The sequence below is a fragment of the Streptomyces sp. NPDC041200 genome (assembly GCF_055591805.1).
Genome location: NZ_JBVIZF010000002.1, coordinates 671505 through 727211, shown reverse-complemented (window position 1 = coordinate 727211; position 55707 = coordinate 671505). Strand labels below are relative to the sequence as shown.

The 55707-nt window shown below is 72.7% G+C and carries 50 protein-coding genes, 1 pseudogene and 1 riboswitch; of the genes and pseudogenes, 25 read left to right on the top strand and 26 right to left on the bottom strand.

Going from position 1 to position 55707, the window contains the following annotated elements; all coding sequences use genetic code 11:
* The first annotated feature begins 112 nt into the window (after positions 1-112).
* Complete coding sequence (locus ACZ6CL_RS08530; protein ID WP_468932804.1) at positions 113-1114, top strand: aldo/keto reductase; 1002 nt, start codon at positions 113-115, stop codon at positions 1112-1114.
* Between the two features lie 182 nt (positions 1115-1296).
* Here ACZ6CL_RS08530 and thpR read toward each other — a convergent pair whose 3' ends face one another.
* The 4 genes from thpR to ACZ6CL_RS08510 form a co-directional block, all read right to left on the bottom strand.
* The gene (thpR, locus tag ACZ6CL_RS08525; RefSeq protein WP_468932801.1) at positions 1297-1860 is read right to left on the bottom strand and encodes an RNA 2',3'-cyclic phosphodiesterase; all 564 of its coding nucleotides are present in this window, start codon (positions 1858-1860) and stop codon (positions 1297-1299) included.
* 15 nt (positions 1861-1875) lie between these two features.
* The gene (locus tag ACZ6CL_RS08520; protein WP_468932796.1) at positions 1876-3240 is read right to left on the bottom strand and encodes an MFS transporter; all 1365 of its coding nucleotides are present in this window, start codon (positions 3238-3240) and stop codon (positions 1876-1878) included.
* Positions 3241-3271: 31 nt separating this feature from the next.
* Positions 3272-3736, bottom strand: coding sequence for a MarR family winged helix-turn-helix transcriptional regulator (locus tag ACZ6CL_RS08515; RefSeq protein ID WP_468932793.1), 465 nt, complete (start codon positions 3734-3736; stop codon positions 3272-3274).
* 102 nt (positions 3737-3838) lie between these two features.
* On the bottom strand, positions 3839-5314 hold the full coding sequence (locus tag ACZ6CL_RS08510; protein ID WP_468932790.1) for an NCS2 family permease: 1476 nt from the start codon (positions 5312-5314) through the stop codon (positions 3839-3841).
* A 221-nt stretch (positions 5315-5535) separates the two neighbouring features.
* Between ACZ6CL_RS08510 and ACZ6CL_RS08505 the strand changes: the two genes are divergently transcribed.
* Positions 5536-5796: a DUF2530 domain-containing protein gene (locus ACZ6CL_RS08505; RefSeq protein ID WP_468932787.1), complete on the top strand. Its 261-nt coding sequence runs from the start codon at positions 5536-5538 to the stop codon at positions 5794-5796.
* Positions 5797-5862: 66 nt separating this feature from the next.
* Here ACZ6CL_RS08505 and ACZ6CL_RS08500 read toward each other — a convergent pair whose 3' ends face one another.
* The gene (locus ACZ6CL_RS08500; protein WP_468932784.1) at positions 5863-6618 is read right to left on the bottom strand and encodes a calcium-binding protein; all 756 of its coding nucleotides are present in this window, start codon (positions 6616-6618) and stop codon (positions 5863-5865) included.
* Positions 6619-6812: 194 nt separating this feature from the next.
* Here ACZ6CL_RS08500 and ACZ6CL_RS08495 point away from each other — a divergent pair, with 194 nt between their 5' ends.
* A complete protein-coding gene (locus ACZ6CL_RS08495; protein ID WP_468932781.1) occupies positions 6813-7631 on the top strand; it encodes an SAM-dependent methyltransferase in 819 nt (272 codons plus the stop codon).
* 65 nt (positions 7632-7696) lie between these two features.
* Here the strand turns inward: ACZ6CL_RS08495 and ACZ6CL_RS08490 are convergent, their stop codons facing one another.
* Positions 7697-11005: a sacsin N-terminal ATP-binding-like domain-containing protein gene (locus ACZ6CL_RS08490; RefSeq protein WP_468933334.1), complete on the bottom strand. Its 3309-nt coding sequence runs from the start codon at positions 11003-11005 to the stop codon at positions 7697-7699.
* Positions 11006-11549: 544 nt separating this feature from the next.
* On the bottom strand, positions 11550-12455 hold the full coding sequence (locus ACZ6CL_RS08485) for a DUF3027 domain-containing protein (protein WP_468933332.1): 906 nt from the start codon (positions 12453-12455) through the stop codon (positions 11550-11552).
* Between the two features lie 404 nt (positions 12456-12859).
* Between ACZ6CL_RS08485 and ACZ6CL_RS08480 the strand changes: the two genes are divergently transcribed.
* The 4 genes from ACZ6CL_RS08480 (at position 12860) to ACZ6CL_RS08465 (ending at position 16770) form a co-directional block, all read left to right on the top strand.
* A complete protein-coding gene (locus tag ACZ6CL_RS08480) occupies positions 12860-14392 on the top strand; it encodes an MFS transporter (RefSeq protein WP_468932780.1) in 1533 nt (510 codons plus the stop codon).
* A gap of 143 nt (positions 14393-14535) precedes the next feature.
* Positions 14536-15045, top strand: a complete 510-nt coding sequence (locus ACZ6CL_RS08475; protein WP_468932779.1) for a hypothetical protein — start codon at positions 14536-14538, stop codon at positions 15043-15045.
* 52 nt (positions 15046-15097) lie between these two features.
* Entirely contained in the window at positions 15098-15907 is an 810-nt protein-coding gene (locus tag ACZ6CL_RS08470; protein WP_468932776.1) for a futalosine hydrolase, read from the top strand.
* Complete coding sequence (locus tag ACZ6CL_RS08465; protein ID WP_468932775.1) at positions 15904-16770, top strand: 1,4-dihydroxy-6-naphthoate synthase; 867 nt, start codon at positions 15904-15906, stop codon at positions 16768-16770. Before ACZ6CL_RS08470 ends, ACZ6CL_RS08465 begins: the two co-directional genes overlap by 4 nt.
* Positions 16771-16821: 51 nt before the next feature.
* Here the strand turns inward: ACZ6CL_RS08465 and ACZ6CL_RS08460 are convergent, their stop codons facing one another.
* Entirely contained in the window at positions 16822-17205 is a 384-nt protein-coding gene (locus ACZ6CL_RS08460) for a cold-shock protein (protein ID WP_468932772.1), read from the bottom strand.
* A gap of 179 nt (positions 17206-17384) precedes the next feature.
* Between ACZ6CL_RS08460 and ACZ6CL_RS08455 the strand changes: the two genes are divergently transcribed.
* Complete coding sequence (locus ACZ6CL_RS08455) at positions 17385-17657, top strand: hypothetical protein (RefSeq protein ID WP_468932769.1); 273 nt, start codon at positions 17385-17387, stop codon at positions 17655-17657.
* 48 nt (positions 17658-17705) lie between these two features.
* Here ACZ6CL_RS08455 and ACZ6CL_RS08450 read toward each other — a convergent pair whose 3' ends face one another.
* Positions 17706-18341 (bottom strand): HAD family hydrolase, encoded by a 636-nt coding sequence (locus ACZ6CL_RS08450; RefSeq protein ID WP_468932766.1) that lies wholly within the window; start codon positions 18339-18341, stop codon positions 17706-17708.
* An 82-nt stretch (positions 18342-18423) separates the two neighbouring features.
* Here ACZ6CL_RS08450 and ACZ6CL_RS08445 point away from each other — a divergent pair, with 82 nt between their 5' ends.
* The 3 genes from ACZ6CL_RS08445 to ACZ6CL_RS08435 are packed head-to-tail and all read left to right on the top strand — an operon-like array spanning position 18424 to position 21547.
* A complete protein-coding gene (locus ACZ6CL_RS08445) occupies positions 18424-19458 on the top strand; it encodes a FecCD family ABC transporter permease (RefSeq protein ID WP_468932763.1) in 1035 nt (344 codons plus the stop codon).
* Positions 19455-20615, top strand: coding sequence for a FecCD family ABC transporter permease (locus ACZ6CL_RS08440; RefSeq protein ID WP_468932761.1), 1161 nt, complete (start codon positions 19455-19457; stop codon positions 20613-20615). Before ACZ6CL_RS08445 ends, ACZ6CL_RS08440 begins: the two co-directional genes overlap by 4 nt.
* Positions 20612-21547 (top strand): ABC transporter ATP-binding protein, encoded by a 936-nt coding sequence (locus ACZ6CL_RS08435; RefSeq protein ID WP_468932759.1) that lies wholly within the window; start codon positions 20612-20614, stop codon positions 21545-21547. Before ACZ6CL_RS08440 ends, ACZ6CL_RS08435 begins: the two co-directional genes overlap by 4 nt.
* A gap of 54 nt (positions 21548-21601) precedes the next feature.
* Here ACZ6CL_RS08435 and ACZ6CL_RS08430 read toward each other — a convergent pair whose 3' ends face one another.
* The gene (locus ACZ6CL_RS08430) at positions 21602-22840 is read right to left on the bottom strand and encodes a hypothetical protein (RefSeq protein WP_468932756.1); all 1239 of its coding nucleotides are present in this window, start codon (positions 22838-22840) and stop codon (positions 21602-21604) included.
* A 115-nt stretch (positions 22841-22955) separates the two neighbouring features.
* On the opposite strand from ACZ6CL_RS08430, the gene ACZ6CL_RS08425 reads away from it, so the two are divergent.
* On the top strand, positions 22956-25844 hold the full coding sequence (locus ACZ6CL_RS08425; RefSeq protein WP_468932753.1) for a helicase-associated domain-containing protein: 2889 nt from the start codon (positions 22956-22958) through the stop codon (positions 25842-25844).
* Here ACZ6CL_RS08425 and ACZ6CL_RS08420 read toward each other — a convergent pair.
* Positions 25841-26533, bottom strand: a complete 693-nt coding sequence (locus ACZ6CL_RS08420; protein WP_468932751.1) for a VanZ family protein — start codon at positions 26531-26533, stop codon at positions 25841-25843. The genes ACZ6CL_RS08425 and ACZ6CL_RS08420 overlap by 4 nt on opposite strands.
* 265 nt (positions 26534-26798) lie before the next feature.
* On the opposite strand from ACZ6CL_RS08420, the gene ACZ6CL_RS08415 reads away from it, so the two are divergent.
* Together ACZ6CL_RS08415 and ACZ6CL_RS08410 are read left to right on the top strand one after the other, a co-directional pair.
* The gene (locus ACZ6CL_RS08415) at positions 26799-28448 is read left to right on the top strand and encodes a DNA repair helicase XPB (protein WP_468932749.1); all 1650 of its coding nucleotides are present in this window, start codon (positions 26799-26801) and stop codon (positions 28446-28448) included.
* Between the two features lie 238 nt (positions 28449-28686).
* Complete coding sequence (locus ACZ6CL_RS08410) at positions 28687-30786, top strand: HelD family protein (protein WP_468932746.1); 2100 nt, start codon at positions 28687-28689, stop codon at positions 30784-30786.
* A 113-nt stretch (positions 30787-30899) separates the two neighbouring features.
* Here the strand turns inward: ACZ6CL_RS08410 and ACZ6CL_RS08405 are convergent, their stop codons facing one another.
* Positions 30900-31628, bottom strand: coding sequence for a copper homeostasis protein CutC (locus ACZ6CL_RS08405; RefSeq protein ID WP_468932743.1), 729 nt, complete (start codon positions 31626-31628; stop codon positions 30900-30902).
* A gap of 58 nt (positions 31629-31686) precedes the next feature.
* Here ACZ6CL_RS08405 and ACZ6CL_RS08400 point away from each other — a divergent pair, with 58 nt between their 5' ends.
* A complete protein-coding gene (locus ACZ6CL_RS08400; RefSeq protein ID WP_468932740.1) occupies positions 31687-32343 on the top strand; it encodes an HD domain-containing protein in 657 nt (218 codons plus the stop codon).
* On the top strand, positions 32340-32795 hold the full coding sequence (locus tag ACZ6CL_RS08395) for a glutaredoxin domain-containing protein (protein WP_468932738.1): 456 nt from the start codon (positions 32340-32342) through the stop codon (positions 32793-32795). The genes ACZ6CL_RS08400 and ACZ6CL_RS08395 overlap by 4 nt, the downstream gene beginning before the upstream one ends.
* On the opposite strand, the gene ACZ6CL_RS08390 is transcribed toward ACZ6CL_RS08395, so the two are convergent.
* A complete protein-coding gene (locus tag ACZ6CL_RS08390; RefSeq protein WP_468932737.1) occupies positions 32771-33019 on the bottom strand; it encodes a hypothetical protein in 249 nt (82 codons plus the stop codon). The two genes, ACZ6CL_RS08395 and ACZ6CL_RS08390, sit on opposite strands and share 25 nt — an antisense overlap.
* Positions 33016-33192 carry a hypothetical protein gene (locus tag ACZ6CL_RS08385; protein WP_468932734.1) on the bottom strand — a complete coding sequence of 59 codons (177 nt, stop codon included), beginning with the start codon at positions 33190-33192 and terminating at the stop codon, positions 33016-33018. The genes ACZ6CL_RS08390 and ACZ6CL_RS08385 overlap by 4 nt, the downstream gene beginning before the upstream one ends.
* A gap of 188 nt (positions 33193-33380) precedes the next feature.
* Between ACZ6CL_RS08385 and ACZ6CL_RS08380 the strand changes: the two genes are divergently transcribed.
* The gene (locus ACZ6CL_RS08380; RefSeq protein WP_468932733.1) at positions 33381-34610 is read left to right on the top strand and encodes a Cmx/CmrA family chloramphenicol efflux MFS transporter; all 1230 of its coding nucleotides are present in this window, start codon (positions 33381-33383) and stop codon (positions 34608-34610) included.
* An 18-nt stretch (positions 34611-34628) separates the two neighbouring features.
* On the opposite strand, the gene ACZ6CL_RS08375 is transcribed toward ACZ6CL_RS08380, so the two are convergent.
* Both ACZ6CL_RS08375 and ACZ6CL_RS08370 read right to left on the bottom strand, forming a co-directional pair.
* Complete coding sequence (locus tag ACZ6CL_RS08375) at positions 34629-34898, bottom strand: DUF4031 domain-containing protein (RefSeq protein WP_468932730.1); 270 nt, start codon at positions 34896-34898, stop codon at positions 34629-34631.
* A 16-nt stretch (positions 34899-34914) separates the two neighbouring features.
* Positions 34915-35271: a hypothetical protein gene (locus ACZ6CL_RS08370; protein ID WP_468932728.1), complete on the bottom strand. Its 357-nt coding sequence runs from the start codon at positions 35269-35271 to the stop codon at positions 34915-34917.
* A 113-nt stretch (positions 35272-35384) separates the two neighbouring features.
* Between ACZ6CL_RS08370 and ACZ6CL_RS08365 the strand changes: the two genes are divergently transcribed.
* Positions 35385-36317, top strand: coding sequence for a MurR/RpiR family transcriptional regulator (locus ACZ6CL_RS08365; protein ID WP_468932722.1), 933 nt, complete (start codon positions 35385-35387; stop codon positions 36315-36317).
* A gap of 73 nt (positions 36318-36390) precedes the next feature.
* On the top strand, positions 36391-37416 hold the full coding sequence (gene murQ, locus ACZ6CL_RS08360; RefSeq protein ID WP_468932720.1) for an N-acetylmuramic acid 6-phosphate etherase: 1026 nt from the start codon (positions 36391-36393) through the stop codon (positions 37414-37416).
* 99 nt (positions 37417-37515) lie between these two features.
* Here murQ and groL read toward each other — a convergent pair whose 3' ends face one another.
* The 4 genes from groL to thrC all read right to left on the bottom strand — a co-directional run bounded on the left by groL (position 37516) and on the right by thrC (position 41749).
* Positions 37516-39141, bottom strand: coding sequence for a chaperonin GroEL (gene groL, locus ACZ6CL_RS08355; RefSeq protein WP_468932718.1), 1626 nt, complete (start codon positions 39139-39141; stop codon positions 37516-37518).
* Positions 39142-39459: 318 nt separating this feature from the next.
* Complete coding sequence (locus tag ACZ6CL_RS08350; protein ID WP_009716982.1) at positions 39460-39666, bottom strand: cold-shock protein; 207 nt, start codon at positions 39664-39666, stop codon at positions 39460-39462.
* Between the two features lie 521 nt (positions 39667-40187).
* Positions 40188-40463 (bottom strand): MoaD/ThiS family protein, encoded by a 276-nt coding sequence (locus tag ACZ6CL_RS08345; RefSeq protein ID WP_468932714.1) that lies wholly within the window; start codon positions 40461-40463, stop codon positions 40188-40190.
* A complete protein-coding gene (thrC, locus tag ACZ6CL_RS08340) occupies positions 40460-41749 on the bottom strand; it encodes a threonine synthase (RefSeq protein ID WP_468932712.1) in 1290 nt (429 codons plus the stop codon). The genes ACZ6CL_RS08345 and thrC overlap by 4 nt, the downstream gene beginning before the upstream one ends.
* Before the next feature lie 17 nt (positions 41750-41766).
* Positions 41767-41908, bottom strand: a riboswitch (SAM riboswitch).
* 187 nt (positions 41909-42095) lie between these two features.
* Here thrC and ACZ6CL_RS08335 point away from each other — a divergent pair.
* Together ACZ6CL_RS08335 and ACZ6CL_RS08330 are read left to right on the top strand one after the other, a co-directional pair.
* On the top strand, positions 42096-43043 hold the full coding sequence (locus ACZ6CL_RS08335) for a glucosyl-3-phosphoglycerate synthase (RefSeq protein WP_468932709.1): 948 nt from the start codon (positions 42096-42098) through the stop codon (positions 43041-43043).
* Positions 43044-43115: 72 nt separating this feature from the next.
* Positions 43116-44591: an alpha,alpha-trehalose-phosphate synthase (UDP-forming) gene (locus tag ACZ6CL_RS08330; RefSeq protein WP_468932707.1), complete on the top strand. Its 1476-nt coding sequence runs from the start codon at positions 43116-43118 to the stop codon at positions 44589-44591.
* A gap of 371 nt (positions 44592-44962) precedes the next feature.
* Here the strand turns inward: ACZ6CL_RS08330 and otsB are convergent, their stop codons facing one another.
* The 3 genes from otsB to ACZ6CL_RS08315 all read right to left on the bottom strand — a co-directional run bounded on the left by otsB (position 44963) and on the right by ACZ6CL_RS08315 (position 47513).
* The gene (gene otsB / locus ACZ6CL_RS08325; protein WP_468932704.1) at positions 44963-45802 is read right to left on the bottom strand and encodes a trehalose-phosphatase; all 840 of its coding nucleotides are present in this window, start codon (positions 45800-45802) and stop codon (positions 44963-44965) included.
* A gap of 200 nt (positions 45803-46002) precedes the next feature.
* Complete coding sequence (locus ACZ6CL_RS08320; RefSeq protein WP_468932702.1) at positions 46003-46236, bottom strand: DUF3263 domain-containing protein; 234 nt, start codon at positions 46234-46236, stop codon at positions 46003-46005.
* Complete coding sequence (locus ACZ6CL_RS08315) at positions 46233-47513, bottom strand: extracellular solute-binding protein (protein WP_468932701.1); 1281 nt, start codon at positions 47511-47513, stop codon at positions 46233-46235. The genes ACZ6CL_RS08320 and ACZ6CL_RS08315 overlap by 4 nt, the downstream gene beginning before the upstream one ends.
* 257 nt (positions 47514-47770) lie before the next feature.
* Between ACZ6CL_RS08315 and ACZ6CL_RS08310 the strand changes: the two are divergent.
* The 3 genes and pseudogenes from ACZ6CL_RS08310 to ACZ6CL_RS08300 form a co-directional block, all read left to right on the top strand.
* Positions 47771-48691, top strand: a pseudogene (locus ACZ6CL_RS08310) (ROK family protein); the annotation flags it as partial.
* Between the two features lie 158 nt (positions 48692-48849).
* Positions 48850-50019, top strand: coding sequence for an N-acetylglucosamine-6-phosphate deacetylase (gene nagA / locus ACZ6CL_RS08305; RefSeq protein WP_468932699.1), 1170 nt, complete (start codon positions 48850-48852; stop codon positions 50017-50019).
* Positions 50020-50332: 313 nt separating this feature from the next.
* A complete protein-coding gene (locus ACZ6CL_RS08300) occupies positions 50333-51280 on the top strand; it encodes a 1-phosphofructokinase family hexose kinase (RefSeq protein WP_468932696.1) in 948 nt (315 codons plus the stop codon).
* A 51-nt stretch (positions 51281-51331) separates the two neighbouring features.
* On the opposite strand, the gene ACZ6CL_RS08295 is transcribed toward ACZ6CL_RS08300, so the two are convergent.
* Complete coding sequence (locus tag ACZ6CL_RS08295) at positions 51332-52321, bottom strand: carbohydrate-binding protein (RefSeq protein ID WP_468932693.1); 990 nt, start codon at positions 52319-52321, stop codon at positions 51332-51334.
* A gap of 221 nt (positions 52322-52542) precedes the next feature.
* Positions 52543-54237 carry a diguanylate cyclase CdgB gene (cdgB, locus tag ACZ6CL_RS08290; protein WP_468932691.1) on the bottom strand — a complete coding sequence of 565 codons (1695 nt, stop codon included), beginning with the start codon at positions 54235-54237 and terminating at the stop codon, positions 52543-52545.
* 293 nt (positions 54238-54530) lie between these two features.
* Here cdgB and ACZ6CL_RS08285 point away from each other — a divergent pair, with 293 nt between their 5' ends.
* Positions 54531-55106, top strand: coding sequence for a flavin reductase family protein (locus ACZ6CL_RS08285; protein WP_468932689.1), 576 nt, complete (start codon positions 54531-54533; stop codon positions 55104-55106).
* A gap of 7 nt (positions 55107-55113) precedes the next feature.
* On the opposite strand, the gene arfB is transcribed toward ACZ6CL_RS08285, so the two are convergent.
* Positions 55114-55542 (bottom strand): alternative ribosome rescue aminoacyl-tRNA hydrolase ArfB, encoded by a 429-nt coding sequence (gene arfB / locus ACZ6CL_RS08280; RefSeq protein ID WP_468932686.1) that lies wholly within the window; start codon positions 55540-55542, stop codon positions 55114-55116.
* Positions 55543-55707 lie beyond the last annotated feature (165 nt).

Below are 55707 nucleotides of genomic sequence, written 5' to 3'. Positions count from 1 at the left end.
GACGGGGGGCCAAAAAGCGGGCCTCCGGATTTTCTGGAATAATGGGGACTGGAACGGCGGGGCGACCCGGGCCCCTTGATTAGAGCGCACTCCAAGGGATTGGCTGGGTCTCATGGAGTACACGCAGCTCGGACGCACGGGCCTCAAGGTCAGCCGACTGGTCCTCGGCACCATGAACTTCGGCCCGCAGACCGATGAGGCCGACAGCCACGCGATCATGGATGCCGCGCTCGACGCGGGCATCAATTTCTTCGACACCGCCAATGTGTACGGCTGGGGCGAGAACAAGGGCCGCACCGAGGAGATCGTCGGAAGCTGGTTCGGCAAGGGCGGCGGACGGCGCGAGAAGACCGTCATCGCCACCAAGGTGTACGGCAACATGGCCGCCGACGGCGAGCGGCCCTGGCCCAACACCGACAAGCTCTCGGCGCTCAACATCCGCCGGGCCGTGGACGCCAGCCTCAAGCGGCTGGGCACCGACTACATCGACCTCTACCAGTTCCACCACGTCGACCGCGCGACGCCGTGGGACGAGATCTGGCAGGCCATCGACGTCCTCGTCCAGCAGGGCAAGATCCTGTACGCCGGGTCCTCCAACCACGCGGGCTGGCACATCGCCCAGGCGAACGAGACGGCCCGGCGCCGCAACTCGTACGGCCTGGTCAGCGAGCAGTGCCTGTACAACCTGGCCGAGCGGCGCGCCGAGATGGACGTCATCCCGGCCGCGCGGGAGTACGGCCTCGGCGTCATCCCCTGGTCCCCGCTGCACGGCGGGCTGCTCGGCGGCGCGATCCGCAAGGAGCAGGCGGGCGGCGCCGGTGCCCGCACCGCGGGCGGACGGGCCGCCGACGCGCTGAAGAACGCGGCGGTGCGCGAGCAGGTCCAGGCCTACGAGGACCTGCTCGACAAGCACGGCCTGGAGCCCGGCGAGGTGGCCCTGGCCTGGCTGCTGACCCGGCCCGGCGTCACCGGGCCCATCGTGGGTCCGCGCACGGCCGAGCAGCTGGCCTCGGCGGTGCGGGCGTCCGAGCTGACGCTGAGCGCGGAGGTGCTGGACGGGCTGGACGAGATCTTCCCGGGCCCGGGGCCGACGCCGGAGGCGTTCGCCTGGTAGGACCGGCAGTACGCAGGGGGTGTGACCGCGTGCGGTCACACCCCCTGACGGTTCGGGCCGCCCCTACGGCTCATCCTCCGAAGGCGGCCGCGACGGCCACCACGACGAGGATCATCACCAGGGCACCACTCATGATCATGTTTCGGGTCTTCGGATTCACACTCCGAGGTTAGCCGGGCCGCTCAGCCGCCCAGCGGCCAGGCCGCCACCACCTCGTACCGCGGCTGCGCCCCGGGCGCCCCGGGGGTCGGCGGATGGCTGCGGACCAGGCTCAGCTCCCCCACCGTCCAGCCGCGGCCCTCGAAGCCGGTGAGGCCCTCGGCGAAGGGCGCGAGGCGGGTGCCGGAGCGACCCCGCGCGATGGTGAGGTGCGGGTGGTACGGGCGGTCCCGGTTCGTGGCGATCCCGGACCGGCGGGCCCCCGCGGCGACGGAGTCGGCGAGCCGCCGCAGGGCGGTCTGATCGCCCGCCACGCCCGCCCAGAGGGCCCGGTCGGAGAATCGGCCGCCGCCCGCCAGCCGCACCTCGTGGGGGTGGTGGCGGTGGGCGGCGCGGGCCAGCCGGGTGTCCAGCTCGGAGCGGACGTCGTCGGTGACCTCGCCGAAGAACGCGAGGGTGAGGTGCCAGCCGGGGCGCTCGGTCCAGCGGAGGGTGTCCGCGCCGGGCAGCCGGTGCAGGGCGTCGACGTAGGCCCCCAGCTCGGCCAGGGCCGGTTCGGGCGGCAGGACGGCGGCGAAGAGTCTCATCGGAGCCAACCCCTGTCAGGCCGCCGGAGCGAGCCGTTCCTCCTGGACCCTCGGTACGAAGGCCACGTACGGATGGCCCCGGCGCAGGTCCACCTTGAGCCGCAGACCGCCCGCGCGGGCCAGGGCGAGGCCCACCACGACCGCGGCGACGGCGGAGATCAGACCACCCACGGCGAAGCCGACCCGGGCGCCCCAGGTGTCGGTGACCCAGCCGATCAGCGGGCCGCCGATGGGGGTGCCGCCCACGAAGACCATCATGAACAGGCTCATCACCCGGCCGCGCATCTCGGGATCGGTGGCGAGCTGCACGCTGGAGTTGGCCGTGACGTTGAAGGTCAGGCTGAAGATCCCGACCGGCACCATCAGCACGGCGAAGAGCCAGAAGAACGGGGTCACCGCGGCGGCCACCTCCAGCACACCGAACAGCAGCGCCGCACCGACCAGCAGCCTGCGCCGGGTGGTGACGCGGCGGGCGGCGAGCAGGGCGCCGGTGACCGAACCGGCCGCGATCAGGGTGTTCAGCAGGCCGTACGTACCGGGCCCGGCGTGGAAGACATCGTCGGCGAAGGCACTGAGCCAGATCGGGAAGTTGAAGCCGAACGTGCCGATGAAGCCGACGAGGACGATCGGCCACAGCAGATCGGGGCGGCTGCCGACGTACCGCAGACCCTCGCGCAGCTGGCCCTTGCCGCGCGGCGCGCGCTTGACCGGGTGCAGTTCACCGGCGCGCATCAGCAGCAGGCCGACGAGCGGGGCGCCGAAGGAGAGGCCGTTGATGAGGAAGGCCCAGCCGCTGCCGACGGCGGTGATCAGGACACCCGCGACGGCGGGGCCGATCAGCCGGGCGGACTGGAAGTTCGCGGAGTTGAGGCTGACCGCGTTGCGCAGGTCGCGGGGGCCGACCATCTCGTTGACGAAGACCTGGCGGGTCGGGTTGTCGACGACGGTGACCATGCCGAGCAGGAACGCGATCAGGTAGACGTGCCAGACCTGGACGTGGCCGCTCAGGGTGAGGGCGGCGAGCGCCAGACCGCACAGGCCCAGCGCGCCCTGGGTGAAGAGCAGCAGCTTCCGCCGGGGGTACCGGTCGGCGATCACACCGCCGTACAGGCCGAAGAGCAGCATCGGCAGGAACTGCAGCGCGGTGGTGATGCCGACCGCGGTGGAGGAGCCGGTGAGGCTCAGGACCAGCCAGTCCTGGGCGATCCGCGACATCCAGGTGCCCGTGTTGGAAATCACGGCACCGGTCGCGAAGAGGCGGTAGTTGCGGACCCTGAGTGAACGGAACATTCCGCCCTTGTCGGGGGCCGCCGTGGTTCCGGCGGAAGGGGAGTCGGGGTTCGGTGCGGGTGCGGAGTCTGCTCCGGGTCCCGTACTCAAAGTTGGTTCGCCTCCTGGCTGCTCGGTACTCCTACATATGCGCGAGCTTCTCCAGGACGGGCGCGGCGGCGCGCAGCGTCTCCCACTCGTCCTCGGACAGCTGCCCGACCATGTCGCTCAGCCAGGCGTTGCGCTTGCGCCGGCTCTCTTCGAGCATGGCCTCGGCCCGCTCGGTCGGCGACACGACTTTCTGCCGCCGGTCCTCCTGGTGCGGCTCCAGCCTGACCAGTCCCTTGGCCTCCAGCAGCGCCACGATGCGGGTCATCGACGGCGGCTGGACGTGCTCTTTCCGCGCCAGCTCGCCGGGGGTGGCGGAGCCGCATCCGGCGAGGGTGCCCAGCACCGACATCTCCGTGGGGCTCAGCGACTCGTCGACGCGCTGATGCTTCAGCCGTCGCGACAGACGCATCACGGCCGACCGCAGAGCGCTCACCGCGGCCGCGTCATCGAGGGGCGCTTCCGCCGGGGGCGACGGAAGGCGGGACGGATCCGGCATGGTCTTTAGCATAACTCATTACCTCGTCTAATGAAAACCCGATACGGGTGTCCTCCGCCACTCACCCATACGAGTGATGAGTGAGGGACGGGACACACCGGATCACACGACGCCGAGGGCCTGCTCGATCGGGTGCAGCAGGAAGTAGACCAGGAAGCAGAACCCCACGGCGGCCAGCAGCCACGGGATGTCCCGGACCCGCCGGGTCGCGACGCGCAGCAGCAGGTACGACAGCACGCCGAGGCCGATGCCGTTGGTGATGCTGTACGTGAACGGCATCGAGATCATGGTCAGGAAGGCCGGGACCGCGATCGTGGAGTCGCTCCAGTCGATCTCCTTGACGTTCGCCGCCATGATCATGAAGCCGACGACCACCAGCGCGGGGGTCGCGGCCTGCGAGGGGACGACCTTGGCGAGCGGGGTGAAGACCAGCGCGAGCAGGAAGAGCCCGCCGGTCACCACGTTGGCGAGACCGGTGCGCGCGCCCTCCCCGACGCCCGCCGTGGACTCCACGAAGCAGGTGTTGGCGGAGGCCGAGCCGAAGCCGCCGCCCGCGACCGCGACGCCGTCCACCATCAGGATCCGGCCCATGCCGGGCAGCTGGCCGCGCTCGTCCGTCAGCCCGGCCTCCTCGCCGACGCCGATGATCGTCCCCATCGCGTCGAAGAAGCCGGACAGCAGGACGGTGAAGACGAAGAGGCAGCCGGTCAGCACGCCGACCTTCTCGAATCCGCCGAACAGGCTGACCTGGCCCACGAGCCCGAAGTCCGGGGTCGCCACCAGCGTGTCCGGGACGTTGGGCACGGTCAGGCCCCAGTTCGCGTCCGGGGTGGAGGTGGCGGCGTTGATCGCGATCGCGGCCAGCGTCATGACCACGATGCCGATGAGGATCGCGCCCCGGGTCTTGCGGACGACCAGGACGAAGGTGAGCGCGAGACCGGCCACGAAGATCAGCACGGGCCAGCCCTGCAGCTTGCCCTCGATGCCGAGGCCCAGCGGAACGGTGGTGTGCGCCGCGTCCGGGTTACGGGTGACGAAGCCGGAGTCGACCAGGCCGATCAGGGCGATGAACAGGCCGATGCCGATCGCGATCGCGCGTCGCAGCCCGCCGGGGATCGCGTCCATCACGCGCTGCCGCAGCCCGGAGGCGACCAGGATCATCAGCACCACGCCGGCGAGGACGACCATGCCCATCGCGTCAGGCCAGCTCATCTTGGGAGCGAGCTGGAGCGAGACGACCGCGTTGATACCGAGGCCCGCGGCGAGGGCGATCGGGACGTTGCCGATGACGCCCATGAGCAGCGTGGACAGGCCCGCCATCAGGGCGGTCGCGGTGACCAGCTGGCCGTTGTCCAGATGGTGCCCGTACATGTCCTGCCCCGATCCGAGGATGATCGGGTTCAGCACGATGATGTACGCCATCGCAAAGAAGGTGGCCAGGCCACCGCGGATCTCCCGGGACGGGGAGGAGCCGCGCTCACTGATCTTGAAGTACCTGTCGACGAAGGGCAGGCGGTTCATGGGAGGTGTCGGTGCCTGCTGTGCGGCATCGACCGGCTCGCTGGCCGAGGGAGACATGGACGGACCCCAGAGGTGGTGAACATCGGGAAACGGGCCTCTTGGAGGATCACACAGGACATTCCACCCAGACCCAGAACGGTTCAGTATGAATATATGAATCGCGGATCGCCAAACCGCGCCCGCCATCGCCCCCGGGCATCACCCCCGGACACCGCCCGGACATCGCACCGGGCTCGCACCCCCGAAGGCCCCCACCAGCGCCCCCGTAAGCTGGCCACATGACGAAGTGGACACCCCGGCACGAAGCGCCTGCACCCCTGGAGGGCAATGTCGTCGCCACCATCATCGGCGGCACCATCGTGTGGTTCGTCCTCTTCCTCGTCCAGCTCCCGTTCTACGGCTGGTACGCCGACCACGGCCATCTGTGGTGGCTGTGGACCTGCCTGGCCGGGAGCGGACTCGGATTGATCGGCATCTGGTACGTACGGGCGCGGGACGCGGCGATCCGGCGCACCTCGGAGAACGGCGCCAGCGACTGAGCAGCAAGGCGCCGGGCCGCCGCCGATGGCGGTGACCCGGCGCCCGTGGTGCGTGGCGTGTGTGTGTTACTTCACATCCACGTAGTCGCCGCCCGCCTTCACCGGCGGGGTGGTGCTGGTGCCCGCGAAGTTCCAGCGGAACCAGCCGTCCTGGGCCGCCTTGACGGTCGTCTTGAGCGCACCGCCGCTGCCCGACTTCACCGTCTTCACGGCGGTGTACGTCGAGCTGTTCGCCTTCCGGAACTCAAGCTTCACCTGCTGGACGGTGTAGCCACCGTACTTTCCGGTCTCCCAGTTGGCGCGGGTCAGGGCGCCGGTGACCGTGATGGTCTTGCCCTTCTTGACGGGCTCCGGCGCGGCGTTGACGGTCAGCTTCGCGGCGCGCTGCACGGCGAAGGACCCGGCTTTGTCGGCGCTCACGTAGTCGCCGTCGTTGGCGTCGACCCACACGTTGGCGTACCACCGGCCCGCGACGCTGTTGTCGATGAAGTCGACCTGCGGGTCCAGGATGAAGGTCGCCTTGCAGGTCGAGGTGGTCGGGTCATCGGACGCCGTCGCGCACGAGAAGCCGCTCGGCGTCGCGTACCCGTACGACGGGCCGTCCAGATACATGTCGGCGCTCTGGATGCCCGAGTCGTCCTTCGCGGTCACCGAGACGGTGAACTTCTTTGCGCCCGAGGTACCGAGGACGACGTTACCCACCGACACCTTGGTGATCGTCGTGTCGCCGGAACCGGCCGCCTGCGCCGCCGGTGCGGCGAGCCCCCCGAGAGCGGCCGCGGTCGCGGTGGCGAGCACGGCATAGGTCATGCGCTTGCGCATCTGTATCCCCCACAAGATGAAGCGGCTCCGCCGCGCTGACCTGCGTCGAGATGGACGCCGAAGCGAACTTGGAGCCGAGTGTTGCGCAACTGTACGATTTTCACCTGCCGTTCACAACATCATTGGAGCTTCACAGAGCCTCAAGTTGAGGGAACGTCAGCTACCGGGGCCAACCGCTCAGTAACATGCGCGGTATGACCGGTCACCGCTTTCGCGCCGCCGAAATCGACACCAGCAGGCCGCACTCGGCCCGCATGTACGACTACTTCCTGGGTGGCAAGACCCATTACGCGGCCGACACCGAGGCCGCCCGGCAGGTCGAGGCCGTCTGGCCCGCCGTCAAGCCGTGGACCCGCGCCAACCGGTCGTTCATGCACCGGGCGACCCACTGGCTGGCCGCCGAGGCGGGGATCCGGCAGTTCCTCGACATCGGCACCGGCATCCCCACCGAGCCCAACCTGCACCAGATAGCCCAGAAGGCGGCCCCGGACGCGCGGGTCCTCTACGCGGACAACGACCCCATCGTGCTGGCCTACGCCCAGGCCCTGCTGCTCTCCTCCGCCGAGGGCCGCACCGCCTACATGCACGCCGACATCACCGACCCGCACGGCGTCCTGGCCGCCGAAGAGCTGCACGACACGCTCGACATGAGCCAACCGGTCGCGCTGTCGCTCAACGCGGTGCTGCACTTCATCGCGAACGAGCAGAAGCCGTACGACATCGTGCGGCAGCTGGTCGAGGCGCTGGCCCCCGGCAGCTATCTGGTCCTCTCGCACGGCTCGCTCGACCCCCGGGGCGGGGTCTCCGACGCGGTCACCCGGCTCTACCGGGCCAGCGGCATCCACGTTCAGGGGCGCACCCGCGAGGAGATCCTGCCGTTCTTCGACGGCCTGGAGCTGGTCGAACCCGGCGTGGTGATGCCGCACCGCTGGCGCCCCGGGAACGAGCGGTCCAGGGCCGCGGCGGAGGCCCTGGACCTGTGGATCTACGCGGGCGTGGCCCGCAAGCCGTGACCCGTCTTTAATCGACCAGCGGGCCCGGGCCAGCACGCCTCGGTGCGGGCCCGGTTGCCCCAGGACTAATCGAACCAGCGGGCCCGGGCCAGCTCCTCGGTGCGGCTGAGGTCCTCCAGCAGCGCGGCCACCTCGAAGCGGCGGGACCAGTGGCCCGCCGCCCAGGACAGGCCCGCCGCCACGCCCTCCACCGTCGCGGCGTGCAGCGTGGCACCGGGTTCACCGGGGACGCCCACGTACCGCCAGTCCAGCTCGGTGCCGCCCTCGATCAGCAGCTCCTCGTGCTCGACGTACGACAGCGGCGCGTCCGGCAGCAGTTCGCGGACCGCCGCCGGGACCTCGTGCGTCTCGCCCTGCGAGGTCACCGGGGCCGGGTACGCCTCGCTCAGCCGCCGCACCTGGAACAGCTCCGCCAGGTCCGCCGCCCGCGCCGGGCGCACCGGCAGCAGGGCGCGGCCGTCCGCCTCGGCCAGCGGCATCAGGTCCGGCGCGTCGGCGACCAGCACCCCGTCCGCGTCGACCACCCGCGGCTCGCCGTCCACCACGGCGCGCAGCTCGTCCGGCAGCGTGACCTGATCGGGGTCGAGGTCGGCCAGCCAGCCGTAGAGCGCGTGCAGCTGGGCCGGGGTCACCGGGCGGTCCGGGTCGGCCAGCCGCGCCAGCAGTTCGGCCGCGCCGCCCGGTTCGTCCAGCAGCGCCGCCACCGACGTCCGTACGCCGAGCGCCCGCAGCACCTGCTCGTCCTCGAACCCGGCCGCGTCCACCGGCTCGTACAGCCCGGCCAGCAGCGGGTCGCCCCCGGCGGCGCGCAGCCCGGCGGGGCGGCGGCCGTCCAGCACCGGGTGGCCGCGCAGCCACCACGCGGTGTACGAGCGCACCGACTCCGTCGTGCCGTCCGGCAGCAGCACCCGCACCCGCTGGGTCAGGGCGTCGCGCAGCGGCGGCTGGGCGAGCATGGCCAGGGCGCGCGGCCAGGCGTCGTCGTCCACCAGGTCCAGGTCGCGCACGGCGACGATCTCGGTGGCCACCGGCGGAACCGGGGTCTCCGGCAGCCGGTCCAGCGCGTCCTCGCACCACACGTCCACGGCGTCCAGCACGCCGACGTCGTCGGGCTCGGCGAAGTCGCCCTCACGCGGCTCCAGCTCGTCCGGGTCCAGCACCACATCGGTGGCCCGGACCAGGGTGAAACCGGCCAGCACGCCCACGGCGGACAACGGCTGCTCGCCCCAGCGCTCGGCGAGGTCCGCGTCGCACGCGGCCAGCTCGCCCTCCCGCATCACCTGCTCGAAGGCGCCGCCGGGAAGGACCAGTTCACCGGCGGGCGCCAGCTCCCCGTCCTCGTCCGGCAGCGCGAGCGCGGCCAGCCACGGTTCGTCGCCGGGCGCCAGCCGGGCCTGCTGGACGAGGCCGAGGACGGTGTCGGCCAGGGTGTCCGGGTCCAGCGCGGCGCCGGGCGCCCCGCCTTCCTCCGCGAACGGGTCGTAGTCGTCCTCCGCCTCCAGCGAATGCGCGACGGCGGCCCGCACCTGGGGGGTCCGCAGCACGGCGCGCGGCGTGGCGGGGGTCGCGCCCAGCTTCTCCAGCAGCGGATGCGCGGCCTCCGGATGCGCGACCTTCAGGCCGAGACGGGCCAGGGTGCGGTGGGTCTCGCCCGCCGAACCGTCGCTCTCGGTCCCGGCGTCGACGTCCCCTCCATCTACGTCTCCCGGCAGCGGCAGCAGCACCTGCCGGGGCCCGATCGTCGTCCGGCCGTCCGCCAGCGGCACCGGCAGCCCGCTCAGCCGGTCCGGGTCGGTCCCGGCGAGCGCGTCGTACAGCCGCCGCCACCAGACCGGGGCGCGCTCGACGCCCGCCAGCCGGTCGATCACCTCGCCCAGCGGCACCCGGGCCACGTCCAGCGCCCGCAGCTCCTGGCGCCGCTCAAGACCGGCGGGCAGCAGCGTCGGGAACAGCTCCGCCAGCACCTCCACGGTCTCCGCGCCCGCGCCCTCCACGATCTCCGCGTCACGCGGGCGCAGCGCGTACGGCTCGCCCTCGAAGGTGCCGCGCGCGAGGATCGCGTCGTCCCAGCCGAAGCCCGCGTCCGCGTCCGGTGCCGCCTCCGGCTCCAGGGTGTCCGGCGCGGCCGCGCTCGGCAGGAACGGCACCCGCGGCAGCCGCTCCAGCACCCGCGCCCGCAGCTCCCCGTCCAGCTCGCCCTTGCCCAGCGGGCCCGGCACCAGGCCGATCGTGCCCGTCCCCACCGGGTGCCAGTCGCGCAGCAGCGTCGCGTACGCCTCGGCCGCGCGCTCCACCAGGAAGTCGGTGAGCGGGCCGGGCGCGGTGTGACGGCGGGTGGGCTCCAGCGGGAACGAGGCGATCAGCAGCGCGGGCAGCCCCAGCGGCTCGTCGGTCGGCGTCGGCGCGTGCACGACCGGGGCCGTCGCGGGCCGCACCGGCGCGCCCTCGGCGTCCACCGGCACCGCCCAGGTCACCGACCACATGGGGCGCAGCCGCTCCTCCACCGGGCGGTCGGCGAGCAGTTCCGCGTCGAGTTGGCCGCTGGCGCGCTCGGTGCGCCAGCGCGTCGTACGCCGCTCCGTGTCGCCGTGGTCGCTCTGATCTTCGATGACCGCGTACGGGTCCTCCTCGCGGCGCCGCAGCGTCCGTACACCCTCGACCGTCTCGACCACGACCTCGGCCAGCCCCGGCAGGGTCAGCAGCAGCGCGTCGTCGACCGCCGCCAGCAGCCGTTCCGCCACGTCCAGCGCGGCCCCGTCGCGCAGCGGCAGCACCACGACCGTGTCGTAGCCCTCCGGCGCGGAGCCCTCGGCGGGCAGCGGCAGCCGCAGCAGCGGTACGTGACCATCGCGGCGGCGCAGTTCATCGGCGAGGCCGGGGCTGCGCAGCGCCGCCTTGTGGGCCAGTTCGCGGGCCTCCGCCAGCGACCAGCGCACCCCGCCCGAACGGCCCACCACCGCGGGCTCGTCGCTCACCGCGAGCACCGCCGCGAACCCGACGCCGAACCGGCCCACGGCCCGCCCGGGGTCCTCGTCCCGCTTGGCCGACGCGCGCAGCGTGGACAGCGACTCGGCCCCGGCGGCGTCCAGCGGGGCCCCGGTGTTGGCGGCGACCAGCACGGCCGGTTCCCCGTCGGTCGCCGGACGCAGCGTCAGCCGCAGCCGCCCGGGCACGCCGAGCCGGGCGGCGGCGTCGGCCGCGTTCTGCGCCAGCTCCACGACCAGCCGGTCCCGGTGCCCGCCGAGCGCCAGGTCCTCCTCGGCGTTGGCGTCCTCCCGGAACCGGGCGGGCGACGCGGCCCAGGCATCCAGCACGCCGCGCCGCAGCCGCGCGGTCCCAAAGGGATCCGCGTCCTCGGTCGCGCCCCGCACCATCGCCGTGCTGCTCACGTATCGCCTCCGGGTCCTGTGGGTGCCACCACATTCCACATTGCTAGACCGCGAACGTACCCCTATCCGCCCCCCGCACGCGTCCCGCCCTCCCCACGGGAGCGCGCACGCGCGCGGGATGCGGACGGCGCGACGGCCGCGCCCCCGGGCCCGGGACGGCACCGCCTCGCGGACACGCGCCGGAGCCGCTCCGCGAGCCCGCGGCAGGGCAGCCGGTACGCCGGCGGGGCCGGCGGCTCGGCCGGGTGCTCAGCGCCGCAGCCGCCCTCGGCCCGGCGGGCGCGCCCCCGGACCCACGGTGGGCGAGCGTCCCGCGCCCGCAGCGGGCGCGGGCAGCGGGCGGTCCGGTGGCACGACCGGTGCGGGCTACGCGACCGGCTCGCCCGGGCCCAACGGCGCCCGGGGCGGCCGGGAGCCGAGGCGCCCAGGAGGCCGAGGGGCCCGGAGGTCCGAGGGGCCTGGAGGTCCGAGGGGCCTGGAGCCCGGAGGCCCGGGAGCCCGGAGGTCCGGCGGGCGCTGCGGGCTGGGGTCAGGAGTGGCCCAGTTCTTCCGCCGGGGCGTCCGGTTCCACGGAGCCGCCCGTGCGGTCCGGGTGGAGGGCCATGGGATCGACCAGCGTCTCGTCGATCACCGGCTCGGCCGGGCGGGGAGGCTTGGGCATGACCGCTGCCTCGGAGTGGGCGCCGCAGCCGTAGGCCAGGGAGACCACCCGGCCGTCCGCCGGACTGAACTCGTTGGCGCACACGCCGAACGCCTGCCGCAGCGAGCCCGCGAGCGGCATCAGGAAACCGCAGGTCACGCACGTGCCGGGGGCCGCCTGCGCCATGGGGGCCTTGGCGCCGTACGCCTCGTCCCAGCGGTCGGCGGCGACGTGCAGGCCGTAGCGGGAGAGCACCCGGGCGCGGCGCATGCCCAGCTCCTCGGCGAGGGCCGCGATGGTGCCGGTGACGGGCACGGCCGGTTCGGCGGATGGCGGACCGGCCGTCACGTCGGCCTCCTCCACCGCCGCGAGCTGCTGCATCTCCTCGGAGACGGCGGAGTTGGGCGGCGGGGCGTCCTCGCCCGAGTAGCCGGGCTCCAGGCGCAGGTCCTCGGCCTCGGTGGGGAGCAGATCGCCGGGGCCCATGTCACCGGGGCGGAGCCGCTCGCTCCACGGCACCCACTCCGGGGCGAGCAGCGCGTCGGAGCCGGGCAGCAGCACCGTCTCGGCCAGGGTGACGATCTTCGCGCGGGAGGCACGGGTGACGGTGACCGCCCAGCGCCAGCCGCGATAGCCGGGTTCGGCACTCTCGAAGAAATGCGTGACGACGCGGTCGCCCTCGGCGACCACCTCCACGTGCTCGCCCACCGTTCCGGGGTAGGCCGCTTCCGCCGCCGCCTCGCGGGCGAGTTCGACCGCCTCGGCGCACAGGCGGTCGGGGGTACGGCTCCGCATCGCAGCACTCACAGGATCGATTCTCTCTTCCACGCCGTCTCAGCCGTCGTCTGACGAGTGCGCCAGCCGTACGGCCGGACGGCGGGACTGCGGACGGAGCGGACCGTAGGACCGCGTCGACGTCCGCACCCGATCCGGCCTCGGGCGCACCTTGTACGTCCCATTCTGCGGGATAGCGACTCGGCGCATGGCCAGGAACGACCGTGGGTGGCGCGTAAAGCACGCTACCTTGTCCGGCCGCGCCGCCCCCACCCCCGTCTCATGTCCGGCGTTCGAGGAAGCACCCGCCGGAAGGTCGTTTTCGCTGGCCAGACCGGGGATGTGCGGGTGAGAGAAGAGGACGCCTTGGCCGGAAAGCCGTCGTAGGTCTCACGTTGCGGGCAGCTTGGCGGCACCATGGTCGGGTGGCAGGCACGCGGTTCCACGATGGCGGTCCGATCAGACGATCGGGCCGTCTGCTCGGCCGCGCGCTCCACTTGCCGTTCACCGCGACCGGCCGTGGCATCCGGCGGGCGACGCACGCCCATGGGGCGGGCGAGTCCGGGCTCGGCAAGCTGATCGAGCTGCACGCGGTCAACTCGGCCGGTGACATGCTGATCACGGTCGCCCTCGCCTCGACGGTCTTCTTCTCGGTGCCGACGGACGAGGCACGCGGCCGGGTGGCCCTCTACCTGGCGATCACCCTCGCCCCGTTCGCCGTCCTCACGCCCGTGGTCGGCCCGCTGCTGGACCGCGTCCCGCACGGTCGCCGCGCGGCGATGGCGGGCGCGATGCTGACCCGCGCGCTGCTCGCGCTGACCATGGCGGGCGCGGTGGCGGACGGCGACCTGGAACTGTATCCGGCGGCGCTGGGCGTGCTGGTGGCGTCCAAGGCGTACGGGGTCGTCAGATCGGCCGTCGTACCGCGGCTGCTGCCGCCCCGCTTCTCGCTGGTCAAGGCGAACTCCCGGGTGACCCTGGCCGGGCTGCTGGCCACCGGCGCGGCGGCCCCGGTGGGCGCCGGGCTGCATCAGCTGGGGCCGGGCTGGCCGCTGTACGGAGCGTTCGTGATCTTCATGGGCGGGGCGTTCCTGTCGTTCACCCTGCCGCACAAGGTGGACTCGGCGAAGGGCGAGGCCAAGGCGCGGCTGACCTCGGGCGAGCACCACTTCGGGCACCGGGCGTCCGGGCACCGGGCGGCGAGGCCGGAGGCCGTGCCCACGAAGGCGTCCAAGGTGGTGACGGTCGCCGCCCCGAGCCCGAGCCCGACGCCGAACCCGGGCGGGGACCCCCGCGGCGGCCGGTTCGGCCGGTTCGGCCGGTGGTTCAGCCGGGCGTTCGGCGGGCGCGGCGCCCGGAAGCCGGGGCTCCGGACCGTCGGCCCGTCCGTCCTGCACGCCCTCCAGGCCTGCGCCTCGCTCAAGGCGCTGTCCGGATTCCTCACCCTCTACCTCGCCTTCCTGCTCCGCGAGCATCCGGTGGGCGGGCTGTCCCCCGAGTTCTCGCTCGGCCTGGTCGCGGTCGCGGCGGGCGGCGGCAACGCGCTGGGCACGGCGATCGGCGCCTGGCTGCGGGCGCGCGGCCCGGAGCGGATCATCGCGGTGGTGCTGACCTCGGCCCTCGGCGTGATCGTCTTCTCGGCGGTGCTGTACGGCGCGCCAACAGTCGCCGCGGTGGCCGCCACCGCGGGCATCTCGATGGCGCTGGGCAAGCTGTCGCTGGACGCGCTGATCCAGCGGGACGTCCCGGAAGAGGTCCGCACGTCGGCGTTCTCCCGCTCCGAGACCACCCTGCAGATGGCGTGGGTTGCAGGCGGCGCGGTGGGCATCTCGCTGCCCCTGAGCGGGGTGGTGGGCATGGCGGCGGCCGCGACGATGATCGCCCTGGGTGTGGCCATGAGCGTCCGGGGGCTGCTGTCCGCCGCCCGGCACACCACCGCGCACCCCCGGGCGGCATGACGTGGCGTACCGCTTAGCCGCACCACGCCCGCTACGGCCTCCGACGCGCCGCCCCCGGGAAGCGGACCCAGGACGATGTGGCCCGTGCCGCTGATCCGCCACCCCGGCGCCGCGCGGCCGGACGGGCCCGATAGCCTGCCCGCATGACCGCTGCGCTGTTTTCCAGGGGCAAGGGCCGCCGGGCCACCACCGCCGCCTGCGCCGTTGCCCTCGGGCTCATCGCCCTCTCCGCCTGCGACAAGCCGACGCCGCTGGCGACGGTGACGGTCGGTTCGAGCACCGTGACGGCGGAAGCCAGCAAGGGCTGCTTCGGCGACGGCAAGAACCTCGCTCAGGCCACGTTCAAGAAGTGCCTGTCCGCCAAGCCCGCCGACACCGTCAAGGTGGGCGCCGGGGACAAGGTGCGGCTCGGGGTGGACCCGGAGATCGCCGAATCCACCTGGGGTCTGATCGCCAACAACCCGGTCATGGCCGAGGCGAGCAAGGAGACGTACCGCAGCTTCGACAGCGACCAGCTCTTCGCGCAGCAGAACCCGCAGACCGGACAGACCACCATGTCGAAGAGCGTGACCATCACGGTCGCCCAGCTCGGCGACGGCGGCTCCCAGGGCGTGAAGGGCATCTGGCGCTTCAAGCTCGAACGGGACAGCTGACGTCACGTCGCCCCACCGGTCCGACCCGCGGCACGACAGCCGGGAGGCGCTGATGCGCGTACTGATCGTCACCGCCGTCCCCGCGGAACGGGACGCCGTGGTGCGCGGATGCGGTACGTCCGACGCCGTTGACCCCGCCGAAGTCGCCGACGTCACCCAAGACGTCACCGAAGTCGCCGTGCCCGGCGGGGTGCTGCACCGGCTGCGGGCGGGCGGTCCCGGCGGGCCGCCGCTCACCGTCGACGTACTGGCCGCCGGGGTCGGCCCGGCCGCCGCGGCGGCGGGCACGGCCACCGCGCTGACGGTCGCGGCCATCCAGGGGGCGCCGTACGACCTCGCCGTATCGGCCGGTATCGGCGGCGGCTTCGCACCCCACGCGCCGCTGGGCTCCCTCGTGGTCGCCGACGCCATCGTCGCCGCCGACCTGGGGGCCGAAACCCCCGACGGTTTCGCCGCCGTCACCGACCTCGGCTTCGGGACCGTCGAACACCGGCCGCCGCCCGCGCTCGTCGCCGCCGTCGCTGGAGCTACCGGAGCCGTACGCGGCACCGTGCTCACCGTCTCGACCGTGACCGGCACCGCCGAGCGGGCCGCCGCGCTGCTGCGGCGCCATCCGCGCGCCGCCGCCGAGGCGATGGAGGGCTTCGGGGTGGCCGAGGCGGCCGCCGCCCAGTCCGTTCCCGTACTGGAGGTGCGGGCCGTCTCCAACGCGGTCGGCCCGCGCGACCGGGCGGCCTGGCGCATCGGCGACGCGCTCGACACCCTGGCGGCGACGTTCACCCGGGCCGTACCCGCCCTCCGCACGCCGGACCCGGACCTGGCCCCGGACCCGGACCGATACCTGGAAGGAAGCCAGCAGTGACCCCCCAGTCGGCGGCACAGCCGCTCTCGATCGCCTACTCGCCCTGCCCGAACGACACCTTCGTCTTCGACGCCTGGGCCCACGGACGCGTCCCGGGCGCGCCCTCGCTGGACGTCACGTTCGCCGACATCGACATCACCAACGGGATGGCCGAGCGCGGCGAGTCCGACCTGCTGAAGGTGTCGTACGCGGTGCTGCCCTGGGTGCTGGACGAGTACGCGCTGCTGCCGTGCGGCGGCGCGCTCGGACGCGGCTGCGGTCCGCTGGTGCTCACCCGGGAGCCGGGCGCGGCGAAGGACCTCGCGGGGAAGACGGTCGCCGTGCCGAGCGAGCGCTCGACCGCGTATCTCCTCTTCCGGCTGTGGGCCGCCGCCGAGGTGCCGGGCGGGGTCGGGGAGATCCGGGTACTGCCGTTCCACGAGATCATGCCCGCGGTACGGGACGGTCTGGTCGACGCCGGACTCGTCATCCACGAAGCCCGGTTCACCTATCAGAATTACGGCCTGCACCGCCTCGCCGACATGGGCGAGCACTGGGAGCTGACCACCGGACTGCCCATCCCGCTCGGCGCGATCATCGCCAAGCGCTCGCTGGGCACGGAGCGGCTGCGGGAGCTGGCCGAGACGATCCGTACGTCGGTCCGGATGGCCTGGGACGACCCGGAGGCGTCGCGTCCGTACGTCCTGGAGCACGCCCAGGAGATGGACCCGCGCGTCGCGGACCAGCACATCGGGCTGTACGTGAACGAGTTCACCGCGGACCTCGGCGAGGACGGCTACGCGGCGGTGCGCGGACTGCTCACCCGCGCGGCGGCCGAGGGACTCGTACCGCCCCTCGGCCCGGACGCGCTGGAATTCGCCTAATTCCGTTCGCTTTTACGTTCGCCTTTACGCTCGCTCAACGGCGCTCGCGCCTCATACGTCGAGCTGGTCCGCCACCGCCCGCAGCATCCCCGCGATCTTGTGGCCATGTGTCTTGTCGGGATAACGGCCCCGCTCCAGTTGCTGCGTCACGTTCTCCAGCAGCGTGGTCAAATCCTGGACGATCGACGCCAGCTCATCCGGCTTGCGCCGCTGGGCGGCCGCCACGGACGGTGCCGGGTCGAGAAGCGTTACCGAAAGCGCCTGGTCACCGCGGTTTCCCGCGACGACACCGAATTCAACGCGCTGCCCCGGCTTCAGCGACTCCACGCCTTCCGGGAGCACCGACGAGTGCACGAAGACGTCACCGCCGTCATCGCGGGAGAGAAAGCCAAAGCCCTTCTCACTGTTGAACCACTTGACCTTGCCGGTAGGCACGTCTGTCCTCGTCCTCGTCGCTCGTCGGAAAACACGGAAAAACAGCTCTGGATAGCACTACAGCGGGTCGTAAGACCCGCCACCACCAAGGCTAATGGTCCCGAGCCTGGTGACAAGACGTACCCGGGTGGTTCCGGGTGGTTGGTATGCGCGCTCTGGCACCGATCTACCCTGGAGCGGTGAGCAACGAAACCCCGCGCCCTGGAACCACCGATATCGCCCCCGGCGACCGGCTCGTCCGCATCGGCGTGATCGTCTTCGCCATCGGCGCGATCGCCACCCTCGCGACCGTCGCGCCCCTGTTCCTGGGCGCCGATCCGCTGCCGTCGGTGGCGTACTTCGTCTGCATGCTGATGGGCGTCGGCTTCGCCCTCGCGGCGGCCGGGATGCTGCGGTCGATCGCGGCACAGCGGCGGGAGGCCGCACGGGTCAACCGCGCGGCCCAGTCGTAACGGCCCAGTCGTAGCGGCCCAGCCCCAGCGGCCCAGTCGTCAGGGGCGCTACGCCGCGGTGTGGCCCTCCAGCCACGCCGGGAACGCCGTCAGGTCGTCGAGCACGACGTCCGCCCCCGCCTCGCGCAGTTCGTCCGCGGCGCACGGCCCCGTGGCGACCGCCACCGACAGCGCCTCCGCCGTCCGCGCTCCCCGTACGTCACCGGTGTGATCGCCGACGTACACCGACGCCCCGTACTCGCGCAGCGCCTCCGCCTTGGCCTCCGCCCACAGCCAGCCGACGACCGCGTCCGCCTCGATGCCCAGATGGGTCAGGTGCAGCTTCGCGTTCGGCTCGTGCTTCGCCGTGACGACGATGGCGCGCCCGCCCGCCCCCTGCACCGCCGCTATCGCCTCGCGGGCGCCGCGCATGGCGAGGGTCGGGGCGATCGCGAACTCCGGGTACAGCGACCGGTACAGCTCCCCCATCTCCTCGATCCGCTCATCCGGGAACCAGTGCGCCAGCTCCTGTTCCAGCGGCGGGCCGAGCCGGGTGATCGTGAGTTCGGCGTCGATGTAGGTCCCGGTCCGGGCGGACAGTTCCTCGTAGGCGGCCTTGATGCCGGGGCGCGAGTCGATGAGCGTCATGTCGAGGTCGAAGCCGACGGTCAGGGCGGGAGTGCTCGATGCAGCCATGCCCGTCATTGTGCCTGGCCCTTGCATACACTAAGCGTCGCCTAACCTGCGCCGACCTCACGCGCGAGAACCGAACGACCGAACGGAACCGATGTCTGCCGACCGGGCCAGCAGCCGAAGTCCCAGAGCCGCGTTGGTCCGGCGCCGCGTCGGCTGGACGGCCGCGGCCGTCGTCGCCCTCCTCTTCGCGGTGCTGCTCAGCCTCGCCCTCGGCAGCCGCCCGATCGCGCCGAGCCAGGTCGTGGGCGCGCTGCTGCACGGGGGTACGAGCGATGCCGCCGACATCGTCCGGTCGCTGCGGCTGCCGCGTACCGTCATCGGCCTGATGGTCGGCGCGGCGCTCGCCATGGCGGGCACCGTGATGCAGGGCGTCACCCGCAACCCGATCGCCGACCCCGGCGTGCTCGGCACCAGCCAGGGCGCCTCGGTGGGGGTCGTGCTCGCGATCGCCTTCGCCGGGGTGCACACGCTCTCCGGGTACGTGTGGTTCGCCTTCGCGGGCGCGGGCCTCGCCTCGGTCGCCGTCTACGCCATCGCCGCGGGCGGGCGGGGCGGCGCGAGCCCGGTCAAGCTCGCGCTCGCCGGGGCCGCCGTCAACGCCCTGCTGGTGTCCGTCACCTCGGGCGTGCTGACGACGAAGGCCGCGGCGCTGGACGAGTTCCGGTTCTGGCAGGTCGGCTCGCTGGCGGGGCGCGACACCGACATCGTCGGCCAGATCTGGCCGTTCCTGCTGGTGGGCACGGTGCTGGTGGCCTCGGTCGCCCGCGGCCTGGACGCGCTGGCCCTCGGCGAGGACGTCGCGAAGGGGCTCGGCCAGAACATCGCGGTCGTCCGCGTCCTCGCGGCCCTCGGGGCGACGGTCCTCACCGGCGTCGGCGTCGCCGCCGCGGGCCCGATCGCCTTCGTGGGCCTTGCCGTACCGCACATCGCGCGCGCGGTGGTGGGCACGGACCACCGCTGGGTCCTGCCGATGGCCGCCCTGATCGGCCCGGTGATGCTGTTGATATCGGATGTGGTGGGGCGTCTCGTCTTCCCGCCGAGTGAGGTCCCGGCGGGTGTGATGACGGCCCTGATCGGCGTCCCGTTCCTGGTCACGCTGGTGCGGCGCAGGACGGTGACGGCATGAGCCCGGCTGACGGCACCGGCGGGGGCACCGCCGTACGGGAGCGAACCGCCGTACGGGCGCAGACCACCGTACGGGTCCGGCCCCCCGGCTACGGCCTCCTCCGCACCGGCCCCCGCGCCTCGTTCCTGCTGCACCGCCGCGCCGCCCTCGTCGCCCTCGCGCTGACCGCCGCCACAGCGGCCGTATGCGTCGCGTATCTGTGCCTCGGCGAGAGCTTCATCGCCCCCGGTGACGCCGTGAAGGCCGTCCTGCACACCCAGTACGGCATCGGGCGGCCCACCCCGAACGACCTCGTCGTCGGCACCCTCCGCCTCCCCCGTATGACCCTCGGCCTGCTGGTCGGCGCGGCCTTCGGCATCGCGGGCGCGCTCATCCAGACCGTGGCCCGCAACCCGCTCGCCAGCCCCGACATCATCGGCGTCACGCAGGGCGCGAGCGCGGTGACGGTCGGGGCGATGACGTACGGCGTGACCGCCTTCGGCGTGCTGCCGTACGTCTCCGTCGCGGGCGGCCTGGCCGCCGCCGCCCTCGTCTACGTCTTCGCCTGGCGCGGCGGCCTCCAGGCCACCCGCTTCGTCCTCATCGGCATCGGGGTCGCCGTCGCGCTCCGTTCCATCACGCAGCTCTTCCTCACCAAGGGCGACTATCTCGTCGCGCAGCAGGCCAAGGTGTGGATGACCGGTTCCCTCAACGGGCGCGGCTGGGACGTGGCCACCCCGCTCGGCTGGGCGCTGCTGTTCCTGCTGCCCGCCGTCCTGTGGGCGGCGCGGGCGCAGCGCACCGTCTCGATGGACGACGACACGGCGACCGCGCTGGGCGTACGGCTCGGACGGGTCCGGCTCGGGCTCGCCACCCTCGGCATCGTCCTCGCCGCGATGGCGACGGGCGCGGCGGGCCCGGTCGACTTCGTGGCGCTGCTCGCGCCGCAGATCGCCCGCCGGATGACCCGTACCGCCCAGATCCCGCTGCTCTGCTCGGCGCTGACCGGCGCGTTCATCGTCGTCGCCGCCGATCTGCTGGCGCGCAAGGCGTTCGCGCCGACCGAACTGCCGGTGGGGGTGCTGACCGCCGCGGTCGGCGCCCCGTATCTGATCTACCTGCTGCTGACGTCCGGCGGACGGCGCCGCAGCGGCCGCAACGGAGGCACCACGGCATGACCGCACCCGCATCCGCATCCGCACCCGGATCCGCGACCGAGGCCGAGGCCGAGGCCGAGCCCGGCAGGCTCGCCGCCCGCGAACTGACCCTCGCCTACGAGGACCGGACCGTCGTGGACGGCCTCGACCTGGTGATACCCGACGGCGAGGTCACGGTCATCGTCGGCCCCAACGCCTGCGGCAAGTCCACCCTGCTGCGCGCCCTGGGCCGCCTCCTCAAGCCGCGCGGCGGCGCCGTGTTCCTCGACGGGACGGACCTCGCCCGCATCCCCACCAAGAAGATCGCCCAGTCCGTGGGACTCCTCCCGCAGACCCCCGTGGCGCCCGACGCGATCACCGTCGCCGACCTCGTCTCACGCGGCCGCCAGCCGCATCAGCACTGGTGGCAGCAGTGGTCGGAGGAGGACGAACGCGCGGTCGGCGACGCGATGGAACGTACGGATGTGGCGGCGCTCGCCGACCGGCTGGTGGACGAGCTGTCCGGCGGCCAGCGGCAGCGCGTCTGGATCGCGATGGCGCTCGCGCAGGAGACCGGCCTGCTGCTGCTGGACGAGCCGACGACGTACCTGGACATCTCCCACCAGGTGGAAGTGCTGGACCTGGTCCGCCAGCTCAACCACGAGCGCGGCCGTACGGTGGTGGCCGTCCTGCACGACCTCAACCAGGCGGCGCGGTACGCGGACCACCTGATCGCGATGAAGGCGGGGCGCGTCGTCGCGCGCGGGCGTCCGTCGGAGGTGGTCACGGCGGAGCTGGTGCGGGAGGTGTTCGGGCTGGAGTCGGTGGTCGTACCGGACCCGGTGACGGGCAGCCCCCTCGTCGTCCCGGGCGCGCCGTGGCGGGCGGCGGGGATGACGGACGACCCGGGGGTGGCGGACGACGCGGGGGTTGATGCCGCGCCGGACGCGTCGGTGACGGCGGAGCGCGACTAGCGGCGGCGGCCGGGCGGAGCGGCATGCTTCAGCTGTGCGGGGCGGGCTGACGGTTCAGCCCCGGCGGCGGGCCCGCCACACCAGGAAGAGCACCGTGGCGACGGCCGCTCCGCGCACGACCACCGGCCAGGTCTCGGTGAGCACGTCCTTCATCCCGTTCTCCGGGATCCGGTCGCCCCACTTGCCGCTGGTCCGGCCCCACAGCCAGACCATCGCCCCGGCCGCGACCAGGCCGGGCATGCCCATCACCGCCCACTTGGCCTCGGCGCGGGACAGCTTGCCGGTGGCGTACGTGAGCACCCAGCCGAAGCCGAGCAGGACGATGTTGCCCATCACGGCGCCCGCGATGAGCAGCGCGATCGCGAGCAGCAGCACCGGGCTGAGTCCCGCCGCCCAACCGGCCCGGGCCGCCTTGCCGGTGTCGCCCTCCGCGGCGGCGGACTTGCCGGGGCCGAGCAGGGCGCGGCGCAGCAGGCCGCGCCGCCGCGGCCCCTTCTCCGCCTCGGCGGCCTCGGCGGCCTCTTCCGCCTCCTCCTCCGCCCGCTTCTCGGCCTCCTGCTTCTCCCACTTCTCCCGCTGCTCCTGCTCGGCCGTCTTGCCGCTGCCGAGCAGTTCGGGCAGCTCGACGCCGCCGACGAAGCCCTCGACGAAGCCGAACTGACCGTCCGGGTGCTCGGGCTGGGCGAACGGGCCCGGCTCCACCTGCCACCAGTCGGGGTTGGACTCGCGCGGGCCCAACTCGTCCTCGCTCGCCAGATGGGGCCCGGACCAACGGCGGGGGGCCGGGGGCGCTTCGGGGGTGACGGGCGTGTGTTTGGCGAAGGAGACCGGGGTGTCGCCGCCCGGCGTACCGTTTGACCCGTTCGGCCCGCTCTGCCCACTTGGCCCGTTAGGTCCGCTTGGCCCGTTCGGCTCGCGCGGCGAGGGGACCTTGTTGCTGAGCCCGGTGCGCTCGGCGAGCCCGGCCAGCTTGTCGCGGGCGGCCCGCGCCGCGCCCGAGGTGCGCGTACCTCCGCCGACCGATTCACCGCCGTCCCCGCCCTCGGCACCCTCCCCACCGGAAGGCCGCCCGCCCGCCGCGGCGACCACCTCGGCGGGCGTACCCAGCTTGGACAGAATCCGCTTCACCCCGGCAGCGCTGTCCGAGCCGCCCGTCGACCTCCGGTGGTCGATATCGGCCCGCAGCCCGGAGACCAGCCGCATCCGTTCACCGGACGGCAGGCCCTGCTGCTGAGCCAGGTCCCCGACACGGCTCAGATAGTCGTAGACGAGCTTTTCGCTCTCGATCCCCACCAAGACCCCTGAGAATGCGCACGGTCGGCCTGCCAGACGGCTCCGACGGTACCGTGCGGAGGCTGGATTCCGCCGCACCCCCGACGTCCGGCACCCCCCGGGTACTGTGGATCGAATGAGCAGCTCGCGTAACCGGGAGGCATGCGTGACCGCAGGGACCGGCCCAGACGCCAGCGGCCGCGCGGCACCCCGCACCCTGGCCGAGGAGCTGCGCACGCGCCCCGACGAGGCGCTGGCCGCCCTGCTGCGCGCCCGCCCGGACCTGCTGTCCCCCGTCCCGGGCGACCTCACCCAGCTCGCCACCCGAGCGGGCACCCGCGCCTCGGTCGTCCGAGCGGTGGAACGGCTCGACCGCTTCGCCCTCCAGACCGCCGAGGCCCTGGCGGTCGCCCCGGACCCCTGCCCGTACGAGACCCTGGCCGCCCTGATGACGGGCGATCCCACCCCAGACGGCACGCCCACCGCCGCCGCGCTCCGCGACCGAGTCGCCGCCGAGCTGCCCCGCGCCGTCGCCACGCTGCGCGCGCAGGCGCTGGTCTGGGGCGGGGACGACCGGCTGCGGCTCGTCCGTACCGCGCGGGAGCTGCTGGCGCCCTCACCCGCCTCGCCGTCGCCGACCGGGCTCGGGCCCACCGTGCACGAGGCCACGGCGGGGATGTCACCGGGGCGGCTGCAGGAGCTGCTGGCGGCGGCCGGGCTGGCGGCCACCCACGATCCGGTGACGGCCGTCGCCGCGTTGACCGAGCTGTTCAACGACCGCGACCGGATGGCCGCGCTGCTCGCCGGGGCACCCGACGACGCGGCCGCCGTGCTCGCCAAGCTGACCTGGGGCCCGCCGTACGGGGAGGTGTCCGTCGCCTCCCCCACGCCACCCGTCGCCTGGCTGCTGGACCGCGGTCTGCTGCTGCCGTCCGGACCGCGCAACGTCGTCCTCCCCCGCGAGGCCGCCCTGCATCTGCGCGGCGGCCGCGCCCACCGCGCGCCCGAGCCGGTGGCCCCGCCGCTGACGTCCGCCGCGCAACACGATCCACAGGCTGTGGACAAAGCCGCGGCGGGGCAGGCTTTCACCGCGCTGGCCACCGTCGAGGAGCTGCTGGGCGAATGGGAGAGCGCGGGCCCGCCCGTGCTGCGCGCGGGCGGGCTGAGCGTGCGCGACCTCAAGCGGTCCGCCGTCGCGCTCGACGTCTCCGAGCCGGTGGCCGCCTTCTGGATCGAGCTGGCGTACGCGGCCGGGCTGCTGGCCTCGGACGGCGAGACCGACGAGCGGTACGCGCCCACCCCCGCGTACGACGACTGGCTGCGGCTGCCCGCCGAGCAACGCTGGGCCGCGCTCGCCACCGCCTGGCTCGCCGCGACCCGCGCGTCGGGCCTGGTCGGCGGCCGCGACAACCGGGGCCGCACCCTCTCCGCCCTCGGCGCCGACCTGGACCGCTCCCCGGCCCCCGAGGTCCGCCGCCGGGTCCTCGAACTCCTCGCCGCCCTCCCGCCCGGCGCCGCACCCGACCCGGATGCCCTGCTGGCCCGCCTGCGGTGGGAACGCCCGGCCCACCGAGGCCCGGCGGGCGCGGCGGGGGCCAGGGGCGCCGGGGGTACGGGCGCATCGGGCTCCGCGAGCGGCAGGGGCGCCGCAGCAGCGGGAGCCGCCGGAACAGCCGGTGCCGGAGCGGCCGGTGCCGGAGCGGCGGGAGCCACGGGACGCGCCGGATCCAGTGCCGCGGGCGACGGGGTTACAGGAACCGCCGGGACCTGGGGCGCCGGGAGCTGGGGCACCGCCGGGGCCGCGGGGCTGACCGCGCCCTCCGCCCCCTCCCCCACCACCCGGGACGATCTACGGTCGCGGCTGGCGCGCTGGACCCTCAGCGAGGCCGAAATGCTCGGCGTCACGGGACGCGCCGCGCTCTCGGCCCACGGCCGCGCGCTCCTGGGCCCGACAGCCGAAGCGATGGCCCCGGCAGCCGGAGCCGCCGCCACAATCCCCGGCACGCCACCCGCCGCCGCCCCCGGGGCACCCGCCACGACCCCCGCCGAGGCCGCCGCGCTCGCCGCCGAGGCGGCGCGGCTGCTCGCCCCGCTCCTCCCCGAGCCCCTCGACCACGTACTCCTCCAGGCCGACCTGACCGCCGTCGCCCCCGGCCCGCTGGAGCGGCCGCTCGCCGACGCGCTCGGCATCCTCGCCGAGGTCGAGTCCAAGGGCGGCGCGACCGTCTACCGATTCACCCCCGCCTCCGTACGCCGCGCGCTCGACGCCGGGCAGGCCGCCGACGACCTGCACACCTTCCTCGCCGCGCACTCCCGCACCCCGGTGCCGCAGCCCCTCTCGTACCTGATCGACGACGTCGCCCGTAAGCACGGCCACCTCCGCATCGGCGCGGCCTCCGCCTATCTGCGCTGCGACGACGAGGCGCTGCTCGCGGAGATCCTCGCCGACCGCCGCTCCGCGGGCCTGCGGCTGCGCCGTCTCGCCCCCACCGTGCTGGCCGCCCAGGCACCGCCGGACGCGCTGCTCGAGGGCCTGCGCGGCATGGGCTACGCACCGGCCGCCGAATCCGCCGAGGGCGATGTCCTGGTCACCCGCGCCGAAGCCCAGCGCACCCCGCCCCGCGCGGCCCCCGCCCCGGTGCCGGACGGCCCGCCCGTTCCCGACACCACCTTGCTGGGCGCGGCGGTACGTGCCATCCGCGCCGGGGACCTCGCCGCGACCGCGCCCCACAAGCCCCCGGTCACCGCTCCCGAAGGCGCCACCGCCACGACCACCACCGACGGCCGCCTCCCCCGCACCACCTCCGCCGACACCCTCGCCACCATGCAGGCCGCGGCCCTCACCGGCTCCGCCGTCTGGATCGGTTACGTCAACGCGGACGGCGCCGCCAGCCAGCGCGTCATCGCCCCGGTCCGGGTCGAGGGCGGCTACGTCACCGCGTACGACCACACCGCCGACGAGGTCCGTACGTACCCCCTCCACCGCATCACGGGCGTCGCGGAACTGGCCGACGAGCCGGGCTAGGGGGTACTGCGCCGCCGCTGCCACCAGTGGTGGCGACGCGGGTGGAGGGCGTGACCGAGGCGGCGGCCGATCAGGAAGTAGCCGAGCAGGGCGCCCGACGTGTTCAGGATGACGTCATCGATGTCGAAGGCCCGGCCCTCGACGATCGCGCCCTGAGCGATCTCGACCAGCACCATCACCAGCGACGTCACCAGCACCACCCGCACCGCGCCCCGCGCCTTCGGCACGAGCACCGGCAGCAGCACGCCGAAGGGCGCGCCGAGCAGCACGTTGCCGCCGATCTGCTTCACCGTGTCCCGGATGGCGGGCTGGTCAAGGTAGGCGCGCAGCGAGTCGCCCGGGCGCAGATTGGTGTGCACGAGATCGCTGGACCCCGGCGACGGCACGAGCGTGGCCTTGGCGAGCGCCGCCGCGAACCCGACCATGCAGACGAACGCCAGCAGCAGCACCAGGGTGCGGGCGACACGGGAGCCGAACGAATCACGCTGCAACGGCGCCTCCGGCGCCTTCTTGCGGGAGACGCGCTGGGACGTCCTCTTGGCCGCGGCCTTGGCCCCGCCGTTCGGGGCGGCCTTGGGCTTGGCCGTCGCCGTGGCCTTGGGCTTGGGCTTGGGCTTGGGCTTGGGCTTGGCTGTGACCCTGGCCTTGGGCTTGGCCGTCGCCCTGGGCTTGGCCGAGACCTTGGGCACACCCTTCGCCCCGCCCCTCAACCCACCCCCCGGCCTCCGGCTCGTCGCACTCCGCCAGCTCTCCCACCAAGCGACGCTGACCACAGGGACCGACCTCCCGCTGTCGTTCTGGCCTCCTGTGCTCCCGGTTGCCCCTAGCCGTGCGGAGTATCCCTGTGGCCCTCCGCCCAGCCCGGCCGATGAGGGACACTAGGTCTTTGGCCCCGGCAACCCGATGGCCCCGAGGGCCCCGATGGCCTCTGGCGACACGAAAGGACTCAGGCGCGTGAACGGACCGCTCATCGTCCAGAGCGACAAGACGCTCCTGCTCGAGGTCGACCACGAGCAGGCCGAAGCGTGCCGCCGCGCCATCGCGCCCTTCGCCGAGCTGGAGCGCGCGCCGGAGCACATCCACACCTATCGGCTGACCCCGCTCGGTCTGTGGAACGCCCGCGCCGCCGGGCACGACGCCGAGCAGGTCGTGAACGCGCTCGTGGAGCACTCCCGCTACCCCGTACCGCACGCCCTGCTCGTCGACGTCGCCGAGACGATGGCCCGCTACGGGCGGCTGCGCCTCCTCAAGCACCCCACCCACGGGCTGGTCCTGGAGACCAGCGACCGCCCGGTGCTGGAGGAGATCCTGCGGTCGAAGCGGGTCCAGCCGCTGGTCGGGGCCCGTATCGACCCGGACACGGTCGTCGTCCACCCCTCCGAGCGCGGTCAGATCAAGCAGACGCTGCTCAAGCTGGGCTGGCCCGCCGAGGACCTGGCCGGTTACGTTGACGGCGAGGCGCACGCCATCGACCTGCACGAGGACGGCTGGGCGCTGCGCCCCTACCAGAAGCAGGCCGTCGAGGGGTTCTGGCACGGCGGCTCGGGCGTCGTCGTCCTGCCCTGCGGCGCCGGAAAGACGCTGGTCGGGGCGGGTGCGATGGCCACCGCCAAGTCGACCACGCTGATCCTGGTCACCAACACCGTCTCGGCCCGCCAGTGGAAGCACGAGCTGATGCGCCGCACCTCCCTCACCGAGGAGGAGATCGGCGAGTACAGCGGTACGCGCAAGGAGATCCGCCCGATCACCATCGCCACGTACCAGGTGCTCACCACCAAGCGGAAGGGCATCTACCCGCACCTGGAGCTGTTCGACTCCCGCGACTGGGGCCTGATCATCTACGACGAGGTGCATCTGCTGCCCGCGCCGGTCTTCAAGTTCACGGCCGACCTCCAGGCGCGGCGCCGCCTCGGCCTGACCGCCACGCTCGTACGGGAGGACGGCCGCGAGTCCGACGTCTTCTCGCTCATCGGCCCCAAGCGCTTCGACGCGCCCTGGAAGGAGATCGAGGCGCAGGGCTACATCGCGCCCGCCGACTGCGTCGAGGTCCGCGTCAACCTCACCGAGACCGAGCGGCTGGCGTACGCGACCGCCGAGACCGAGGAGAAGTACCGCTACTGCGCCACCACCGCCTCCAAGCAGCGGATCACCGAGGCGCTGGTGGCCAAGCACAAGGGGCAGCAGACGCTGGTCATCGGCCAGTACATCGACCAGCTCGACGAGCTGGGCGAGCATCTGGACGCGCCCGTCATCAAGGGCGAGACGACGAACGCGCAGCGCGAGAAGCTGTTCGACGCCTTCCGGGAGGGCGAGCTGTCCGTCCTCGTCGTCTCGAAGGTCGCCAACTTCTCCATCGACCTCCCCGAGGCCACCGTCGCCATCCAGGTCTCCGGCACCTTCGGCTCCCGCCAGGAGGAGGCCCAGCGCCTCGGCCGAGTGCTGCGCCCGAAGGCCGACGGCCACCCTGCGGTCTTCTACTCGGTGGTCGCGCGCGACACGATCGACCAGGACTTCGCGGCCCACCGCCAGCGCTTCCTGGCCGAGCAGGGGTACGCGTACCGCATCGTGGACGCCAGCGCGCTGCTCGCGGACGAGGACGTCTGACGCGGCCCGGTTCGCCGCCTCCATCCGAACCCGACGCGGGACCCGAACCCGTCCCGCCCCCGCCCCGCACCCGCACCCGCACCCGGGCCGACGTAAATCATTCGCGGCCCGTACACGCCCTGGCTACAATCCCCCGTCTTGCCGCCTCCCGCTCGGGAGAGCCGTCGGCCGGACGGAAACCGGCTGGCATCTCGTACGTACCGCAACTCTGCTTCGTGTACCCGCCGGAGGCTACGCCGTGCCCTCGCACGCCCCTGAGCACGCCCTTGACCAGCCAGAACCACCCCTGTCCGACCCGCTCGCGCGGGAACGCGCCCACCTCGGCGCCTCCCGTGCGGCCCTCCGCGCCATGCGCGCCGACGTCGAGGCCCTCGACCTCCGGGACGTCGCCGCCAACTGGGTCAACGCCGAGGCCCTGCACCACCAGGTCAGCGAGCGCATCAAAGCGCTCGCCGACCTCTCCCACACCCCGCTCTTCTTCGGCCGCCTCGACTATCTGCACGCGCCGGGCGCCGACGCGGCAGAGGGAGCCGAGGGGGAGTCCTTCTACATCGGCCGCCGCCACGTACACGACGGCGACGGCAACCCCATGGTCATCGACTGGCGCGCCCCCGTCTCACAGCCCTTCTACCAGGCGTCCAAGAAGGCCCCCATGGACGTCGGGCTGCGCCGCCGCTTCGGCTACACCGGCGGTGAGTTGACCGCCTACGAGGACGAAAAGCTCTCCGACCCGGACGAGGCGGAACAGACCAGCAAGCTGCTCCAGTCCGAGATCGAACGGCCGCGCGTCGGCCCCATGCGGGACATCGTCGCGACGATCCAGCCCGAGCAGGACGAGATCGTCCGCGCCGGAATCGGCGGCACCGTCTGCGTCCAGGGGGCGCCGGGTACCGGGAAGACGGCGGTCGGCCTGCACCGGGTCGCGTACCTCCTCTACGCGCACCGCGAGCGGCTGGCCCGCTCCGGCACCCTCGTCATCGGCCCGAACCGCTCCTTCCTCCACTACATCGAGCAAGTGCTGCCCGCGCTGGGTGAGTTGCAGGTCGCCCAGGCCACCGTCGAGGACCTGGTGGCCCGCCCCGCCACCGGCGTCGAGGTGCGCGGCGCCGACTCCGCCGACGTGGCCCGTATCAAGGGCGACGCCCGCATGGCCGAGGTGCTGCGCCGGGCCCTGCGTTCGCACGTCACCCCGCCCACCGAACCGTGCGTCGTGGTCCGCGGCTCGCGCCGCTGGCGGGTCCCGGCGTACGAGATCGAGGAGACCGTGGCGGAGCTGCTGGCCCGCGACATCCGCTACGGCGCCGCCCGCGACGCCCTGCCGCAGCGCATCGCGCACGCCGTACTCGTCCGCATGGAACAGGCGGGCGAGGCCCCCGACGACCGCGTGCAGGACGCGGTGGCCCGCAATCCCGCGGTGAAGGCGGCCGTCAAGGCCATCTGGCCGCCCGTCGACCCGGCCAAACTCGTGCTCCGCCTGCTCTCCGACGCCGACTTCCTGGCCGCCCACGCGGACGGCGTCCTCGACGCCGACGAGCAGAAGACCCTCCTGTGGGCCAAGCCGCCGCGCAGCGTGAAGTCCGCGAAGTGGTCCCCGCAGGACGCGGTGCTCATCGACGAGGCCGCCGACCTCATCGAACGCACCCATTCCCTCGGCCATGTGGTCCTGGACGAGGCGCAGGACCTGTCCCCCATGCAGTACCGCGCCGTCGGCCGCCGCTGCACCACCGGCTCCGCCACGATCCTCGGCGACCTGGCCCAGGGCACCACCCCCTGGGCCACGGACAGCTGGCAGGAGGCCCTCACCCACCTGGGCAAACCCGGTTCCGCCGTCGAGGAGCTGACCCAGGGCTTCCGGGTGCCGCGGGAGGTGATCGCGTACGCGTCGCGGCTGCTGCCCGCCATCGCGCCCGGCCTGTCCGAGGCCACCTCGATCCGCGAGGCGGCGGGTGACTTCTCCGTACGGGCCGTGGCGGCCGCCGACTTGGACGCGGCGGTCATCACCGCCTGCCGCGAGGCCCTGTCGCACGAGGGCTCGATCGGCCTGATCGCGGCCGACGCCCGCCTCCCGGCTCTGGCCGCCGCCCTCGCGGCGGCGGGCCTGAGCCACCTCTCCCCCGGCGAGGAGACCAGCCCCGAGGCCCGGCTGACCCTGGTGCCCGCGACTCTGGCGAAGGGTCTGGAGTACGACTACGTGGTCCTGGACGAACCGGCCGCCGTGGTCGACGGCGAACCCGACGAACGCACGGGCCTGCGCCGCCTGTACGTGGCCCTGACCCGGGCGGTCTCGGGCCTGACGGTGGTCCACGCGGCGCCACTTCCGGAGCGGCTGGTGGCGTAGAACCTGCGGGTGCGTGGGGGTGGGAGCGCCCCACGGTCACCCACCACAACCCGGCGGCGGGCGACCGGCGGGGGCGGGAGTGGGAGTGGGCCCGCCCCCGTGCTCTAAAGGCCTCAGCCCACCGGCACCGGCGCGTCGAGCGCGATACGCCACTGCCCCACGGCGGCCGCGTCCACCGAGCCGTGCCAGCCGCCGGGGCGGGCCGCGCTGCCGATGTGGAAGGCGGTGATGCCCGCGGCGCGCAGTTCGGGGAGGTGGTCGAGGCGGAGCCCTCCGCCGACCATGATCCGCGCCTCGTACCCCGCCGCACCGGCCCGCTCGGCCTCGTCCCGGAGCGTCGGCAGGCCGTGGTCGACGCCCTGGGCCGACCCGGCGGTGAGGTACGTGTCCAGGCCGGGCAGCCCGGCCAGCTGCCGACGGAGCACGTCGCGGTCGGCGGCGCGGTCGATGGCCCGGTGGAACGTCCAGCGGCTCTCGTCCACGCCCGCCCCGGCGCCGATGACCTCGACCAGCGTGGAAACGGCAGCGAGATCGGCCAGACCGTCGGCGGCCAGAAAGCCGAGCACGAACTCATCCGCGCCCTCCGCGTGCAGCGCGGCGGCCTGACGGCACAGCGCGTCGACGGCCGCGGCGTCCCCCGCCGCGAACCCATCGGACGCACGGAGCATCACCCGCACTGGCAGATCCACCGCCGAACGGACGGCGGCGAAGGTCTCCCGGGAGGGCGTCAGCCCATCGGCGGCCATGTCGGTGACCAGCTCAAGACGGTCCGCCCCTCCGGCCTCTGCCGCGATCGCGTCCTCCGTATGGAGGGCGATAACCTCGAGAATTGGTCTAGACATGCCGCATAGCTTGCCATACCCCACTTCCCTCGCAACCCGCACCCCGGAGAATGAGCCCATGTCCGACCACCCCGCGCTCCTCGCCCGCTGGGCGCTCCTCCTCGACGGCGCCCGCGACACCACCACCCCCGACCCGGCCCTCTACGGCCGCGACCTCCTCTCCCGCTGGGCCGAACCCCAGCGCCGCTACCACACCACCGACCACCTGATCGCCGTGCTGGACCGGGTCGACGAGCTGCTGGAACACACTGAGGCGCCCGACCCCGACGCGATCCGCCTCGCCGCCTGGTTCCACGACGCCGTCTACCTCCCCGACCGCTCGAACAATGAGGACCGCAGCGCCCGCCTCGCCGAACGCGCCCTCCCGGAGGCAGGCGTCCCGGAAGCCCGCGTCGCCGAAACCGCCCGCCTCGTGCGCCTCACCACCGACCACGACCCCGCCGATGGCGACACCAACGGCGAAGTCCTCTGCGACGCAGACCTGGCCGTACTCGCGGGCACGCCCGAGGCCTACGGCGCGTACGCGGCGGCGGTCCGCGAGGAGTACGGCTTCGTCCCCGACGACACCTTCCGCGAAGGCCGCGCGAACGTCCTCCGCCACCTCCTGGGCCTGCCCTGCCTGTTCCGCACCCCGGTCGCCCACGACCGCTGGGAGAAGGCGGCCCGCCGCAACATGACGACGGAGCTGGAGCTGCTGGGGTCTGCCTCATCATGACGCGCGCTTGGATCCTGCCGATATTGCTCGCGGTCTCCGGCGCACTCATCGCGACCACGCTGGTCGTCAGGGGCTCCCTCGGAACCGCCGTTGTCCTCCTCCTGTTGTTCGTCGGGCTCGCAGGGCTGTACTCGCCGCTGGTGTTCCCCCGGTCGATCGGCGCGGCGGAGGCACAACGCCGCAGCGGGGTCGACGGTCGGCCGATCGTCTACTGGCGGCCGGGCTGCGCGTATTGCGTGCGCCTACGGATCCGGTTGGGCCGCAGCGCCAGCCAACTGCACTGGGTCAACATCTGGCGCGACCCGACTGGGGCAAGTGCGGTGAGGGAAGCCAACGACGGCAACGAGACGGTGCCGACCGTCGCGGTGGCGGGCCACCCGTACGTCAACCCCGACCCCGCCTGGGTGCGCGGCCAGTTGGACGGGGATTACCCCGACCGCCGACCCGGGTAGCGGATCGGCTTGCGGCAGTCCGGGGCGGCGGTGGGTGGAGACTGCCCGTCAAGCGCGTAACACAGGGCCGCGTGCAGGTGCTCCGCCGCAGCGGGGATCAGCCGCAGCTCGGCCACGCCGAGGAGTTGGCCGCCACGGCTGATCTGGAGCGGGAGCGCGAGGCTGCCGTCGTCCAGGCGGCGCACGGTCCACTCCCGCGGGTGGCTGATCCACAGGTCCGTCATGACAACTCCTGTCCGTGCCCGCCCCCACTCTGGGCGATCCGCACTACGTCGCTCAGTTCCTCGCACAAGCGGTAGGCCAGAAACCGAAGCTCGTTCACGGTCGCCTTGCGGTCCGCCAGCACTTCGCTCGCGTGGCCGAGGCGATCACTCACGTCTGTCATGACGGTGGTCATGGCGATCACTCCCCCTGTGATGCGTCAGCACCCGCCTCCCCTTGGCGGGCTCGCACCTCGACTATCCATCACTCTCCGTGACATCACCAGGTCGCAGCCACCACACCATCACTTCGAGTGAACGTTCGGGAGATGGGGAACGCCCCCGGGCGAGGAATGGCGGATCCCAGCGGGGTGTTGACGTCGGCATGCCCATCGCCGTGTATGTACTTGGCCTGTCCGTTTTCGCCCTCGGGACCTCGGAGTTCATGCTCTCCGGGCTGTTGCAACCCGTCGCCCGGGACATGGGAGTGACGATCCCCACGGCCGGGCTGCTGATATCGGCGTTCGCCATCGGGATGGTGGTCGGGGCACCGGTGCTGGCGGCGGCCACACTGCGGTTGCCGAGGCGGACGACACTGATCGCGTTGCTCGCCGTCTTCGGGCTCGGGCAGGTCGCGGGGGCGGTGGCGCCGTCGTATGGGGTGCTGTTCGCGTCGCGGGTGGTGAGCGCGCTCGCGTGTGCCGGGTTCTGGGCCGTGGGGGCCGCGGTGGCCGTGTCGTTGGTGCCGGTCAACGCGCGGGCGCGGGCCATGGCGGTGATGGTCGGCGGGCTCAGCATCGCGAACATCGCCGGGGTCCCGGCCGGGGCGTTCCTGGGGCAGAACGCGGGATGGCGCGCCGCCTTCTGGGCGGTCGCCGGGCTGTCGGTGCTCGGGCTGATCGGGGTGATCACGCTCGTACCGCGTACGGAGGTGCCGACCGGGGAGGACCGGCCGCGGCTGCGGGCCGAGCTGCACATCTACCGCGACCGGCAGGTCTGGCTGGCGCTGATCACCACCGCGCTGAGCGGAGGCGCGGTCTTCTGCCTGTTCTCGTACCTCTCGCCGCTGCTCACGGACGTGGCCGGGCTGGACGAGGGCTGGGTGCCGACCGTCCTGGCGCTGTTCGGGGTCGGCGCGCTGATCGGTACGGCGATCGGCGGGCGGATCGCGGACGCGCACCTGTTCGGCACGATGTACGGCGGCATCACCGCCTCGACGGTCGTGCTGACCGTCCTGGCGCTGACCGCGCACAGTCCCGTCGCGGCCGTGGGCCTGGCGCTGATGCTCGGCTTCACCGCCTTCTTCACCGCGCCCGCGCTCAACGCCCGCATGTTCAACGTCGCGAACGCCGCCCCGACGCTCGCGGGCGCGACCACGACGTCCGCCTTCAACATCGGCAACACGGTGGGCCCCTGGCTCGGCGGCCTGGTCATCGACGCGGGCTGGGGCTACCCGGCGGTGGCCTGGACGGGCGCGGCCCTGGCCGGTACGGGCATCGTGACGACGGCCGTCGCGGCCCGGCTGCATCGTACGGAAGGGGCCTCGCGCGTGATCGCCACCGGGCAGACGTCGGCGGCCGCGCGAGAGGCGGAGGCGTCTTCCGTCAGGCCTTGAGCCGGGTCCGGTCAGCCCTCAGTCGCGCGCGACGGGCTTACGGCGACGCAAGCCCGCCGCCGTAAGCCGCCGCAGCAGCTCCTTGCTGCCCACCTCCTCCGCACCCGCCCGCACCGCCCGCGCGTACAGGTCGCTCGGGACGTCGTAGTGGTCCCGGTCGAAGCCACGGCGCGGGGCGCCGATGCGGGTGGCGAAGGCGTGGAGTTCGTCGTACGAGACGTCGCTGACCAGGTGGGACCACATGCGGCCGTGGCCCGGCCACGAGGGCGGGTCGATCAGTACGGCCATCAGATCAGTACCGCCATCAGAGCGTGGTCCCGAGTCGGCCCACGGGCGCCACCGCGACCGCCGTCTTGCCGCACACCCAGTGCGGGTCGGGGCCCAGTTCGGGTTCCACGTCGAGGGCGTGGAGGTCGCCGCCCGTGGTGCAGACGGGGCACAGGGGCCAGCGGCCGTAGCGTTCCAGCAGGGCGTCCTGGACGTCCTGGGCGACCAGTCCGGAGACGAATGCCACGCCTTCCGGCCATTGCTCGACCCACCAGCGGCGGTGCGCGATGGCGTCCTCGACGAGCGAGACGATGTCGGCCTGGGCGACGTCTCCCGCCGCGAGGTCGGCCAGGACGAGCGCCCGTGCCGCGTGCAGTGCATGTTCGAGCTTCATGGGTCCCATTGTCACCTTTGCTTGGTCGCGCCGCCTTCCAGCGCGGGGAAGGATCGCAAACGGTCTCCGCACGCGGTCTTGACGGACCCCGTGGCTGGAAATAGTTTTCAGATGTGAGCAGTAAGTTGAAGGAAACTTTCACTCCCCTCACCGACCCCGCCGTGCCCGCCCCCGCCGCCCTCGCGGCGAAGGTCCGCACCCTGGGCCCGTCCATGACCCGCTCGATGCAGCGCGTCGCCGAGGCCGTCGCGGGCGATCCGGCGGGCTGCGCTGCGCTCACCGTCACCGGTCTGGCCGAGCGTACGGGCACCAGCGAAGCCACCGTCGTCCGCACCTCCCGACTGCTCGGCTACCCCGGATACCGCGATCTGCGCCTCGCACTCGCCGCGCTCGCCGCGCAGCAGGCGGCGGGCCGGGCACCGGCCGTCACGGCGGACATCGCGGTCGACGACCCGATCGGGGACGTGATCGCCAAACTGGCCCAGGAAGAGCAGCAGTGTCTGGCCGACACCGCCGCCGGGCTCGACCCCGGCCAGGTCGAGGCCGCGGTCGCCGCGGTCGCCGCCGCCCGCCGGATCGACGTGTACGGCGTGGGCGCGTCGAACCTGGTCGCCCAGGACCTGGTCCAGAAGCTGCTGCGGATCGGCCTGATCGCGCACGCGCACGCCGATCCGCACCTGGCCGTCACCAACGCCGTCCAGCTGCACTCCCGTGACGTCGCGCTCGCGATCACCCATTCGGGGCGGACTACGGACGTCATCGAGCCACTGCGCGTCGCCTTCGAGCGCGGGGCGACCACCATCGCGATCACCGGCCGCCCTGACGGCGAGATCGCGCAGTACGCGGACCTCGTACTCACCACCTCCACCGCACGCGAGAGCGAGCTGCGCCCGGCGGCGATGTCCAGCCGCACCAGCCAGCTGCTGGTGGTGGACTGCCTGTTCATAGGCGTGGCGCAGCGCACGTACGAGAGCGCGGCGCCCGCCCTGTCCGCCTCGTACGAGGCCCTCGCGCACCGGCACGACCCCCGCACCAGCCACCGCTGAGCAGGGAGCCCGCCGCGGGACCCGCACCGCCATCCCCCACCGTCACGCTTATGTAGGGAAGAGCCGCTTCGCCATGACTTCCGCCGCCGATCAGCACCAGCAAGAGCAAGCGCACCAGCAAGAGCAGCAGCTCCGTGCCCAGCTGGAGACCCTGACCACCGAGGCGTTCCGCCCCGAACTCGCCGGGATCGACCGGCTCGACACCATCGAGATCGCCCGCGTCATGAACGCCGAGGACGCCGGGGTCCCCGCCGCCGTCGCCGCGCAGCTGCCCCGGATCTCCGCCGCCATCGACGGCATCGCCGCGCGCATGGCGGGCGGCGGGCGGCTGGTCTACGCGGGCGCGGGCACCGCCGGGCGGCTCGGGGTGCTCGACGCGAGCGAGTGCCCGCCCACCTTCAACACCCCGCCGGACCGGGTGGTCGGCTTGATCGCGGGCGGACCGGACGCCGTGGTGTCGTCCGTCGAGGGCGCGGAGGACAGCGCGGAGCTGGCCGCCGAGGACCTGGACCGGCTCGGGATCGGCCCGCACGACGCGGTCGTGGGCGTCTCGGCGTCCGGCCGCACCCCGTACGCCGTGGGTGCCGTCGAGCACGCCCGCCGCCGGGGGGCGCTCACCGTCGGACTGTCGTGCAACACGGACTCGGCGCTCGCGGCGGCCGCCGACCACGGCATCGAGGTCGTCGTCGGGCCGGAGCTGCTGACCGGGTCCACCCGGCTCAAGGCGGGTACGGCGCAGAAGCTCGTGCTCAACATGATCTCGACCATCACCATGATCCGGCTGGGCAAGACCTACGGGAATCTGATGGTCGACGTGCGCGCGTCGAACGAGAAGCTGCGGGCGCGCACCCGCCGCATCGTCTCCCTGGCGACCCGCGCGACCGGCTCGACCGACGTGACCGGCTCGACCGGCCCGACCGACGCGACCGGCGTGACCGACGAACAGATCGAGAGCGCGCTGACGGCCACCGGCTGGGAGGCCAAGAACGCCATCCTCACCATCCTCGGCGGCGTCGACGCGCCCACCGCCGAGAAGCTGCTCGCCGAGGCAAACGGCCATCTGCGGGCCGCCCTCGAAGCGGCGGGCGCAGAGCGGTAAACAACACGGCGGCGGGGCGGCACCCCTGGGAGAAAGGGTGCCGCCCCGCCGTCGTCAGTGGACGGTATGACCGACCGGCGCGCGGGGCGCCGAAGCCGATCAGAAGTCCATGTCACCGCCCGGCATGCCGCCCGGGGCGCCCGCCGGAGCGGACTTCTCGGGCTTGTCGGCGATGACGGCCTCGGTGGTGAGGAACAGCGCGGCGATCGACGCGGCGTTCTGCAGCGCGGAGCGCGTGACCTTGGCCGGGTCGATGATGCCCTCGGCGATCAGGTCGATGTACTCACCGGTCGCGGCGTTGAGGCCGTGGCCCGGGGTCAGGTTGCGCACCTTCTCCACCACGACGCCGCCCTCAAGGCCGGCGTTGACGGCGATCTGCTTCAGCGGGGCCTCCAGGGCCAGGCGCACGGCCTGGGCACCGGTGGCCTCGTCACCCTCGAGCTCCAGCTTCTCGAAGACCGAGACGGTCTGGAGCAGGGCCACGCCACCACCGGCGACGATGCCCTCCTCGACGGCGGCCTTGGCGTTGCGCACCGCGTCCTCGATGCGGTGCTTGCGCTCCTTCAGCTCGACCTCGGTCGCGGCACCGGCCTTGATGACGGCCACGCCGCCGGCCAGCTTCGCCAGGCGCTCCTGGAGCTTCTCGCGGTCGTAGTCCGAGTCCGAGTTCTCGATCTCGGCGCGGATCTGGTTGACGCGGCCCTGCACCTGGTCGGTGTCGCCGGCGCCGTCCACGATGGTGGTCTCGTCCTTGGTGACGGTGACCTTGCGGGCGCGGCCGAGCAGGTCGATACCCGCGTTCTCCAGCTTGAGGCCGACCTCCTCGGAGATGACGGTGCCACCGGTGAGGATGGCGATGTCGCCGAGCATGGCCTTGCGGCGGTCACCGAAGCCCGGAGCCTTGACGGCGACGGACTTGAACACACCCTTGATCTTGTTCACGAGCAGCGTGGCGAGCGCTTCGCCCTCGATGTCCTCGGCGATGATCAGCAGCGGCTTGCCGGACTGCATGACCTTCTCGAGCAGCGGGAGGAGGTCCTTCACGCTGGTGATCTTCGAGCTGACGATCAGGATGTACGGGTCGTCGAGCGACGACTCCATGCGCTCCATGTCCGTCGCGAAGTACGGGGAGATGTAGCCCTTGTCGAAGCGCATGCCCTCGGTCAGCTCAAGCTCGAGCCCGAAGGTCTGCGACTCCTCGACCGTGATGACGCCTTCCTTGCCGACCTTGTCCATGGCCTCGGCGATCAGCTCGCCGATCTGGGTGTCAGCGGCGGAGATGGAGGCGGTGGAGGCGATCTGCTCCTTGGTCTCCACGTCCTTGGCCTGCTCGAGCAGCTGGGCGGAGACGGCCTCGACGGCCTTCTCGATGCCGCGCTTGAGGGCCATCGGGTTGGCGCCCGCGGCAACGTTCCGCAGGCCCTCCTTGACCAGCGCCTGGGCGAGGACGGTCGCGGTCGTCGTGCCGTCACCGGCGACGTCGTCCGTCTTCTTCGCGACCTCCTTGACCAGCTCGGCGCCGATCTTCTCGTACGGGTCCTCGAGTTCGATCTCCTTGGCGATGGAAACACCATCGTTGGTGATCGTGGGGGCGCCCCACTTCTTCTCGAGGACGACGTTACGGCCCTTGGGGCCGAGGGTGACCTTGACGGCGTCGGCGAGCTGGTTCATCCCGCGCTCGAGGCCGCGCCGCGCCTCCTCGTCGAACGCGATGATCTTGGCCATGTGAAGTGGTCCTCCCAAGACGGGGTGGATTGCTCCGGACCGCGCCTGGCGCCCGCGACGGACGGCCTGCCTGCCATGCGGTTCCTTGCCCCGCACGACGTCGGCTTGCCTCACCGACCCGATCCTTCTGTCACTCTCACCTTCAGAGTGCTAACGCAATAATTAGCACTCGCCCCATGAGAGTGCAAGCGCCCGAGGGGCGTCAAGAGAGGCGACCGGGAGGGGCGCCGGGCACCCTCACGGACATGCCAGAGGGCCCGCCCCCTCACGGGGTACGGGCCCTCCGGCGTTTCAGTCAGCTGCCTCGCGTTCGGCGCGTCAGCCTACGGCCACGCGGACCATGTCCGCCTGCGGGCCCTTCTGGCCCTGCGAGATCTCGAACTCGACCCGCTGGCCTTCCTCGAGGGTGCGGTAACCGTCCATCTGGATCGCACTGTAGTGGACGAACACGTCCGCACCACCGTCGACCGCGATGAAGCCGTACCCCTTCTCCGCGTTGAACCACTTGACGGTGCCCTGAGCCATTCCTAACTCCCCTATTGCTGGCCCTTGCGCAGGACCGCACTCCGCGGACCCGGGTCAGACCTCACCCCCCGAGTCGAGGGGGGTGTGCGCCGGAACGCGTCGACCGCCGCTGAATGTATCCGTCCCAACGCCCTCTGCAACAGGTCAATTGGACGAGAATTCTGGGCACGGCCGATCGGTAAAAAGTGGAGAATTCCTGTGAAGCTCGGGCAAACCCGGCGGGACATAGGGTACCAACCCGACAAATCGCGCACACACTTTGCGCACAAGTTGACGAGTTCTCATATGCGGTTCCGGCGCCGAGGCGGATGAGTAACCCGGGGCCCATTGGGGAAGCGGGGCAACTCTATCGCGATTCGAAACGCGGAATCGCCCCGTCCGTTTGTTCCCGGACGGGGCGATTTACAGAGGTGAGAGGGGTGATGGGCCGTCAGCAGACACCCCTGACCGCGGGGTCAGACACCCCTGACCGCAGGGTCAGACACCCCTGGCCGCAGGGTCAGGCACCCGCGACCGCGGGGTTAGCCACCCGCGACCGCGGGGATGATCGACACCCCGGCGCCGTCCGGCGTGGCCGTGTCCAGGCCCTCGGCGAAGCGCACGTCGTCGTCGTTGACGTAGACGTTCACGAAGCGGCGCAGCTTGCCGGTGTCGTCCAGGACGCGGGCCGCGATGCCCGTGTGGTTCTTCTCCAGGTCCGACAGAACCTCGGAGAGGGTCGCGCCCTCGGCACTGACCTCGGCCTGGCCGCCGGTGTAGGTACGCAGGATGGTCGGGATTCGGACGTTGACGCTCATGCGAGGCCTGCCTCTCGGAACGAGTCAAGGGTGGGGCGGATGATGGCGGAGGGGCCCGTGGTGGGAGCCACCGCGTCGAGGGTCTTGAGGCCGTCGCCGGTGTTGAGGACGACGGTCGTCAGGGACGGGTCGAGCAGACCGTCCTCGATCAGCTTCTTGGTCACGCCGACGGTCACGCCGCCCGCGGTCTCCGCGAAGATCCCCTCGGTGCGGGCGAGCAGCTTGATCGCGTCGACCACCTGCTCGTCGGTGACATCCTCGACCGCCCCGCCGGTGCGGCGCGCGATGTCGAGGACGTACGGGCCGTCCGCCGGGTTGCCGATGGCCAGCGACTTGGCGATGGTGTTCGGCTTCTGGGGGCGCACCACGTCGTGGCCCGCCTTGAAGGCGGCGGAGACCGGGGAGCAGCCCTCGGCCTGGGCGCCGAAGATCTTGTACGGCTTGTCCTCGACCAGACCGAGCTTGATCAGCTCCTTGAGCCCCTTGTCGATCTTGGTGAGCTGGGAGCCGGAGGCGATCGGGATGACGATCTGGTCCGGCAGCCGCCAGCCGAGCTGCTCACAGATCTCGTACGCCAGGGTCTTGCTGCCCTCGCCGTAGTACGGCCGCAGGTTGACGTTGACGAAGCCCCAGCCCTCGCCCACGGGGTCGCCGATCAGCTCGCTGCAGAAGCGGTTGACGTCGTCGTACGTGCCCTCGATGCCGACCAGCTCACCGCCGTAGACGGCGGCCATGACGACCTTGCCCGCCTCCAGGTCGTGCGGGATGAAGACGCACGAGCGGAAGCCGGAACGCGCGGCCGCGGCGCCCACCGCGCCGGCCAGGTTGCCGGTGGAGGAGCAGGACAGGGTGGTGAAGCCGAAGGTGCGGGCCGCCTGGACGGCGATGGCGACGACCCGGTCCTTGAAGGAGTGGGTCGGGTTGCCGGAGTCGTCCTTGACGTGCAGCTCGCCGGTGACGCCCAGCTCACGGGCGAGTCGGTCGGCCTTGACCAGCTGGGTGAAGCCCGGGCTCAGACTGGGGAGTGTGGCCACGTCCGCGGGGACGGGCAGCAGCGGCGCGTAGCGCCAGATGTTGTCCGGACCGGCCTCGATCTGCTTCCGCAGCCCCTCTGGGTCGCCGCTGGGCAGCTCGTACGCCACCTCGAGCGGCCCGAAACAGGACCCGCACGCGAAGATCGGGCCGAGGTCGAAGCGCTCACCGCACTCGCGGCAGGACAGGGCGACGGCGGGGCCGAAAGCGGAGGCAGCGGAAGTGGTTGAGCTTTCGACAGATTGCACAGCCATGGAGGCGAGGCCCTTTCTCCTCATCTTCCTCGGGACGCATTTCGCCACGAGACGGAATTGGCACCTTCCCGAGCTGGGAGCCTCGCTACAGGACGCGAGACCAGCTGGAGGGTTGCCGGGGCTTCAACGGGCCGTTCCCTCTGCCCCTCTGGATGAGCGGTATGGCCGCCGGGCCGAACCCGGGGCGTTTGTCCGCACGGTGCCCCCGACATACGAAGGTCATGTGCGCTGTTCAAGACTGTAACCGACGGCCCGGAGGGTTGAGCCAGCCGTCCGAACCGCGAGATGGATCACAACGATCACTCCGAGCGATATCACTGGCGATCACAGCAGGGAGACGAAACAGGTGCTGGATGAGGTGGAGCGCTGGCTGGAGCACCGCTCCTGGTCGGCCGACGACCGTCCGCTGGACCGCCTGCTGGCCGCGAAGCGCGACACGGCGACGAGCGTCAGCGTGGTGCTGCCCGCGCTGAACGAGGAGGCGACCGTCGGCGAGATCGCCGCCGCGATCCGCCGCGATCTGATGACCGAGGCCGTGCCGCTCGTCGACGAGCTGGTGGTGCTGGACTCCGGCTCCACCGACCGCACCGCCGAGGTCGCCGCGGCGGCCGGGGCGCGGGTGGCGCACCGCGACGCGCTGCTGCCCCGGCTGCCCGCGCTGCCCGGCAAGGGCGAGGTGCTGTGGCGGTCGCTGCTGGCGACCAGCGGCGACGTCGTCTGCTTCATCGACGCCGACCTGCGCGAATTCGACGCGCGCTTCGTCTCCGGGATCGTCGGGCCGCTGCTCACCGACCCCGGGGTGCAGCTGGTCAAGGGCATGTACGACCGTCCGCTACGGGATACGGCGGGCCAGGGCGGGCGGGTCACCGAGCTGGTCGCCCGGCCGCTGCTGAACCTGCACTGGCCGCAGCTCGCCGGATTCGTCCAGCCGCTCGGCGGCGAGTACGCGGCGCGGCGCTCGCTGCTGGAGCGGCTGCCGTTCCCCGTCGGGTACGGGGTCGAGCTGGGCTTGCTCGTCGACGCGCTGCACACGGTCGGGCTCGACGCCCTCGCCCAGGTCGACATCGGTGTGCGCAAACACCGGCACCAGGACGGCAAGGCGCTCGGCCGGATGGCCGCGGCGATCTACCGCACCGCCCAGCTGCGGCTGGCCCGCGGCCATCTGGTGCGGCCGAGGCTGACCCAGTTCGAGCGCGGCGAGAACGGCTTCGAGGCGCGGACCACGGCGGTGGACACGGAGGAGCGGCCGCCGATGATCGAGATCCCGGAGTACGCGGAGCGGCGCGCCGCCTGATCGTGCCGACTCTTCCGGGGCAAGAAACCGTACGTACGTTTGCGCGCGGTGCCCGATGGCTAGGCTCGCGACATGGCCGTTGAACGCAGCGCACCGATCCTCGTCGCGTCCAACCGCGGCCCGGTCTCGTACGCGCTGGGCGAGGACGGTTCACTCACCCCCAAGCGCGGGGGTGGCGGACTGGTCTCCGGGCTGAGCGCGATCGGGCCCGACGCGGGGGCCGTGTGGGTGTGCGCCGCGCTCGGCGACGGCGACCGCGAGGCCGCGCGCCGCGCCGGGGCCGGGTCCGGGTCCGGTCATCTGGACGCGGATCACACCGGCGGTCAGCAGGTGCGGATGCTGGACATCGCGCCGGACGTCTTCGCCGCGGCGTACAACGGCGTCGCGAACTCCGTCCTGTGGTTCGTCCACCACCTGCTCTACCAGACCCCGGTCGAGCCGGTCTTCGACGCGGAGTTCGCCGCCCAGTGGGAGGCGTACGAGACGTACAACGCGGCCTTCGCCGACGCGCTCGCCCAGGAGGCGGCCGAGGGCGCGGTCGTGCTGGTGCAGGACTACCACCTGGCGCTGGTCCCCGGTCTGCTCCGGGCGCGCCGCCCCGACCTGCGCATCGGTCACTTCTCGCACACCCCCTGGGCGCCCCCGGACTACTACCGGCTGCTGCCGGACGACGTCGCGGCGGGCGTGCTGCGCGGCATCCTCGGCGGCGACCGCGCCGGGTTCCTCACCGGGCGCTGGGCCGCCGCGTTCGCCGACTGCTGTGCGGCGGTGCTGGGCGCGGAGGTCGTCCGGGGGACGGACGGCTCCGCGGCCGCCGTGCGCTTCGAGGGCCGGGAGACCCGGCTGGGGGTGCACGGACTCGGCGCCGACGCCGACTTCCTGCGGGAGCGGTCGCGGGCGGCCGATGTCGGCGAGCGGCTGTCGGCGCTGCGCGAGCAGATCGGACCGGGGCGGAAGACGATCGTCCGGGTGGATCGCACCGAGCTGTCCAAGAACATCGTGCGCGGACTGCTGGCCTACCGCCGTCTGCTGGAGACCCGCCCCGAGTGGCGCGAGCGCGTGGTCCACGTGGCCTTCGCGTATCCGTCGCGCCAGGACCTCGCCGTCTACCGCGACTACACCGAGCGGGTGCGGGTGCTCGCCGAGGAGATCAACGCGGAGTACGGAACGGAGGGCTGGCAGCCCGTCGCGCTCCATGTGAAGGACGACTTCGCCCGCTCCCTGGCCGCCTACCGGCTGGCCGACGTGGCCCTCGTCAACCCGATCCGGGACGGGATGAACCTGGTCGCCAAGGAGGTGCCGGTCGTCTCCGAGCGGGGCTGTGTGCTGGTGCTGTCGCGGGAGGCGGGGGCGTACGAGGAGCTGGGCGCGGACGCGGTGGTGGTGAACCCGTACGACGTCGAGGGCACCGCCCGAGCCCTCGACGAGGCCCTCCGCACCCCGGACGGCGAGCGCGCCGACCGCACGAAGCGCCTGGCCGCCGCGGCGACGGCACTACCGCCCCGCGACTGGTTCCTGACCCAGCTACGAGCACTACAAGAGGCCTAGCCCCCCGGCCCCCAACCGGGCTCCGCCCCGGGCTCCCCGTTACGGGAGGCTCGGCCCCGGCCCGCACCGGGCCGCACCGGCCGCACCGGCCGCACCGGCCCAAGCATCACTCCGCAGGCTCACCGACCCCGACCGCTCCGGGCTCCGCCCCGGCACGCCCCCGGGGCGCCGTCCACCGGACCCGCGCCACCCCGACGCCGGGGGCGCCGACCGCACGGGGGCCTCGCATCGCCCACCGGCGACGGGGGCCCAGGCGGCTTGCCCCCTGGTTACGGGAAGGGGCGGGGTGGGGGAATCCCAGGGCAGCACCACCACCCCCGGCCCAGCGCCGGCGCGCGGCGGCGGGGGGCCAGGGGCCTGGCCCGGAGGGCTCAGGGCAGGGCCGCCGCCAGCGACGTCAGCAGGGCCACCACCCCCGCCGGACCGTCGACCACCAGGTCCGCCCGCTCCGCCAGCGCCGTCACCTCCGTGCTGCCGCTGCACACCAGCACCCCCGGCACCCCCTCCCCCCGCAACCGCTCCACGGCCGCGAACGCGGCCAGGTCGCCGAGGTCGTCGCCCGCGTACAGCACCGCGCCCGCGGAGGTCTCGCGCACGTAATCCAGCAGCGCGACGCCCTTGTCCATGCCGGGCGGGCGCAGTTCCAGGACCAGCCGCCCCGGTTCGACGATCAGGCCGTGGCGCTCGGCCAGCGCGTGCAGCGGGGCGCGGAGCTGGTCGAAGGCGGCCTGGGGGTCATCGGTGCGGCGGGTGTGGACGGCGACGGCACGGCCCTTGTCCTCGGTCCAGGTGCCCTGCCAGGCGCCGTTCGCCTCCAGGACGCCCGGCAGTTCGGACCGTACGGCGGCGATGCCGGGGTGGGGTTCGGGGGTCTGGACGGCGCGGCTGGACGCGTCCCAGCGCTCGGCGCCGTACAGGCCGAGCACCACGAGGTTGGCCGGAGCCCCGCTGCCCCCGAACCCCCCGTAGCGGACGGCCACTTCGGCCGGGCGGCCGGTGATCACCGCGAGGGACCGCAGCCGGGGGCCCAGCGCGGCGAGGGCCGGGACGGCGCCGGGGTGGGCGCGGGCCTGGTCGGGGTCGGGGACGATGTCGGCGAGGGTGCCGTCGAAGTCGACCCCGAGGACGGCCCGGTCGGGCCGTTCCAGGAGGGCGGCGAGGCCCTGACGTCCGGCGGCGGTGGCGGGTACGGGAAGGGGGTGGCTGCCCATGCGGCGACCCTACCCGGCCCCGCCGACAGCCACCCGTAGCGGCGACCGGCGTCGGCCACCTGGGGACGGCCCAGGAACGGCCGTACGACGTCGGCCACCCGAGCACGACCCCGGGGGCGGCCGGGTGACCCGGGTCGAATCCAGGCGCGAAACCTACGCGCGAAACCCAGGCGCGAAACCCAGGCCCGCGCCCAGCACACTCAGCGGCGTTCGCGCCGCTCCGCCCGCACGCGGCGCAGGCGGTTGACCGTCACCGGGTCGTGCTCCAGCGCGCGCGGGTCGTCCAGCAGGGCGTTGAGCAGCTGGTAGTAGCGGGTCGGGGTGATGCCGAGCCGCTCCCGTATGGCCCGCTCCTTGGCGCCCGGGCCCGGCCAGCCGTCGCGCTCCACGGCGAGCACGGCCCGGTCCTGCTCGGAGAGTTCTTCGGCGGTCACGGCTTGGCCGTTTCCATGGCGTCCGCGGCGCGCTGGATCTCGCCGAGGACGCTCGCCGGGTCACCGCCGTCGGCCACCGTCGAGCCGATCTTCTGCTTGACCATCGTGCTGATGGACGCCCACGAGGTCTTGTCGGCCGGGTAGAACTGGGCTCTGTCCATCTGGTCGAGGAAGCGCCACAGCTTCTTGTGGTCCTCCTCGCGGCGCATCGTCGCGGAGACGGACGTGGTGACCGGCAGCAGGTCGTACTGGTCGGCGAAGTCGAGGACGTTCTTGTCCTCGTAGACGAAGTCGAGGAACTCGCCGATCTGCTTCCGCTTGCCGTTCGCCTTGAAGGCCATGAGCCAGTCGGCGACGCCCATCGTCGAGGAGGACTTGCCGTTGCGGCCGGGCAGCGGGGCGGTGGCGTAGTCGATGTCGTGGCCGGAGGCCTGCTGCATCAGCGTCGGGTGGCCGTTGAGCATGCCGACCTCGCCGCGGGTGAAGGCGTTGAAGACGTCCTGGCGGTTGGTACGGGCCGGGGAGCGCGAGCCGGTGAGGCCCTCGCCGACCAGCTCGTCCCGCAGCCATTGGAACGTCTCGATGTTGGCGGTCGAGTCGATGGTGTAGCTGCCGTTGGTGTCGGTGTAGCCGCCTCCGCCGCTGAGCATCCACATCAGGGTCTCGGCCTGCGACTCCTCGGGCCCGAGCGGAAGCCCGTACGGGATCTTCACCCCGGCCGACTTGAGCTTCCGCGCGGCGTCCTTCAGATCCGCCCAGCTCTCGGGGGCGGAGGATATGCCCGCCTCGTCGAACAGCTTCTTGTTGTAGAAGAGCAGCCGCGCGCTGGAGACGAAGGGCAGCCCGTACAGCACCCGGCTGACCTCACCCGCCTGGGCGATCGAGGTGATGAACGAGGCCTGGGTGGGGATGGAGAGCATCTGGTCGGCGCGGTAGAGCTTGCCCGCGGCGGCGTAGTCGGCGTACGCGCCGATCTGCGCGATGTCCGGGCTCTCGCCGTCCTTGACCATCTCGGCGACCTTCTTGTCGACTTCGGTCCAGCTGTAGACCTTGACGTCGACCTTCATACCCCCGTGCTTGGCCTCGAAGGCCCGGGCCAGCTTGTCCCAGTACTTCTGGGAGGTGTTCTCGGCGCTGTCGCCATAATCCGCCGCGATCACCTTCAGGGCGTTCTCGTCCGATGCGGAGCTGTCGCTGCCGCACGCGGATAGCGAGGGCATCGCCACCGCCGTCGCGGCCCCAGCCGTCGTCAGACTCAAGAACCGTCGCCGCTGCACTGCGTTTTCCCACCCTATGGCTTGATTCATCCTCCGCGATGCTTCTCGCGCAGGTCGAGCGAGTCTGCCTTGCAAACCTCCACAAGGTCTACACCATGGGCGTATCGCTTCGGTATCGGACCTCTCCTTGCCAGGTCAGACGTATCGCACACCCCTACGTGGCGTGTATCACGTCATCACAACTCGCTTACCTGCACAGAAGAACCGCCGGGCGAGTGGACTAGACCTCTCGTGGTGGATCGCGGGAGACTGTCCCCGTGAGACACGTCATCGCCCTCGATGTGGGCGGCACCGGTATGAAGGCCGCCCTGGTCGGGGCGGACCACACGCTCCTGCACGAGGCCAGGCGGCCCACCGGGCGGGAGCACGGACCCGAGGCCGTGACCGCCGCGATCCTCGACTTCGCCGCCGACCTGCGCGCCCTCGGCGAGCGGCGGTTCGGCGAAGCGGCCGCGGCCGCCGGGGTCGGCGTGCCCGGCGTACTGGACCAGGAGCGCGGCGTCGTCGTCTACGCCGCCAACCTCGGCTGGCACGACGTCCCCCTGCGCGCGCCGCTGTCCGAGCGGCTGGGCGGCATCCCCGTCGCGCTCGGGCACGACGTGCGGACGGGCGGGCTGGCCGAGGGGCGGATGGGGGCGGGCCGGGGCGCCGACCGGTTCCTGTTCGTATCGGTGGGCACCGGGATCGCGGGCGCCATCGGCATCGAGGGCCGTCTCGAACCGGGGGCCACCGGCTCCTCCGGCGAGATCGGCCACATCGTCGTACGGCCCGGCGGCCCCCGGTGCACCTGCGGCCAGTACGGCTGCCTGGAGACGCTGGCCTCGGCCGCCGCGGTGGGCCGGGCCTGGGCGGCGTCCGGTGGCGGGCCCGGCGCGGACGCGGCCGACTGCGCCAAGGCCGTCGAGTCCGGCGACCCGCGGGCCGCGGCGGTGTGGCGGGAGTCGACCGGCGCGCTCGCCGACGGTCTGGTGACCGCGCTCACCCTGCTGAACCCCGAGCTGATGATCATCGGCGGCGGGCTCGCCGAGGCCGGGGACACGCTGTTCACCCCGCTGCGCGCGGGGGTCGAGGAGCGGGTCACGTTCCAGAGCCTCCCCCGTATCGTCCCCGCCGCCCTCGGGGACACCGCCGGGTGCCTGGGCGCGGGGCTGCTGGCCTGGGATCTCGTCGCCGAGCAGCGCGAACGGTCCGAGCGAGCCGCGCAGCCCGAGCAGTACGAGCAGCACCAGCAATCCGCCCAGCACGAGCAAGCCGCGCCGGACGAGCAGCCCGCACAGCCCGCACAGTCGCCCACGCACCACTCACCCCATGTGCAGTCCACGGAGGTATCCGGCTGATGGTCCAGCGAACGGTTCTCACAGGCGCTCAGGCGGTACTGCCGTCCGGGGTGGTCACGGACGCGACGCTGACGGTCGAGGGCACCCGCATCGCCGGAACGGCCGCCAGGCCCGTAAGCGGCACACCGGCGGGCGACGCCGTACGGGATCTGTCCGGCTGCTGGGTCGTCCCCGGCTTCGTCGACCTGCACCTCCACGGCGGCGGCGGAGCCTCGTTCACCACGGGCACCACCGAAGAGGCGCTGACCGTCATCCGGACGCACCGCGCGCACGGCACCACCACGATGCTCGGCTCCACCGTCACCGGCGACCTCGACGACCTCGCCCGGCAGGCGGCGGTCCTCTCCGAGCTGACCGAGGAGGGCGAGCTGGCGGGCGTCCACTTCGAGGGACCGTTCATCTCCCCGCACCGCTGCGGCGCCCACCAGCCGTCACTGCTGCGCGACCCCGACCCGGCGGACGTACGCAAGCTCATCGACGCGGCGCGCGGCACCGCGCGCATGATGACGCTCGCGCCCGAGCTGCCGGGCGGGCTGGAGTCCGTCCGCCTGCTGGCCGACAGCGGCATCCTGGCGGCCGTCGGCCACACCGACTCGACGTACGAGGCGACCCGGGAGGCCGTGGAGGCGGGCGCGACCGTGGCGACCCACCTGTTCAACGCGATGCCCTCGCTGCTGCACCGCGAGCCCGGCCCGGTGGCCGCGCTGCTGGAGGACGAGCGGGTCACCGTCGAGCTGATCAACGACGGGACACACCTGCACCCCGCCGTGCTGCAGCTGGCCTTCCGGCGCGCGGGCGCCGACCGGGTCGCCTTCATCACCGACGCGATGAGCGCGGCGGGCATGAGCGACGGGAGCTATGCGCTCGGCCCGATGGGGGTCGAGGTCAAGGACGGGGTGGCGCGGATCAGCGACGGGCCCACGGCCGGTTCCATCGCGGGCTCCACCCTCACCCTCGACCACGCCTTCCGGCGGGCCGTCACGGTCGACGGGCTCGGCGTGGACCAAGCGGTCCGGGCCCTGTCCGCGACCCCCGCGAAGGTCCTGGGGCTCGACGACCGGGTGGGATCTCTGGAGGCGGGCAAGGACGCGGATCTCGTCGTCCTCGACGCGGACTTCCGGCTGCGGGGCGTGATGCGGCGCGGCGGCTGGGTGGTCGACCCGCGCTAGAGCCGTCACCGCCTCTCTTCGCGCCGCCCCTCTCTTCGCGCCGCCCCTCCCCCTTCACTGGCCCTCCCTCCTCACCGCCCCTCCCCCTTCACTGGCCCTCCCTCCTCACCGCCCCTCCCTCCTCACTGGCTCCGGTGATCCCAATTGGCCGATTTCGCACCATGATTGGGCGTCCCGGTCATCCCAAAGGGGTGGGACGGGCGCCGAGCCTTTGGCATGATCGCTCACGCGCGGGCGCCGCTCGACCCCCAGCCACACGCTTTCAGCACAGGAATCTCCGTCCGGCGGGGGGGGACGGGAGAGGAGATGCCGGGTGATCCTGACGGTCACGCTCAACACCGCCCTCGACATCACCTACCGGGTGCCCCGACTGCGCCCGCACGCCAGCCACCGCGTGACCGAGGTCACCGAACGGCCCGGCGGCAAGGGCATCAACGTCGCGCGCGTCCTCGCCGCACTCGGCCACCGCACCACCGTCACCGGCTTCGCCGGAGGCGTGACCGGCACCGTGGTCCGTGACCTGCTGGCCGCCGACGAACCGGCGCGAGCCCCCGGTCGGATCACCGACGCGCTGGTGCCGATCGCCGGTACCACCCGGCGCACCCTCGGCGTCGTCGACACCGCCTCGGGCGACTCCACCCAGCTCAACGAACCGGGCCCGGCCGTCACCGCCGCCGAGTGGGCCGCCTTCATGGACGCCTACGCCACGCTGCTGCGCGAGGCCTCGGCGGTCGCACTGTGCGGCAGCCTGCCGCCCGGCGTCCCGGTCGGTACGTACGCCCAGCTCATCCGCGAGGCCCGGACGGCGGGCGTCCCCACCCTGCTGGACACCAGCGGCGAACCGCTGCGCCGCGGCGTCGCCGCCCGCCCCGACATCGTCAAGCCCAACGCCGAGGAACTGGCCGGACTCACCGGCTCCACCGAGCCGCTGCGCGCGGCGCGCGACGCCCGGCGGCGCGGGGCGCGCGCGGTGGCCGCGTCGCTCGGCGCGGGCGGACTGCTCGCCATCACCGCCCAGGGCGCCTGGCGCGCGGCCCCACCGGAGCGCCTTCCGGGCAATCCGACGGGCGCCGGGGACGCGGCGGTGGCGGGGCTGCTGTCCGGTCTCGTGGACGAGGTGCCCTGGCCCGAGCGGATCGCGCGCGCGGTGGCCCTGTCGGCGGCGGCCGTACGGGCACCGGCGGCGGGCGAGTTCGACCGGGCGGTCTACGCGGAGCTGCTGGGCCGGATCGAGGTCACCGAGCACCCGGCGGCGGCCTGAGGTTGGAGAAAACACAGGGGGCGGCGCATCCGCGCCGCCCCTCGGTCGCTCTCAGCCCCGCTTCAGCCACATCTGGTCGAGATTGACATCACACTTGTCGCCGTCGCCACAGGACAGGGTGATCGTGTTGCTGCCCTGGCTGAGCTGGACGACGGACCACGAGTAGGTCCAGCCCTTCTCGAAGTCGCCCTTGGGCGCGTTCGAGAAGTTCTTCATGCTGATCGGCCGGGTCGACTTCTTGCCGTTGACCGTCAGCGACATGCTCTGGTCCTCGCCGGGCACGCCGTAGCGCACGTACAGCTTGTACGCCTTGGCCCGGTCGACGTCCACGTCCCAGGTGGCCGAGGAGCCCGGGCGGTTGAAGCCGCTGACGTAGGTGCCGCCGTCGGACTTGGCGCCCTTGACGTCGCTCGCGGGGGCCGCGCCGCCGCCGAGCTGCATCTTGGCCGCGTCCTCCTTGGGCAGCTTCGCGGCGGGCTTCTTGGAGGGCTCCGGCTTCTCGCTGGGCTCCACGCTGGACGCCGCCGTGGGCTTGCCGCCCGCCTGGTCGCCCTTGTCCTTCTCGTCGTCACCGTTGGTGAGCATCGCCACGCCGATGCCGATGACGACCACCGCGACCACGGCGACGGCGCCGATCAGCAGCCCCCGGTTGTTGGGGCCGCGGCCGCCGCCGCGCGGGGCGGGGGCGGGCTGACGGGGGCCGCCACCGCCGGGCAGCGTCTCGGGAGCGGCGTAGTGGGCGTTCTGCCGCCCGTAGCCCTGCTGCCCGTGACCCTGCTGACCGTAGCCCTGCGGCTGCTGGTTCGGGATCTGCTGGCCGTAGTTGCGCTCACCGACCGCGCGGACGTGGTTGTACGAGGTCCGGGGCACCCCCGGCTGCTGCGGGGCGGCCGGGCCGGGGTAGCCGTACCCACCGGTGCGGGCGGAGCCCGGCTGACCCGACTGGCCGCCCTGCCCGCCCTGATCGCCCTCCGAGCGGTACAGATAGGCGAACGGGTCGTCGTTCTCCGGTGTGTCCGAGCCGTTGTTGCCGGCCGTCATCCCTGGTCACTCCCCTATGCATATGGCCATCGGCGCTCAGGTGTGCGTACGCGCCACGACAGCTCATATCAGGGCCGACAGGGCCTCAACAGGGCGTGGGCTGTCCGGATGGCCAATATTCATGATCGGTTCACTGTCGGCGGCAGGGCCGCATCGACGCAGCGTACCTCGATCGGGGCAGGGTGAGCTGCCGCCCGTCTCGGCCACGGCCCGCCCGGCCCTCATCCGGCCCGTCTGCGTTCCTTCGAACGGGACCGCTTCTCGACGTACATGCGCTGGTCGGCGGAGTGCAGGACCTCCTCCGCCGACATGCCGCAGCCCGCCCAGCCGATCCCGAAACTGGCCCCTACGCGGACAGCCCGGCCGTCGACCCGGATGGGCGGCAGGATCGCGTTGCGCAGCCGGACGGCCAGGTCCTGGGCGTCCGCCCGGCCGAGGCCGTCGGCGAGGACTACGAACTCGTCACCGCCGAGCCGGGCGACGGTGTCGCCGTCCCGCACCCCGCTGGCGAGGCGGCGGGCGACCTCGATGAGGACCGCGTCGCCCGCGTGGTGACCGAACCGGTCGTTGATCGACTTGAAGCCGTCGAGGTCGCAGAAGAGGACCGCGAGCCCCTTGTGGCCGTCGTCGACGGCGTCGTCCTCGTTGGGCGCGAAGGTGTGCACATGGTGGTCGAACGAGACGCCGCCCGCGCCGGGCGGGGGTGGGGAGCCGAAGCCCTCGAACTCGTCGAAGCCGAGCGGAAAGCCGCTCGCGGCCGGGACGACCGGACCGTCGCCGCCGTCCGCTCCCGGCAGCCCGTCGAGGAACTCCGCCCGGCCCCCCGGCGGCGGATGGGCGCACAGCCTGCCACCGAGCCGGGCGCGCAGCTCGGCGCTGTTGGGCAGACCGGTCAGCGAGTCATGGCTGGCGCGGTGGGCGAGCGCCAGCTCGTGGCGCTTGCGCTCCTCGATGTCCTCGACGTGGGTGAGCAGGAAGCGCGGGCCGTCGGCGGCGTCGGCGACCACCGAGTTGCGGAGCGACACCCAGACGTACGAGCCGTCGCGGCGCGCGAGCCGCAGCTCGGAGCGGCCGCCCTCGTGGGAGGTGCGCAGCAGGGTGCCGATGTCCTCGGGGTGGACGAGATCGGCGAACGAATGGCGGCGCATCGCCGAGGCGGGGCGGCCCAGCAGACGGCAGAGGGCGTCGTTGGTGCGCAGCAGATGACCGTTCTGATCGCCGCCCATCTCGGCGATGGCCATGCCGCTGGGGGCGTACTCGAACGCCTGACGGAAGGATTCCTCGCTGGCCCGGAGGGCCTGCTGCTCGCGCTCCAGGCGCAGCAGGGCGCGCTGCATGTTGCCGCGCAGCCGGGCGTTGCCGATGGCGATGGCGGCGTGGAAGGCGTACATCTGCAGCGCCTCGCGCCCCCATGCGCCGGGGCGCCGCCCGTTGCGCGGCTTGTCGACGGCGAGGACGCCGATCAGCTCTCCGCCGGAGCCGCCCGCCGCGTGCAGCGGGGCGAACAGGCGGTCCATGGGGTGCCACTCGTCGGGGAAGCGGGGCGCGGGGCCGGGGGTGTGCCACTGCGGCACGTCGTCATCGTCGAGGACCCAGCCCTCGGTGTGCGGGATGAAGCGCAGATCACCCCAGCAGTCCCCCATCGACAGCCGCCGGTCCCACGAGGCCCGGGAGCCGACCCGCCCGGCCATCAGCGCCTCGGCGCCCGCGCTGCCGCCCACGGCGGCGACGACGAGGTCACCGTCCGGACGGACCAGATTGACGGCCGACAGCTCGTATCCGAGCCCGGCTATGACGCCGTCGGCGACGGTCTGCACGGTGTCGGCGAGGCTGCGGGCGGTGTTCAGGTCGGCGACCACCTGATGCAGCTGCCGCAGGGTCGCAAGGCGGATATAGGGCTCCGACTCGGCCTCCATCGCTCGCACTCCCCCGAGACCTCGACAGCAACTCCTGGCTTCCTATGTCGTCCGATTGCCAACGGCCACTGAATCACAGCGAGCTGCCCACTCGGTACACAGGGTCAACAATTACTGGCTGCTGTGACTCATGTCACAGACCGTGTTCGTGCCCCATCAGGACCGCGTGGGAGCGCTCCTACTTTTTCTGAAAGCAAATTCCGCAAGCGGGTCGCCTACGGCCGGAGACCTACGTCCGGACTGGTCCGGTGGCCCGATGCGGAGGGCGGCGCGACGCGGCTAGCGTGTAGAACGTGTTTCAGACGAAGCCTTCCGCTCCCGCCACCGCCACCGACCCGGCCGGGTCCGCCGTCCCGCATGCTGGTGGGGTGAGTGAGGACGACTTCCGCGCCGCCCTGGCGCGACTGGCGGCCGGCGTGGTGCTGGTGACCGCGCACGACCCGGAAGAGGGGCCGAGCGGTGAGGACGTCGGCATGACGGCCACCGCGTTCATGTCGGTGTCACTTGACCCGCCGCTCGTGATGGTGAGCGTTCGCAACGGCTCCCGGCTGGACGAGCTGCTCGAACGACAGCCGCTCTGGGCCGTGTCGGTACTGTCGGACAGTCAACGGACCACAGCGGGACGATTCGCCATGAAGGGGCGCATCAGCGACCGGCTGCTGTTCGCGGACATGGAGGTGACGCACGGCGCGGAGTCGGGCGCTCCACTCGTCTCCGGGGCGCTGGCCACGCTCGAATGCCACACCGAGCAGCGGGTGACGGCCGGGGACCACACCCTGGTGGTGGGCCGGGTGCTGTCGGCGACGACGCCGAGCGCGGAGGGCGGGCCGCTGATGTACTACCGCGGCCGCTACCGCACGCTGGAGTAGGCGGGCCTCAGCCCCAGTCGCGTCCCGAGCGTCCGCGCTTGGTGTCGCTCCGCCGCTTCTTCTCCCGCAGCCGCCGTTCGTTGATCCCGCGTGGGATCCGGGTCGCACGGCGCGGCTTGGGCGGCGGCGCGGTCGCCTCCGCGAGCAGCGAGGCGAGCCGGACGGCGGCCGTCTCGCGGTTGCGCCACTGGGAACGGTGCTCGGACGCCCGTACGGTCAGCACCCCGTCCGCCAGCCGCCCGGCCAGCCGCTCCAGCGCGCGGTCCTTCCATACGGGCGGCAGCGCGTCGGTGGCGGCGAGGTCGAAGCGCAGCTCGACGGAGGTGTCACTCGTATTGACGTGCTGCCCGCCGGGCCCGGACGACCGGGAGAAACGCCACATCAGCTCGGCCTCCGGCAGGGAGACCGAACCGCGGATGACATAGGGGCCGGACATGGCTCCATGGTCACCTGCCGACCCCCGCGCCGTCATCCCGTTTTGCCGGGCGCCGGGACATGACACAGGGGCCCGGCACCGGGCGGGGCGCCGTGGCCCCATCAGGGTTTGGCAAAGAAAGTAAAGCTACCTGGAACCTGTGGGTGCCCTGATGGCGTTGTGGAG

Coding starts and splice junctions, on each gene's coding strand:
- ACZ6CL_RS08530 (WP_468932804.1), top strand. CDS start 113: ATGGAGTACACGCAGCTCGGACGCACGGGCCTCAAGGTCAGCCGACTG.
- thpR (WP_468932801.1), bottom strand. CDS start 1,860: ATGAGACTCTTCGCCGCCGTCCTGCCGCCCGAACCGGCCCTGGCCGAG.
- ACZ6CL_RS08515 (WP_468932793.1), bottom strand. CDS start 3,736: ATGCCGGATCCGTCCCGCCTTCCGTCGCCCCCGGCGGAAGCGCCCCTC.
- ACZ6CL_RS08510 (WP_468932790.1), bottom strand. CDS start 5,314: ATGTCTCCCTCGGCCAGCGAGCCGGTCGATGCCGCACAGCAGGCACCG.
- ACZ6CL_RS08505 (WP_468932787.1), top strand. CDS start 5,536: ATGACGAAGTGGACACCCCGGCACGAAGCGCCTGCACCCCTGGAGGGC.
- ACZ6CL_RS08500 (WP_468932784.1), bottom strand. CDS start 6,618: ATGCGCAAGCGCATGACCTATGCCGTGCTCGCCACCGCGACCGCGGCC.
- ACZ6CL_RS08495 (WP_468932781.1), top strand. CDS start 6,813: ATGACCGGTCACCGCTTTCGCGCCGCCGAAATCGACACCAGCAGGCCG.
- ACZ6CL_RS08490 (WP_468933334.1), bottom strand. CDS start 11,005: ATGGTGCGGGGCGCGACCGAGGACGCGGATCCCTTTGGGACCGCGCGG.
- ACZ6CL_RS08485 (WP_468933332.1), bottom strand. CDS start 12,455: ATGCGGAGCCGTACCCCCGACCGCCTGTGCGCCGAGGCGGTCGAACTC.
- ACZ6CL_RS08475 (WP_468932779.1), top strand. CDS start 14,536: ATGACCGCTGCGCTGTTTTCCAGGGGCAAGGGCCGCCGGGCCACCACC.
- ACZ6CL_RS08470 (WP_468932776.1), top strand. CDS start 15,098: ATGCGCGTACTGATCGTCACCGCCGTCCCCGCGGAACGGGACGCCGTG.
- ACZ6CL_RS08450 (WP_468932766.1), bottom strand. CDS start 18,341: ATGACGGGCATGGCTGCATCGAGCACTCCCGCCCTGACCGTCGGCTTC.
- ACZ6CL_RS08445 (WP_468932763.1), top strand. CDS start 18,424: ATGTCTGCCGACCGGGCCAGCAGCCGAAGTCCCAGAGCCGCGTTGGTC.
- ACZ6CL_RS08440 (WP_468932761.1), top strand. CDS start 19,455: ATGAGCCCGGCTGACGGCACCGGCGGGGGCACCGCCGTACGGGAGCGA.
- ACZ6CL_RS08435 (WP_468932759.1), top strand. CDS start 20,612: ATGACCGCACCCGCATCCGCATCCGCACCCGGATCCGCGACCGAGGCC.
- ACZ6CL_RS08425 (WP_468932753.1), top strand. CDS start 22,956: ATGAGCAGCTCGCGTAACCGGGAGGCATGCGTGACCGCAGGGACCGGC.
- ACZ6CL_RS08405 (WP_468932743.1), bottom strand. CDS start 31,628: ATGTCTAGACCAATTCTCGAGGTTATCGCCCTCCATACGGAGGACGCG.
- ACZ6CL_RS08400 (WP_468932740.1), top strand. CDS start 31,687: ATGTCCGACCACCCCGCGCTCCTCGCCCGCTGGGCGCTCCTCCTCGAC.
- ACZ6CL_RS08395 (WP_468932738.1), top strand. CDS start 32,340: ATGACGCGCGCTTGGATCCTGCCGATATTGCTCGCGGTCTCCGGCGCA.
- ACZ6CL_RS08390 (WP_468932737.1), bottom strand. CDS start 33,019: ATGACGGACCTGTGGATCAGCCACCCGCGGGAGTGGACCGTGCGCCGC.
- ACZ6CL_RS08385 (WP_468932734.1), bottom strand. CDS start 33,192: ATGACCACCGTCATGACAGACGTGAGTGATCGCCTCGGCCACGCGAGC.
- ACZ6CL_RS08380 (WP_468932733.1), top strand. CDS start 33,381: ATGCCCATCGCCGTGTATGTACTTGGCCTGTCCGTTTTCGCCCTCGGG.
- ACZ6CL_RS08375 (WP_468932730.1), bottom strand. CDS start 34,898: ATGGCCGTACTGATCGACCCGCCCTCGTGGCCGGGCCACGGCCGCATG.
- ACZ6CL_RS08370 (WP_468932728.1), bottom strand. CDS start 35,271: ATGAAGCTCGAACATGCACTGCACGCGGCACGGGCGCTCGTCCTGGCC.
- murQ (WP_468932720.1), top strand. CDS start 36,391: ATGACTTCCGCCGCCGATCAGCACCAGCAAGAGCAAGCGCACCAGCAA.
- groL (WP_468932718.1), bottom strand. CDS start 39,141: ATGGCCAAGATCATCGCGTTCGACGAGGAGGCGCGGCGCGGCCTCGAG.
- ACZ6CL_RS08350 (WP_009716982.1), bottom strand. CDS start 39,666: ATGGCTCAGGGCACCGTCAAGTGGTTCAACGCGGAGAAGGGGTACGGC.
- ACZ6CL_RS08345 (WP_468932714.1), bottom strand. CDS start 40,463: ATGAGCGTCAACGTCCGAATCCCGACCATCCTGCGTACCTACACCGGC.
- thrC (WP_468932712.1), bottom strand. CDS start 41,749: ATGGCTGTGCAATCTGTCGAAAGCTCAACCACTTCCGCTGCCTCCGCT.
- ACZ6CL_RS08330 (WP_468932707.1), top strand. CDS start 43,116: ATGGCCGTTGAACGCAGCGCACCGATCCTCGTCGCGTCCAACCGCGGC.
- otsB (WP_468932704.1), bottom strand. CDS start 45,802: ATGGGCAGCCACCCCCTTCCCGTACCCGCCACCGCCGCCGGACGTCAG.
- nagA (WP_468932699.1), top strand. CDS start 48,850: ATGGTCCAGCGAACGGTTCTCACAGGCGCTCAGGCGGTACTGCCGTCC.
- ACZ6CL_RS08295 (WP_468932693.1), bottom strand. CDS start 52,321: ATGACGGCCGGCAACAACGGCTCGGACACACCGGAGAACGACGACCCG.
- cdgB (WP_468932691.1), bottom strand. CDS start 54,237: ATGGAGGCCGAGTCGGAGCCCTATATCCGCCTTGCGACCCTGCGGCAG.
- arfB (WP_468932686.1), bottom strand. CDS start 55,542: ATGTCCGGCCCCTATGTCATCCGCGGTTCGGTCTCCCTGCCGGAGGCC.